54 protein-coding genes and 1 tRNA gene are annotated in these 57,671 nt (G+C 40.4%); 34 read left to right on the top strand and 21 right to left on the bottom strand.

The genetic code is table 11. From position 1 onward, the window contains the following. Window positions 1–199 precede the first annotated feature (199 nt). The 5 genes from XEN7305_RS19905 (at window position 200) to XEN7305_RS19885 (ending at window position 2,512) form a co-directional block, all read left to right on the top strand. A complete protein-coding gene (locus XEN7305_RS19905; protein WP_006511306.1) occupies window positions 200–490 on the top strand; it encodes an RNA-binding protein in 291 nt (96 codons plus the stop codon). 122 nt (window positions 491–612) lie between these two features. Beyond that, window positions 613–936 (top strand): hypothetical protein, encoded by a 324-nt coding sequence (locus tag XEN7305_RS29365; RefSeq protein WP_006511305.1) that lies wholly within the window; start codon window positions 613–615, stop codon window positions 934–936. Between the two features lie 58 nt (window positions 937–994). Then, the gene (gene coaE, locus XEN7305_RS19895) at window positions 995–1,609 is read left to right on the top strand and encodes a dephospho-CoA kinase (RefSeq protein ID WP_006511304.1); all 615 of its coding nucleotides are present in this window, start codon (window positions 995–997) and stop codon (window positions 1,607–1,609) included. Window positions 1,610–1,769: 160 nt separating this feature from the next. After that, on the top strand, window positions 1,770–1,955 hold the full coding sequence (locus XEN7305_RS19890) for a DUF4278 domain-containing protein (RefSeq protein WP_006511303.1): 186 nt from the start codon (window positions 1,770–1,772) through the stop codon (window positions 1,953–1,955). 164 nt (window positions 1,956–2,119) lie between these two features. Then, on the top strand, window positions 2,120–2,512 hold the full coding sequence (locus XEN7305_RS19885; RefSeq protein ID WP_006511302.1) for a hypothetical protein: 393 nt from the start codon (window positions 2,120–2,122) through the stop codon (window positions 2,510–2,512). Window positions 2,513–2,566: 54 nt separating this feature from the next. Here the strand turns inward: XEN7305_RS19885 and XEN7305_RS19880 are convergent, their stop codons facing one another. Next, window positions 2,567–3,841, bottom strand: a complete 1,275-nt coding sequence (locus tag XEN7305_RS19880) for a lipid-A-disaccharide synthase-related protein (RefSeq protein WP_006511301.1) — start codon at window positions 3,839–3,841, stop codon at window positions 2,567–2,569. A gap of 527 nt (window positions 3,842–4,368) precedes the next feature. Between XEN7305_RS19880 and XEN7305_RS19870 the strand changes: the two genes are divergently transcribed. From XEN7305_RS19870 to XEN7305_RS19815, 12 genes are all read left to right on the top strand, one after another. Further along, window positions 4,369–5,355 carry a 2OG-Fe(II) oxygenase gene (locus XEN7305_RS19870; protein WP_144053327.1) on the top strand — a complete coding sequence of 329 codons (987 nt, stop codon included), beginning with the start codon at window positions 4,369–4,371 and terminating at the stop codon, window positions 5,353–5,355. Between the two features lie 171 nt (window positions 5,356–5,526). Then, window positions 5,527–6,582: an N-acetyl-gamma-glutamyl-phosphate reductase gene (gene argC, locus XEN7305_RS19865; protein WP_006511298.1), complete on the top strand. Its 1,056-nt coding sequence runs from the start codon at window positions 5,527–5,529 to the stop codon at window positions 6,580–6,582. A 116-nt stretch (window positions 6,583–6,698) separates the two neighbouring features. After that, the gene (locus XEN7305_RS26945) at window positions 6,699–7,271 is read left to right on the top strand and encodes a hypothetical protein (protein ID WP_006511297.1); all 573 of its coding nucleotides are present in this window, start codon (window positions 6,699–6,701) and stop codon (window positions 7,269–7,271) included. Window positions 7,272–7,617: 346 nt separating this feature from the next. Then, window positions 7,618–9,267 carry an ABC transporter substrate-binding protein gene (locus tag XEN7305_RS19855; protein WP_006511296.1) on the top strand — a complete coding sequence of 550 codons (1,650 nt, stop codon included), beginning with the start codon at window positions 7,618–7,620 and terminating at the stop codon, window positions 9,265–9,267. A gap of 55 nt (window positions 9,268–9,322) precedes the next feature. Continuing rightward, window positions 9,323–10,159 (top strand): nitrate ABC transporter permease, encoded by an 837-nt coding sequence (gene ntrB / locus XEN7305_RS19850; protein ID WP_006511295.1) that lies wholly within the window; start codon window positions 9,323–9,325, stop codon window positions 10,157–10,159. Further along, entirely contained in the window at window positions 10,156–11,043 is an 888-nt protein-coding gene (locus tag XEN7305_RS19845; RefSeq protein ID WP_006511294.1) for an ABC transporter ATP-binding protein, read from the top strand. The genes ntrB and XEN7305_RS19845 overlap by 4 nt, the downstream gene beginning before the upstream one ends. 69 nt (window positions 11,044–11,112) lie before the next feature. Continuing rightward, window positions 11,113–11,556 (top strand): cyanase, encoded by a 444-nt coding sequence (gene cynS, locus XEN7305_RS19840; RefSeq protein WP_006511293.1) that lies wholly within the window; start codon window positions 11,113–11,115, stop codon window positions 11,554–11,556. A 104-nt stretch (window positions 11,557–11,660) separates the two neighbouring features. Continuing rightward, on the top strand, window positions 11,661–12,344 hold the full coding sequence (locus tag XEN7305_RS19835; RefSeq protein WP_006511292.1) for a HupE/UreJ family protein: 684 nt from the start codon (window positions 11,661–11,663) through the stop codon (window positions 12,342–12,344). Between the two features lie 48 nt (window positions 12,345–12,392). After that, on the top strand, window positions 12,393–13,454 hold the full coding sequence (locus tag XEN7305_RS19830) for a WD40 repeat domain-containing protein (protein ID WP_006511291.1): 1,062 nt from the start codon (window positions 12,393–12,395) through the stop codon (window positions 13,452–13,454). Window positions 13,455–13,476: 22 nt separating this feature from the next. Next, window positions 13,477–13,728 carry a hypothetical protein gene (locus XEN7305_RS19825; protein ID WP_006511290.1) on the top strand — a complete coding sequence of 84 codons (252 nt, stop codon included), beginning with the start codon at window positions 13,477–13,479 and terminating at the stop codon, window positions 13,726–13,728. 12 nt (window positions 13,729–13,740) lie between these two features. Next, window positions 13,741–14,712 carry a GTP-binding protein gene (locus tag XEN7305_RS19820; protein ID WP_006511289.1) on the top strand — a complete coding sequence of 324 codons (972 nt, stop codon included), beginning with the start codon at window positions 13,741–13,743 and terminating at the stop codon, window positions 14,710–14,712. 36 nt (window positions 14,713–14,748) lie between these two features. After that, entirely contained in the window at window positions 14,749–15,177 is a 429-nt protein-coding gene (locus XEN7305_RS19815; RefSeq protein ID WP_006511288.1) for a nuclear transport factor 2 family protein, read from the top strand. A gap of 5 nt (window positions 15,178–15,182) precedes the next feature. Here XEN7305_RS19815 and XEN7305_RS19810 read toward each other — a convergent pair whose 3' ends face one another. Further along, the gene (locus tag XEN7305_RS19810; protein ID WP_006511287.1) at window positions 15,183–15,680 is read right to left on the bottom strand and encodes an N-acetyltransferase; all 498 of its coding nucleotides are present in this window, start codon (window positions 15,678–15,680) and stop codon (window positions 15,183–15,185) included. Between the two features lie 226 nt (window positions 15,681–15,906). Here XEN7305_RS19810 and XEN7305_RS19805 point away from each other — a divergent pair, with 226 nt between their 5' ends. Continuing rightward, window positions 15,907–18,477 (top strand): M1 family metallopeptidase, encoded by a 2,571-nt coding sequence (locus XEN7305_RS19805; RefSeq protein WP_006511286.1) that lies wholly within the window; start codon window positions 15,907–15,909, stop codon window positions 18,475–18,477. A gap of 217 nt (window positions 18,478–18,694) precedes the next feature. Here XEN7305_RS19805 and XEN7305_RS19800 read toward each other — a convergent pair. The 3 genes from XEN7305_RS19800 to XEN7305_RS19790 all read right to left on the bottom strand — a co-directional run bounded on the left by XEN7305_RS19800 (window position 18,695) and on the right by XEN7305_RS19790 (window position 20,434). After that, a tRNA-Val gene (locus XEN7305_RS19800) sits at window positions 18,695–18,766 on the bottom strand. 77 nt (window positions 18,767–18,843) lie between these two features. After that, window positions 18,844–19,137 carry a hypothetical protein gene (locus XEN7305_RS19795; protein WP_006511285.1) on the bottom strand — a complete coding sequence of 98 codons (294 nt, stop codon included), beginning with the start codon at window positions 19,135–19,137 and terminating at the stop codon, window positions 18,844–18,846. Window positions 19,138–19,477: 340 nt separating this feature from the next. Further along, on the bottom strand, window positions 19,478–20,434 hold the full coding sequence (locus XEN7305_RS19790) for a DUF6208 family protein (protein ID WP_006511284.1): 957 nt from the start codon (window positions 20,432–20,434) through the stop codon (window positions 19,478–19,480). A 53-nt stretch (window positions 20,435–20,487) separates the two neighbouring features. On the opposite strand from XEN7305_RS19790, the gene XEN7305_RS19785 reads away from it, so the two are divergent. The 5 genes from XEN7305_RS19785 to XEN7305_RS19765 all read left to right on the top strand — a co-directional run bounded on the left by XEN7305_RS19785 (window position 20,488) and on the right by XEN7305_RS19765 (window position 27,306). Beyond that, a complete protein-coding gene (locus tag XEN7305_RS19785) occupies window positions 20,488–21,681 on the top strand; it encodes a hypothetical protein (protein ID WP_006511283.1) in 1,194 nt (397 codons plus the stop codon). Beyond that, complete coding sequence (locus tag XEN7305_RS19780) at window positions 21,681–22,385, top strand: class I SAM-dependent methyltransferase (RefSeq protein WP_006511282.1); 705 nt, start codon at window positions 21,681–21,683, stop codon at window positions 22,383–22,385. Before XEN7305_RS19785 ends, XEN7305_RS19780 begins: the two co-directional genes overlap by 1 nt. 171 nt (window positions 22,386–22,556) lie before the next feature. Then, entirely contained in the window at window positions 22,557–24,407 is a 1,851-nt protein-coding gene (locus XEN7305_RS19775; RefSeq protein ID WP_006511281.1) for an NAD(P)H-quinone oxidoreductase subunit F, read from the top strand. Between the two features lie 30 nt (window positions 24,408–24,437). Then, entirely contained in the window at window positions 24,438–25,994 is a 1,557-nt protein-coding gene (locus tag XEN7305_RS19770; RefSeq protein WP_052035210.1) for an NADH-quinone oxidoreductase subunit M, read from the top strand. A 10-nt stretch (window positions 25,995–26,004) separates the two neighbouring features. Beyond that, window positions 26,005–27,306: a CO2 hydration protein gene (locus XEN7305_RS19765; RefSeq protein WP_006511279.1), complete on the top strand. Its 1,302-nt coding sequence runs from the start codon at window positions 26,005–26,007 to the stop codon at window positions 27,304–27,306. 32 nt (window positions 27,307–27,338) lie between these two features. On the opposite strand, the gene XEN7305_RS19760 is transcribed toward XEN7305_RS19765, so the two are convergent. Continuing rightward, entirely contained in the window at window positions 27,339–28,220 is an 882-nt protein-coding gene (locus tag XEN7305_RS19760; protein ID WP_006511278.1) for an alpha/beta fold hydrolase, read from the bottom strand. A gap of 131 nt (window positions 28,221–28,351) precedes the next feature. Next, the gene (locus XEN7305_RS19755; RefSeq protein ID WP_006511277.1) at window positions 28,352–28,975 is read right to left on the bottom strand and encodes a pseudouridine synthase; all 624 of its coding nucleotides are present in this window, start codon (window positions 28,973–28,975) and stop codon (window positions 28,352–28,354) included. 66 nt (window positions 28,976–29,041) lie between these two features. Here XEN7305_RS19755 and cbiD point away from each other — a divergent pair, with 66 nt between their 5' ends. Continuing rightward, the gene (cbiD, locus tag XEN7305_RS19750) at window positions 29,042–30,184 is read left to right on the top strand and encodes a cobalt-precorrin-5B (C(1))-methyltransferase CbiD (RefSeq protein ID WP_006511276.1); all 1,143 of its coding nucleotides are present in this window, start codon (window positions 29,042–29,044) and stop codon (window positions 30,182–30,184) included. Window positions 30,185–30,378: 194 nt separating this feature from the next. Beyond that, a complete protein-coding gene (gene guaA, locus XEN7305_RS19745) occupies window positions 30,379–32,001 on the top strand; it encodes a glutamine-hydrolyzing GMP synthase (protein WP_040898766.1) in 1,623 nt (540 codons plus the stop codon). Window positions 32,002–32,204: 203 nt separating this feature from the next. On the opposite strand, the gene XEN7305_RS19740 is transcribed toward guaA, so the two are convergent. Together XEN7305_RS19740 and XEN7305_RS19735 are read right to left on the bottom strand one after the other, a co-directional pair. Continuing rightward, the gene (locus XEN7305_RS19740) at window positions 32,205–32,918 is read right to left on the bottom strand and encodes a DUF6515 family protein (RefSeq protein WP_006511274.1); all 714 of its coding nucleotides are present in this window, start codon (window positions 32,916–32,918) and stop codon (window positions 32,205–32,207) included. A 52-nt stretch (window positions 32,919–32,970) separates the two neighbouring features. Continuing rightward, window positions 32,971–33,432 carry a hypothetical protein gene (locus tag XEN7305_RS19735; RefSeq protein ID WP_006511273.1) on the bottom strand — a complete coding sequence of 154 codons (462 nt, stop codon included), beginning with the start codon at window positions 33,430–33,432 and terminating at the stop codon, window positions 32,971–32,973. Window positions 33,433–33,629: 197 nt separating this feature from the next. Between XEN7305_RS19735 and mgsA the strand changes: the two genes are divergently transcribed. Beyond that, window positions 33,630–34,919 carry a methylglyoxal synthase gene (mgsA, locus tag XEN7305_RS19730; RefSeq protein WP_006511272.1) on the top strand — a complete coding sequence of 430 codons (1,290 nt, stop codon included), beginning with the start codon at window positions 33,630–33,632 and terminating at the stop codon, window positions 34,917–34,919. A gap of 20 nt (window positions 34,920–34,939) precedes the next feature. Here mgsA and XEN7305_RS19725 read toward each other — a convergent pair whose 3' ends face one another. The 5 genes from XEN7305_RS19725 to XEN7305_RS19700 form a co-directional block, all read right to left on the bottom strand. Beyond that, complete coding sequence (locus XEN7305_RS19725; protein WP_006511271.1) at window positions 34,940–35,689, bottom strand: class I SAM-dependent methyltransferase; 750 nt, start codon at window positions 35,687–35,689, stop codon at window positions 34,940–34,942. Window positions 35,690–35,918: 229 nt separating this feature from the next. Then, on the bottom strand, window positions 35,919–36,785 hold the full coding sequence (locus tag XEN7305_RS19720; RefSeq protein WP_006511270.1) for an alpha/beta fold hydrolase: 867 nt from the start codon (window positions 36,783–36,785) through the stop codon (window positions 35,919–35,921). A 15-nt stretch (window positions 36,786–36,800) separates the two neighbouring features. Further along, window positions 36,801–37,721 (bottom strand): 2-carboxy-1,4-naphthoquinone phytyltransferase, encoded by a 921-nt coding sequence (menA, locus tag XEN7305_RS19715; RefSeq protein WP_006511269.1) that lies wholly within the window; start codon window positions 37,719–37,721, stop codon window positions 36,801–36,803. 250 nt (window positions 37,722–37,971) lie between these two features. After that, window positions 37,972–38,853, bottom strand: coding sequence for an ABC transporter permease (locus XEN7305_RS19705; protein WP_006511268.1), 882 nt, complete (start codon window positions 38,851–38,853; stop codon window positions 37,972–37,974). A 50-nt stretch (window positions 38,854–38,903) separates the two neighbouring features. Continuing rightward, complete coding sequence (locus tag XEN7305_RS19700) at window positions 38,904–41,042, bottom strand: mechanosensitive ion channel family protein (RefSeq protein ID WP_006511267.1); 2,139 nt, start codon at window positions 41,040–41,042, stop codon at window positions 38,904–38,906. Between the two features lie 550 nt (window positions 41,043–41,592). Here XEN7305_RS19700 and XEN7305_RS19695 point away from each other — a divergent pair. Beyond that, on the top strand, window positions 41,593–41,964 hold the full coding sequence (locus tag XEN7305_RS19695) for a hypothetical protein (RefSeq protein ID WP_006511266.1): 372 nt from the start codon (window positions 41,593–41,595) through the stop codon (window positions 41,962–41,964). Between the two features lie 110 nt (window positions 41,965–42,074). Here the strand turns inward: XEN7305_RS19695 and XEN7305_RS19690 are convergent, their stop codons facing one another. From XEN7305_RS19690 to grpE, 6 genes are all read right to left on the bottom strand, one after another. Continuing rightward, a complete protein-coding gene (locus XEN7305_RS19690; RefSeq protein WP_006511265.1) occupies window positions 42,075–43,010 on the bottom strand; it encodes an LD-carboxypeptidase in 936 nt (311 codons plus the stop codon). A gap of 23 nt (window positions 43,011–43,033) precedes the next feature. After that, a complete protein-coding gene (gene rsgA, locus XEN7305_RS19685; RefSeq protein ID WP_006511264.1) occupies window positions 43,034–44,143 on the bottom strand; it encodes a small ribosomal subunit biogenesis GTPase RsgA in 1,110 nt (369 codons plus the stop codon). Then, window positions 44,140–44,403 (bottom strand): sulfurtransferase TusA family protein, encoded by a 264-nt coding sequence (locus XEN7305_RS19680; RefSeq protein ID WP_006511263.1) that lies wholly within the window; start codon window positions 44,401–44,403, stop codon window positions 44,140–44,142. Before XEN7305_RS19680 ends, rsgA begins: the two co-directional genes overlap by 4 nt. Further along, window positions 44,400–45,530, bottom strand: coding sequence for a molecular chaperone DnaJ (gene dnaJ / locus XEN7305_RS19675; RefSeq protein ID WP_006511262.1), 1,131 nt, complete (start codon window positions 45,528–45,530; stop codon window positions 44,400–44,402). Before dnaJ ends, XEN7305_RS19680 begins: the two co-directional genes overlap by 4 nt. A gap of 114 nt (window positions 45,531–45,644) precedes the next feature. Then, on the bottom strand, window positions 45,645–47,687 hold the full coding sequence (dnaK, locus tag XEN7305_RS19670) for a molecular chaperone DnaK (RefSeq protein ID WP_006511261.1): 2,043 nt from the start codon (window positions 47,685–47,687) through the stop codon (window positions 45,645–45,647). Between the two features lie 127 nt (window positions 47,688–47,814). Continuing rightward, window positions 47,815–48,633, bottom strand: coding sequence for a nucleotide exchange factor GrpE (gene grpE / locus XEN7305_RS19665; RefSeq protein ID WP_006511260.1), 819 nt, complete (start codon window positions 48,631–48,633; stop codon window positions 47,815–47,817). 274 nt (window positions 48,634–48,907) lie between these two features. Between grpE and XEN7305_RS19660 the strand changes: the two genes are divergently transcribed. The 3 genes from XEN7305_RS19660 (at window position 48,908) to XEN7305_RS19650 (ending at window position 53,372) form a co-directional block, all read left to right on the top strand. Then, entirely contained in the window at window positions 48,908–50,923 is a 2,016-nt protein-coding gene (locus tag XEN7305_RS19660; protein ID WP_006511259.1) for a GspE/PulE family protein, read from the top strand. 41 nt (window positions 50,924–50,964) lie between these two features. Next, a complete protein-coding gene (locus XEN7305_RS19655; RefSeq protein ID WP_006511258.1) occupies window positions 50,965–52,074 on the top strand; it encodes a type IV pilus twitching motility protein PilT in 1,110 nt (369 codons plus the stop codon). A gap of 83 nt (window positions 52,075–52,157) precedes the next feature. After that, the gene (locus XEN7305_RS19650; protein ID WP_006511257.1) at window positions 52,158–53,372 is read left to right on the top strand and encodes a type II secretion system F family protein; all 1,215 of its coding nucleotides are present in this window, start codon (window positions 52,158–52,160) and stop codon (window positions 53,370–53,372) included. A 76-nt stretch (window positions 53,373–53,448) separates the two neighbouring features. Here XEN7305_RS19650 and XEN7305_RS19645 read toward each other — a convergent pair whose 3' ends face one another. Then, a complete protein-coding gene (locus XEN7305_RS19645; RefSeq protein WP_006511256.1) occupies window positions 53,449–54,288 on the bottom strand; it encodes a prohibitin family protein in 840 nt (279 codons plus the stop codon). A gap of 94 nt (window positions 54,289–54,382) precedes the next feature. Here XEN7305_RS19645 and nblB point away from each other — a divergent pair, with 94 nt between their 5' ends. The 4 genes from nblB to XEN7305_RS28750 all read left to right on the top strand — a co-directional run. After that, a complete protein-coding gene (gene nblB / locus XEN7305_RS19640; protein WP_006511255.1) occupies window positions 54,383–55,042 on the top strand; it encodes a phycobilisome degradation protein NblB in 660 nt (219 codons plus the stop codon). A gap of 46 nt (window positions 55,043–55,088) precedes the next feature. Then, a complete protein-coding gene (locus tag XEN7305_RS19635; protein WP_006511254.1) occupies window positions 55,089–56,003 on the top strand; it encodes a M48 family metallopeptidase in 915 nt (304 codons plus the stop codon). 197 nt (window positions 56,004–56,200) lie between these two features. Beyond that, a complete protein-coding gene (locus XEN7305_RS19630; protein ID WP_006511253.1) occupies window positions 56,201–56,479 on the top strand; it encodes an RNA-binding protein in 279 nt (92 codons plus the stop codon). Window positions 56,480–56,910: 431 nt separating this feature from the next. Beyond that, a partial coding sequence (locus tag XEN7305_RS28750) for a calcium-binding protein (RefSeq protein ID WP_006511252.1) occupies window positions 56,911–57,671 on the top strand: 761 nt, incomplete at its 3' end.

Raw genomic sequence — 57,671 nt, 5'->3', positions numbered from 1 at the left:
TCATTAGGCCCCAAACAGCGGAGCTGAAAAACAGCTTTAGACTCGGGAAAACCGACGAAGTGTTAGTATCTAGGTTGAGACGAAAGATCTAAGACAGAATTTTTACTCAGTATTGTAGAATATCTATATATGATATTGATAAGCTCCGCTCCAAAATCTTATCTCTCTTACCTAAACAACGGAGGAGAACCCGAATTTAATGTCAATTTATGTAGGCAATTTATCTTACGAAGTCACCAAAGAGGACATAGAAGAAGTTTTTAACGAGTATGGAACCATTAAACGGGTTCATCTCCCAACGGATCGCGAGACTGGAAGATTTCGTGGATTTGCTTTCGTAGAAATGAGTAGTGAAGCCGAAGAAACCAAAGCTATAGAAACTTTGGATGGCGCAAACTGGATGGATCGTGATCTTAAAGTTAACAAAGCACGGGAACGAGAAAATAGAGGAGGCTCAGGATCTTTCAATCGTCGAGATGATCGTTTTTAACCTTAAGATTAATTTAGGTTTCAATTCGTAGGGCATCTTAGAAGTCAACCAGTCAGTTTTTGTTATCTGATTGGTAGAATTAATGTCCTGGGAAAATTTTGTTGTTTCAAGAGAAAAAATTAATGGCTAAACGTCGTAACGCAAAAAAAGAAAAAGCAATACGCAATAAACTAAACGCTCGTAAATTTCGCAAAGCATCCACTCGTCGTACTGGAAGATATAGAAGATATCAGGATAATACTGACGAGAATAAGTCGAACGAAAATTCTGGCAATTCAGAAAATTCGCAAAATAATCAATCAGAAAAAACTCAAGCTGGTCAGTCGGCGAGTACTCAAACTAGATCTCAAACTGAAAAAGTCCAGCCGAGATCTTCGGTACCTAAACCAAATATTTCATCTGGTGCTAAACCTAGTACGGCAGAAAATACAGTTACAACAACCTAGTTCTGGTATTTGTCTGTATATTATGAAGTAGTTATTCTTGCAAAATTGATTGCTAGAAATGGTGAATACACAAATAATCGCTGATCCTAAACAACAAAGGATTATTGGTTTGACTGGTGGTATTGCAACTGGAAAAACCACCGTCTCTAGTTATTTGGCGCAACACTATAAGTTACCGGTGTTGGATGCTGATGTTTACTCAAAAGAGGCGGTCAGTCAGAATTCTTCAATTCTGAAAGAGATTTTTACTCGTTATGGCGATCGCGTGAAACTAGCTGACGGAAATCTTAATCGTTCCGTCTTGGGAGATATTATTTTTACGGACTCAGCAGAAAGGCTCTGGTTGGAAAGTAAAATTCACCCTGTGGTTCGCGATCGCTTTGTTTTGGAACAGCAAAGGTTGGACAACCAAACAATTGTTTTTGCGATTCCTCTTTTGTTTGAGGCCAATCTTACTCACCTTGTCACCGAAATCTGGGTGGTTAGTTGCGATCGCAAGACCCAATTATCTCGATTACAGCAACGCAATAATTTAACTCTTCAACAAGCCCTAACCCGCATCAATAGTCAATTACCTCTTTCAGAAAAAATTGCCCAGGCAGATGTGGTGCTAGAAAATAACTCAACTCTCGAAGATCTTTATCGACAATGCGATCTCCACATTGAGCATTGACGCTTGCGAATTAAGTATGAAGATATATTTTTTTTTATTAAAACTATTCTACAAAACAAGAAAATGTAGCAACTGATACGGAAGTTGTGTAATGATTGACTTGTAAAAGAGCAAATATGGAGTACCTCATCAGGAACTCATTCACTTGGAGATATTCAAAATGAAACTACATTTTCACGGTCAGACCTATGATAGTCCTCATATAGAATTGCCAGTTGATGAAGGACAAGTTGGTGGTAGATATCGGGGGGCTCAATGGAGAGTGCATCGTGTTCACCAACAACAACAGCGTCGTCAAAGCTCGGCACAACTTACCTATCGTGGCGTTCCTTACACAAAAAGGTAAAATTTTTTTCACATTTTTTGATTTTGGTTGGTTCCCGAAATGTAGGGTGTGAGGTTGGATCTTTATCTACACCCTCTTTTCACAACAACCTCACAGGATTCTCACAAGAATAAAATAATTTTAAGATTCACTTCCGCTTTTAAATTTATAAAAAATAATTAAAAATGAAAATATCTTATTGTTCTTCTAATCATCAATATTCCCCTCCCACAATAGAAATTACAGAACAGGCAATTACAAGTCACAATGGACAGCAAACTTGGAAGCCAAATTATCCCAGACATCTAGGTAGCCGGGAATCTCAATTACATCGTTCTCCAGGAAGTATATTTCATGATGGTCTGGCAAAACCCAAAACTTGCCATATTTCCTGTAACAACTCAGAAGCTTTCAATATTTTGAAGTATCAGCTAAAAGACCAAAAAATCCAAAAAGCTCATCTGGAAAATGTGCGTCAAAATCTCAATCGTCGTCTCCAGAAGGCCAGAGCTAGAGGTGATGAGAAGTTGATAACTTTACTTAATCAAGAATCTCGACAATTGGAGTCAGTGCTCTAGAGATTAGGGTATAGGGAGATAGGGAATAGACAACAGAGACAAGTAATCTATTTCCTATTCTTTAACTTGTTTCAATAGAGTTTCTTGTAGTTTTAATGCAATCCTTTTTGCTGCTCCAGGACTGCCCATTCTGAGTTGACCATTACGAAAAATCTCTTGTAATTTTTGCTGATCACTAAGCAGATTTGCGATCGCCTTGCCCACTTCTTGAGGATTAGCAACTAAAGTAACCGAAGATCCCAGCAACCGAGTTTGGGCTTCGACAAAAGCAAAAGTACATTGCGGCCCTTCTCCTGCCATAACGATTGCCGGCTTGCCTAAACCGACAAATTGTTCTGTGGCTGTTCCCGCCATTGCGATCGCAAAATCTGCCTGTTGTAAACATGCCTCATAGGAATTTTGTGTCAAACATAAAGTTGCATCTTGTTTTTGCCAAAACACTTTCTCGTCATTGCGACTAGTCATTAATACCTTATCAGAAGCTACTAATTGCCAACCTTGAGCTGATAATTGATCTTGAAATGCCTTGCTATTCACAGATGGTGCGATCGCACCGAGGAACAGTAATTCTCGGTCAGAAAATTTCTGAATAACATCAGAAACAGCAGTAATAATTTGTTGCCAATTCCTCAGTGCTTCAGGCATCCTAGAGCCTGGGAGCAGGACAATAGACAAAGGCGATCGGGATAAATTACCCTGTAAATGGGGTATTGGCTCCTGGTCATTGGAGAGAGAGAAACCATCCATCATGGGGTTGCCCAAATCATAAGCTCGAATTCCCGAGCGTTTTAAAATATTAGTCGTCAAACTATCTCTCGGGAAAGCCGCTACATTACGCTGACAACTCATTAACCATCTTTCCCAGGGCAAATATACCGAACCCAGTCTTCTTTCCGCCCAAGAAGTTCGGGCTAACCATGCTCCCTGGGAATCCCGCAGATAATAATCTGATTTAGCAGTGCCCACAAAAGCATAATTGCAACCGCTCATCCAGGCAAACAATAAAGGTACAATGTCTCCGACTGCCAAAATTACACCACCAGTTTGTCCCCACCGACGTACTGTTTGAATTTGTTTGAACGTCAGGGAAATTAAACCGTCATTAAGATCTTCCCAGAGGGGATTTCCTCCCATATAGATAAAGCCGCCAGAAGGCATTTGTTGCACTTCCCCAATTATTGGTATTCCTCGCTTGCTATAGACATATCCTGTCCCCACAATCGGTAATGCTTGAATTTCTAATTTGTCTTCAATAGTGAATAGTTGTTCTATAATGGAGATTGCGATCGCATCTTCTCCATGACCATTACTTAAAACTAATAACTTCATTAGAAATGTGAATTTATAATAAATTCTTCAAGGAATATTCATCTTAACAATCATATATCTTAAGCGTTACTCTATATGATTTTTTTAGCGATAATACTTAGCCTATTATTGACTTTATTTAATGTTTATCTAGTAATTAGAATTTGGCATTTCAAAGAAAAAATGGCCATAGTTAATCATAATTTGCTTGAGTACGAGTCTTCTATCAAGTGCCAACTCAAGAGCACTACTCAAATTATTAGGCAACAGCAAATAAAAATTATTCAGATTCATCAAGAATATCAAATCCTAAAATCGAGATGGCAAAAAATACGACAATTTATAATTCTCCTTAGTTGGCTCTATAAAAATACCAATAAATATTTCATGAAATCATCAAGATTCTAGGATTCTTTATCAGAATATTCTTGTCTTTACCAAAACTTTAACGTATTTTCTCGGATACCTTACTAGAATTTGAGTACAAACATTATCGGTTTGATGAATTATTATTCTAAAATTTTATTATGGTTAATGAACTTACAAAAATGAGCAATACACTTAAACCACCAGGAGACAATTCTCGAGATATCATTTCCCATCTTCAAGAACTGATCGCAACTAATACAGCGCCAATATCAAGATTCCTGAAAAGAGCTATTTATAAGGTAAGAAGGACCATCTATGCTATCCCCCCAGTGAAATCTTTTGCAGACCAGGCTTACGCAACAAAAGTCGCTCGGTACAAAGCATCACTACCAAAACTAAATGCCGAAGATCAAGCAATTCTAGAGACCTTACAAAAAACCGGGACTTTTAGTATTCCCATCGAAGATTTGCAACTAGAATCAACCCAGGCTTTTCTGAAAACAATGGCCAATCTGGTGGCGGAACTAAAAGATGTTCCGGCCAAAGATCAAGTCCTCATGGATTTGGACCCAGGTAAGTTTAAAGAACGACCTGAAGTTTTCCTATGGGGAATTGAACAAAGATTTCTCAATATTATTGAACATTATATTGGGCTACCTATTTACTATCATGGATGCTCCCTACGTCGGGATATCGTTACGAATCGTTCCGCTTCAGACTCGGTGAGAAGCTGGCATTTGGATGGAGAAGACCGCACAGTTGTCAAAATCATTGTTTATCTTAATGATGTTGGCCTAGATGGAGGTCATTATGAATATATCCCCAAAGATTTGACCCAGGAAACAGTCAAAAAAATGAATTATTACTTGGGTTACCTTGATGATCAAACCATCATGAATTGTGTACCCAAAAAAGACTGGCAGGGCTGTATAGGAAAGCTAGGAACTGTAATTATCACCAATACTTCTCACATATTTCATCGAGCCAAACCTCCTGAAAAAGAAGATAGATTCTCGATTTCTTTTTGTTACACTTCCAACAAGCCTCCATATAGTTGGGGTTGTGCCAGTTTCCCCGAAAATTTGGAACAAATACAGAATCAATTAAATGAGAAACAGCGCAATGTTTTGATCAACAAAAACAAATTATTTGGCATGAAACTATAGTCTTTTTGGTCAAAATTTTTTAGCGGACTTGAGATAAAGGCAGAGGGATTAATTCTTCTGTCTTTAAACTTATGCCATAGTTTAAAGTAATTGGAAGACCTGTATCGTGGTGAAATACACTACAATCTTAGGGAATTTTAATTAACAAGCCGAGAAGAAAAAAGCAGGATTATGAGCAAGAAAAAAACCACAGTAGGAATTATTGGGGCTTCTGGCTATGGTGGGGTTCAGTTAGTTCGTCTTTTGTTAGAACATCCAGAAGTTGAAATTGCCTACTTGGGGGGAGATAGTAGTGCCGGAAAAAAATTCAAGGCTCTATATCCCCATTTAGGACATAAAATCGATTTAGCGATCGAAAAAATTGATTTAGACGAAGTAGCCAAGCGTTGCGAGGTAGTATTTCTCGGTTTGCCCAATGGTTTAGCCTGTGATATCACGCCAACCTTAATTCAAAATGGTTGTAAGGTACTAGATTTGTCTGCTGATTATCGCTTCGAAAATTTGGATACTTATACAGCTTGGTATAAAAAAGAACGTCACGATCTTGATACGGCTGGAATGGCAGTATATGGATTACCTGAACTCTATCGCGAAAAAATCAAGACTTCCCAGGTGATTGGTTGTCCTGGTTGCTATTGCACTGCAAGCTTGCTAGCCCTTGCCCCATTGTTAAAACAGGGTTTAATTCTACCGGAGACGGCAATTATCGATGCCAAATCGGGAACTTCTGGTGGTGGTCGTCAAGCTAAAACTAATCTATTGTTAGCCGAAGCCGACAACTCCCTCGCAGCTTATGCTGTGGCAAATCACCGTCATACGCCTGAAATTGAGCAGGTTTGTAGTGATTTAGCCAGAGAAAATATCAAAGTTCAATTTACGCCCCATTTGATTCCGATGGTGAGAGGAATTCTGTCTACTGTTTATGCTACTTTGCGAGATCCTGGTTTAGTCAGAGAAGATTTGATTACGATCTATACAGCTTTTTATCGCAGTTCTCCTTTTGTGCAAATTTTGTCCAATGGCATTTATCCTCAAACAAAATGGGCTTGTGGCACCAATCTTTGTTATATCGGATTAGAAGTTGATCCTCGCACAGGAAGAGTGATTGTGATGTCTGCGATCGACAATCTCATGAAAGGACAAGCCGGTCAAGCAGTGCAATGTCTTAATATAATTATGGGTTGGGATGAAACTTTAGGTTTGCCCCAGTTGAGTTTTTATCCTTAAAATTACTTAGCTATTAGCTAATAACTAATAGCTTTTGTATCCCCATAGAAGAATGAAGAAATATTTCAGAGATTAAGTTGACAACTTTTCCTATCATGGTCATCTAACTTCAATAAATGAAACTTATACAATCAATCATTAATTTATTTTCTGGCTCAAAAAAATCGGATAGAGAAATACGTAATATATTTTTTAATCTTGTTCAGAATAATCAGGGCTCCATTACAGTTATGGACTTAGCTATGGCTGCTAACTTGTCTGGAACAGATGCTAAAAAAGCTTTGGAGAAATTTGCTGTAGAGTTTGATGCTTCTTTTGAGGTGACAGAAAAGGGAAATATACTTTATCTATTTCCGATCAGAAATAAATCAGTTTCCGAAAAAATTTCGACCCAACCTCAATCAGATTTGTCTCTACCTACTCAAAATGATCAAACTAGAAGCAAAAAGCAGGTAGAATCACGAACTACACAAGCAAAAATGCAAAATACTGTTTCTGAGCAGGAACAAAATAACACTAGTAATAGGAAATCTTGGGTAAATCAGGAAGCTAAAAATACAGCTAAAAAAGACGAGAAATCTAACTATTCCGATATTACTGATGATGTTCAGAGAAAAGTTGAAGACATCAAGAAAATAGAAAGTGACTTAAAAAAATTTGGAAAATCTCTGAATGACTTATTCAAGTAAGACTTGGAGTATAAAATTTACTAGTGAACGCGGGCGTAAATTAAGCTATCTGACGAAGAGCAAAAAGCCGATGTATCAAGACTTATTACTCATTACTTCCGCGAAGCGGCACTAGTTCTGAATTAAGGATTTAGGGATTTGGGGATTTGGGGATGTAATATTTTGATTTAAGACGATCTCATAGTGCCAGCCTTCGGCTCATAGCGAAAAATAAGCGAACTTTTCGGTATTCGTAATATTAATTAATGAGCTGATTTGTATTTATTTGTATTTCTGTATTCATAGCTACAAAATACCTGACAGCATAAGCTTTAGTCTGGGCTAAATCAACATAATTTATGCGACTATGGTCATTTCCTCAACAACAACCGCAGCAGACAAATGGGGTAATCTCGATTCTCAGAGAGGAAATCTGAGCGAATTGGATCTCTGGTGTATGGTCTGTGGCGGTTTTCACATGACTGCTGACCATTGGAAGTTTATGGCAGAAGATATGCCACAAGACCCGGTGGATATGATCGAAGATCTCACCAAAATGGGGATTTATAAGCCAGATACCTTTAGGATGGCAGATGCTGTTAATGCGGCTGATCTTAGGAAGACACTATTATTAAAAATAGCCGGTCGAGGCGATCCTAAGCGAGAAAGACTGGTGTTGGAGTTAGTCAAGCAAGCTGGCGGGCTTGAAAATGCCTTCGCTGCTGCTTTTGGCCCCAAAGCTGGGGAATTTTTTGGGGATGTAGTTCATTACAGCGAGTTTAGTCGCCGTCGTTTCCTCAAAAATTTGGCTGTAGGTGCAGCTTTAGTTACCTTGACCAATTGTGCACCTCAACAGCAGGCTCAGGAAACGGCACCTGATGCTCCGGATGTTCCTCCTAGTCCAGATAGTTTGGAAAAAACGGATTTAAAAATTGGCTTTATCCCAATTACCTGTGCCACGCCGATCATTATGTCTGAACCTTTAGGGTTCTACTCCAAATATGGCTTTAATGCTAAAGTCGTCAAAATGCCCAGTTGGGGTGCCGTTAGAGACTCTGCGATCGCGGGAGAGCTAGATGCCTATCATATGCTGGCTCCGATGCCCATCGCCATGACTCTAGGACTCGGTTCAGCCTCTTTTGGCGTTAAACTCGCCAGTATTGAAAATATCAATGGTCAAGCAATTACCGTTGCCAATAAATACAAGGGAAAAATTAACGGGCCTGCTGACTTTAAAGGCTTTACGATTGGGGTGCCTTTTCCTTATTCGATGCACAACCTCTTAATTCGCTACTACCTCGCCACCGGGGGAGTTGACCCAGATAAGGATGTCAAAATCCGTCCTGTTCCACCACCAGATAGCATTGCCCAATTAGTAGCAGGAGATATTGATGCTTATCTGATGCCTGATCCCTTTAACCAAAGAGCTGTTTATGAGGATGCGGGATTCATTCATAAATTGACCAAGGAACTTTGGGAAGGCCATCCCTGCTGTGCTTTTGCCGCCAGTGATGCTTGGATTTCCGAAAACCCTAATACTTTTAGAGCTTTAAACAAAGCTATTATTGAAGCTGCTGGCTATGCTCGTGATCCGGCCAATCGTCCTGAGATTGCCCAAGCTATTTCTGAAAGGGCCTTCCTCAATCAACCAGAGGAAGTTGTCAAAGCTGTATTAACTGGCAATTTTGATGATGGACTGGGAAATTCTAAATCCGTACCAGATCGTATTGATTTTGACCCCTATCCTTGGCAAAGCTTTGCTAACTGGATTTCTTCTCAGTTAGTACGTTGGGATTTACAGGGTGACGACAAGGTTAAACAGGCGATCTCCGCTGATAAATACGATGAGGTCGGTAAAGAAATCTTTTTAACTGATTTAGCTAGAGAACTAGCAGAAGAGGTTGGACAAACACCACCGAAAGATATTTATCGCACTGAAACGTTGGAATTCGACACTTTTGATCCCGCTAAGCCCCAAGAATATGTTGATGAACAAATCAAAAAATATGGAGTTTAAATCAGTGAATAGTTAACAGTTATCAGTAAATAACTAGTAGTTTTATTAAAAATACATGACCGCAGTTCGAGAAAGATTAACCCAAAATACTAAAGAAAAAAGGCTGTTTGAGAATGAAAATGTCCAAGCATTACTTTTATTTCTGTTATCACTAGCAATTTTTCTCCTTTTTTGGGAAATAGGCGCGAGGATGAAATTCTTTGCCAAAGGCATGCCTACTGCGTCTTTAACGATTAAAGAATTGTGGTACTGGACAACTCATCCTTTTTATGACAACGGACCCAATGATCTAGGAATTGGCTGGAATCTCCTAATTAGCCTGAGGCGGGTGGCGATTGGCTATAGCTTGGCCTCAGTTATTGCTGTGCCGCTAGGCATCCTAATCGGCATGTCTAAGGTGGCGTTTAAAGCTTTTAATCCCTATTTCCAGCTTCTCAAACCGGTATCTCCCCTTGCCTGGTTGCCCTTGGGTCTATACATTTTCCGCAATTCAGAAATGACAGGCATTTTTATTATCACCATTGCTAGTATTTGGCCTACCTTGACCAATACAGCTTTTGGGGTTGCCAATGTGAACTCAGATTATCTAGATGTCTCCAAAACTCTGGGAGCCTCCAGATGGCGGACGATCTTTAAGGTGATTATTCCTGCTGCTTTGCCCAATATTATTTCTGGATTAAGGATCAGCATGGGTATCTCCTGGTTAGTGATTGTCGCAGCAGAGATGCTTTTAGGGACAGGTTTAGGGTACTTTATTTGGAATGAATGGAACAACCTCTATATTCCTAATATTTTGGTTACTATCTTCATCATTGGCGTTGTTGGTATCATTTTGGATCAAATATTTGCCTATCTAGAAAAACTAGTGTCGTTTGGCAAGCAATCATCATGAACAGTTCATTCTCAGCTCAAAATCCTCCTACAACGATAGACAATGCCAACGATGTGCAAATCTCTTTGCACCATGTCTCGAAAACTTTCCCTGGGAGAAGTGGTTGGCTTAACAAAATTACCGGTCAAGCTTCCTCCGATTTCGTCGCTATCGAAGATATTAATTTAGACATTAAGCATAATACCTTTGTCTCGATTATTGGGCCTTCTGGCTGCGGTAAGTCTACCCTGTTGAATATCATTGCAGGGTTAAGTTCTTCTACTAGTGGGGAAGTGCGAATCAATGGGGAAATGGTCGACAAACCAGGGCCCGATCGCGGAATGGTCTTTCAAAACTATGCCCTAATGCCCTGGATGACAGTAGAAGGCAATATTAGGTTTGCGGTAGAAACTGTTTATCCTAATATGTCTGTTAAGCAGCAAAAACGCGTAGTGAAAGAAAATATTCAACTCGTGAATCTCACAGGAGCCGAAAACAAGCGACCCCATGAGTTGTCAGGAGGCATGCGCCAAAGAGTTGGCATTGCTAGGGCTTTAGCGATTAATCCCCAGATTTTGCTCATGGACGAACCTTTCGGGGCATTAGATGCTTTAACGCGGGGCTTTCTACAGGATGAAATCGAGCGTATTTGGGAACAGCAGCGAAAAACTGCAATTATGATTACCCACAGCATCGAAGAATCCTTGCTCTTATCCGATCGCATTGTCATGATGACCAAGGGGCCCGCCGCCCGCATTGATGAAGTCTTAGAAATTCCCTTTCCTCGACCTCGCGATCGCACTGAAGTGGAAAATCATCCTGCTTATCTGGGATTGAAACAAGAAATGGAAGACCATTTATATCGCGAAACCAGAGCAGTGGAAGAAGCGAGAATCACCCCGTAGGGCCGAACAGCTGTTCGCCCATGGAACATAAATACAAGTCTGATCATAATTATTAAGGAGAAATCAATTATGGCAATTTCTGAAATTACCGAGAAACTATTAGCCGCCAAAAAAGCTCAAGGCGTTACTTTTGAAGATTTGGAGAAAGTAGTAGGGCGAGATGAAACCTGGATTGCCTCGGTGATCTATCGTCAAGCGAGTGCGGATTTAGAAGAAGCCACCAAAATTGTTACGACATTAGGTTTGCCTGAATCGATGGCAGAAATTTTAACTGTTGCGCCCCTTAAAGGTTCTCTCGAACCTCAGATTCCTACAGATCCTTTAATCTACCGTTTCTATGAAATCATGCAGGTATATGGCATGCCGATTAAAGCTGTAGTGCACGAAAAATTTGGTGACGGCATTATGAGTGCGATTGACTTTTCTGTTGAAGTGGAAAAAGTTCCTGACCCTAAAGGCGATCGCGTTCAGATAGTCATGTGTGGAAAATTCCTACCCTACAAAAAATGGTAATCGCTTAGGAAAAAGTCTTTAATAGCCTACACCTCTCCTAAATTTTGCCGAATATTTCAGGGGAGGTTAGAATCCAACATTCAAAAATATCCAAGAAACCAAATATGTCCAGTAACAAAAGTTATTTTCAGCAACTGGGTTTGCCGTTGAATCTTCAATGGTCAAAACAAGTTGGCATTATAGCCGTTTTAGTATCTTTTCTCTGTGCTGCTCCAGTATTGGCTCACCATCCCCTTGGCGGGAAGCTTCCTAGCAATTTTTTTGAAGGAATGATGTCGGGTTTTGGCCATCCGATAATTGGTTTCGATCATTTAGCTTTTGTAATTGCTAGTGGTTTAATCGCTGTTGGCATATCAAGGGGATTATTAATTCCTATTGCTTTTGTCATAGCCACTGGCATAGGTGCGGTGGTTCATTTACAGGCGATCAATTTACCGATTCCTGAGCTAGTGATAGCGGCCTCTGTAGTCTTGTTTGGAGTTTTACTAGTTGCTCGTCAAATCTCCAAAACAGATGCTAGCTATAGTTTAATAATTGCTGGATTAGCTGCCTTAGCGGGCATATTTCATGGTCATGCCTATGGAGAAGGCATTTTTGGAGCAGAGCCAACTCCTTTATTTGCCTATCTAATTGGTTTTGTCTTTATTCAACTGGCGATTTCCCTGGGAGTATATTTTGTGGCAAGTAGAGCTATTAGATTTATCAACCTTAAATATATAACTCGCTTTGCTGGACTCGCGATCGCAACTACTGGTTTGGTTTTCCTTTCTTCGGCAATTACAGGATAAATTTAGTTAACAGTTAATAGTTAACAGTAATCAGTAAAGAGTCAATAAGTGTCTATTCGATCAATCGCTAAAAAACAATTTCAACTCAGACAAACAGAAAAATTTAATGAATATATCAGAAGTTTAGCTTGGTCTCCCAGTGGCGATCGCTTAGCCGTGATATCTTCTGGGGGCGAGCTTGCTTTATGGCAAGAGGGAAAGGTTGATTTTCTTCAAGTGGCAAGCAATAGTTCCTTAGATTGTGTGGGATTTTCTGCCAGTGGGCAATATTTAGCCACAGGAGGACAATCAGGGAAAATTCAAATTTGGCAGCTAGTAGCAAATTCTCAAGCTTTTGAATTGATTGCCACTCTTGATAATGGGTCAGCCTGGATTGATTCATTAGCCTGGAATCCTCAACAAAATCTGTTAGCTTTTGCCGTAAATCGTCAAGTCAAAATATGGAGTGGGCAAACGCAAAGCATAGTTCAGGACTTGGATTTTGCCGCTTCTTCCGTATTTAATTTGGCATGGCATCCTCAAGGAAATTTCTTAGCGGTTAGTGGCCATGGTGGGGTAAAAGTTTGGCAAAGTGACGATTGGGAGCAAGAACCTTATCAATTAGCAGTTCCTGGTGCTAGTCTTGATTGCGCTTGGTCATCTGATGGTAAATATTTGGCTTCAGGAAATCTAGATCGCACCATTTCTTTACTCCATTGGGACAATCCTCCTCCTTGGTTAATGCAAGGTTTTCCCGGAAAAGTTAGTCAAGTAGTTTGGTCCCATCATCAGGATCAGTCTTTGCTTGCAGCAACCTGTCAAGAAGGTATAATTATCTGGCAATTTGACCGTAAATCAAAAAATTGGCAAAGTCATGTTTTACAACATCAAAAAATAGTTCATGCGATCGCGTTTGCTCCCAATTCATCTCTTTTGGCTTCTACTGGAGATGATGGCTCTATTAAACTTTGGCAACAAGGGAAAAAACTCAAGCAAACTCTAGAAAGAGGAACGGGATTATCTTGTCTAGCTTGGCATCCTCAAGGAAAATATTTAGCAGCAGGAGCACAAGATGGGGCATTAACCATTTGGCAGTCTTCTGTTGCTGGTAAAGGATTTGGCAGTAATTGATCATGGAAAATAAATAATTACTATGAATTTATTTACAAAATCTCATTCTCAAGTTGATTTAGCAAAGCTTAAGCAGATCAAAGATTGGGTTTATCACAATTTAGATTTGCATCGGGAAATATCGATCTCCATCAGTCAACTGCAATGCCATGAACCAGACTGTCCTCCTCTAGAAACAGTGATTGCTGTGATGACAAATCCACCACAACAGTACAAAATACACAAACCGGCATCACAAATTACTGAAGTAGAGATCAAGAAACTTTTAGATTAATCAGCAGAAATTATGATTGCAACTATGGACAATAAGGCCGTACCAGTTACTGTTTTAACAGGCTATCTAGGCGCGGGGAAGACTACATTGCTCAATCGCATTCTGACCCATGAACATGGGAAAAAAGTCGCTGTAATTGTCAATGAGTTTGGAGAAGTCGGCATTGATAATCAATTAGTCATCGATGCCGATGAAGAAATATTTGAAATGAACAACGGTTGCATCTGTTGTACTGTGCGGGGAGATTTAATCAGAATTATTGGTAATTTGATGCGTCGGCGAGATAAGTTCGACCATTTAGTCATAGAAACCACAGGACTTGCTGATCCTGCACCGGTGATTCAAACTTTTTTTGTAGATGAAGAAATTCAAGCCCAACTGAATTTGGATGCCGTTGTGACAGTGGTTGATGCCAAACATATTTGGTCTCATTGGGATAGTGATGAAGCTCAAGAACAAATTGCCTTTGCCAATGTAATTTTGCTCAATAAAACAGATTTGGTCGAACCTCAACAGCTAGCAGAATTGGAGCAGCGTATTCGGGGCATGAACGGCATGGTGAAAATATATCACACACAAAATGCTGAGATTGCCATGGATTCGGTATTAGGAGTTCGGGCGTTTGACCTCGATCACGCCTTGGAAATTGAACCAGAACTGTTAGGCGAAGATGCCCATGAACATGATGAATCGGTTTTCTCTTTTGCCATTGTCGAATCAGGTGCTGTTGATCTCGAAAAGTTAAATAAATGGTTAACGAAGTTATTACAAACTCAGGGCCCGAATATTTTTCGGATGAAAGGGATTCTCAATATAGCAGGAGAAGATAATCGCTTTGTGTTTCAGGGCGTTCATATGATTTTCGACGGGCAACCAGATCGTCCATGGAAGTCAGAGGAAACTCGGAAAAATGAATTGGTATTTATTGGTCGCAATCTTGATTCGGAACAGTTGCGTCAAGATTTTCAAGCTTGTTTTGTTTAAATTCCTGTATTAACTTTGTCATAAATATTGAAATCTATGGAAACTAAACCACCCCTACCCCCATTTAATCTCGAAACCGCAACAGCTAAAGTCCAAGGAGCTGAAGATGCTTGGAATACTCGTAATCCGGAAAAAGTTGCTTTAGCTTATACTATCGATTCTCAATGGCGCAATCGCGCTGAATTTATTAGTGGAAGAGCCGAAATTGTGGCTTTTCTTCAACGAAAATGGGCTAAAGAATTAGATTATCGGCTCAAAAAAAGACTTTGGAGCTTTAGAGAGAATCGTATTTCAGTTTGTTTTGAATACGAATGGCATGATGATGGAGGCTTTTGGTATCGTGCCTATGGCAACGAAAATTGGGAATTTGCCGAAAATGGCCTGATGAAAAGACGCGAAGCCAGCATTAATGATGTTCCGATCAAAGAATCTGAAAGGAAATTTCTTTGGGAGCGCAAGAGTTGAATTTGCTATTTAGAACACTCATCTTCTAATTTTTTTTCCCAGAATAATGCTTTGCCCATTTGAGGATTGAGCTCATACCCACTAAAACCGCACGCCTTGTAGGCCGATTGGGCAACCTGGTTTCCTTCTAGTACCTCTAAAGTCAGTTTGCAGCAGCCTAAATGCCTGGCAATCTCTTCTGCTTTCCGCAACAGAAGTTTGGACAAACCTTTTCCTCGATAAGGCAAAGCAACCATAAGGTCATGAATATTTAGTAGTGGCTTGCAGGCAAATGTGGAAAATCCTTCGAAACAAACCATCAGCCCTGCGGGTTGCTCATCAACAAATGCGAGGATAACATGTGCCGATTTTCTCTTTGCAAGTTCGGTAGGGAGATTTGCCTTAACGTAGCTTGAAAGACCTTTACCACCACCCATGGGGTCGAGGGCATACAAATCCATCAATTTGATGAGTGCCTCCCCATGAGCAGACAAACTAAGATCTGCTTCAACAATATCAATCATTATCTTGCTCATTCCCAATATATTGCATTGTGTCCGGTGTAAATTAAATTGTACAAATCATGAGTAATCAAATAACCATGATTGTCATTAATCACAACCTAGATTGTAACTTGCATATTTTAAATAGAATGAATACCGCAGGGAGTATTCCCATTGTCCAACCTACGATAGGATGACGACAAATTGAGTAAGATAAGATCTATATCATCACATTGCACAACTCCTTATGTCGCTATATTTCGATACCGAAGAGAAAAAAACTAAATCCTTTGAACTTCCAGGGGCTAAACCTCACTACAATCCCGATCGCCCTGGACAAGTAGACCACATATTACTAGATCTAATCTTAGACATCCCCAACCAGAGTTTTACAGGAACTTGCACCATTACCCTAACTCCCGTACGCCAAGGTATCGAACAGCTTACCCTCGATGCAGTCGATTTAAATCTCGAATCAGTCATGATTGCCGGAGTGAGCCAACCTTTTGACTATGATGGCGAAAAGCTGCAAATCAATTTATTGCAACCCACGACAGAAGCCAAGATTGATATTGCGATCGCCTACAGCGTGGATCATCCCCAACGAGGCATCTATTTTATTCAACCTGACGCGCATTATCCCGATAAACCAACGCAAGTATGGACACAAGGAGAAGATGAAGACTCGCGTTTTTGGTTTCCCTGTTTCGATTATCCTGGGCAGTTAGCAACTTCGGAAATCAAAGTCAGAGTCCCAGGTAAATATCTAGCTGTATCTAATGGAAAACTAGTGAGCACCGAAGCAGTTGGCTCAGATAAGATTTACCATTGGCATCAACAACAAGTTCATCCCACCTATTTAATGACCTTAGCTGTCGGTGACTTTGCTGAATTAAGCGATACTTGGCAAGGCATTCCAGTCACCTACTATGTCGAAAAAGGCAAAGAAACAGAAGCAAAAATCAGTATGGGTAAAACTCCTCAGATGATGGAGTATTTATCTAAAAAATACGGATATACTTATCCCTATCCCAAATATGCTCAAGTTTGCGTTGATGATTTTATATTTGGCGGGATGGAAAATACCTCGACAACTCTCTTGACTGATCGCTGTTTATTGGACGAACGGGCTGCGATTGATAATATGCGTACCGAAAGTTTGGTCTTGCACGAGCTTGCCCATCAATGGTTTGGCGATTTGGTAGTAATTAAACATTGGTCTCATGCTTGGATCAAAGAAGGCATGGCTTCCTATGCAGAGGTTTTATGGACTGATCATGAATATGGCAAGGATGATGCCGCTTATTACATGCTCAATGAAGCCAGAAGCTATTTAGCAGAAGATAGTTCTCGTTATCGTCGTCCGATTGTGACGAATATCTACCGCGAGGCGATCGAACTGTACGACCGTCATCTTTATGAAAAGGGTGCATGTGTTTATCATATGATTAGAGGCATTCTCGGTGAAGAGTTATTTGATAAAGCAATTCATACCTTTGTAAACGATAATGCTCATCAGACAGTAGAAACTATCGATTTATTGCGGGCGATCGATTCAGCGACAGGCTATAACTTAGCTGGTTTGTTCGATCAATATGTCTTCCGTGGTGGACATCCCGATTACAAAGTAGCTTATTCTTGGGATAGCGATAGTAATCTTGCCAAGTTGACTGTCACCCAGACTCAAGCCAAAGATAATAAGACTGGAAGTGATAGTCAATTATTTGACCTCAAAATTCCCATTGCTTTTGGTTATATTGATAGTGCACCACAAAACTATAGTCTACGCATCCATCAAAAAGAACAATCTTTCTATTTCCCCTTAGAGACAAAACCTGATTTCATTAGCTTTGATGTTAATAACTATATTCTCAAGACAGTCAAACTTGAGTATCCCGTTACTCAATTAAAAAATCAACTTAAATACGATGTTGATTCTGTTTCTAGGATATATGCCGCGAAAGCATTAGGTAAAAAAGGCGGGTTAGAAATTGTTAAAGCTTTGTCAGCATCTCTAACAGAAGATAGCTTTTGGGGTGTCAGAGTAGAAGTGGCAAAAATTCTTGGGAAAATTAAACTCAACCAAGCAAAAGCCGCATTAGTCGAAGGTTTGCAAGATTCCGATGCAAGAGTTCGCCGTGCGGTGATAGAGGCTCTAAGTAACTTTAAAACAGTTGATGCCTATGAAACTATCAAGCAATGTTTGATCACAGCAGGTGCTAGTTATTATGTGGAAGCTTCAGCAGCTCGCAGCTTGGGAGGAATGGTCTCCGGCAATTTGAAGGCGCAACAGGAAGAGACGATCGCAACATTAAAAGATATCTTAAACACCCGTGCTGGTTGGAATGAAACTGTCCGCAGTGGGGCGATCGCGGGATTAAGTAAAATGACAACTTCAGCAGCTGCGGTTGATATTATTCTTGAATATACAAAGCTAGGTACTCCTCAGGCTTTGAGATTGGCTTCAATTCGTGCTTTGGGAGCAGTCTCGGCTGGCCAAACTCCCGAAAAAGTTGCCGAGATTTTAGAGCAATTGGAGTCTTTATCAGGGGAAGGTTTCTTCCTGACTCAAGTTGCAGTTTCTGGAGCTTTAGGGCAAATGCAGACTCCCAAGGCGATCGCGATTTTACAAAATCTTTCGGCTCAATCTCCTGATGGCAGGGTGAAAAGAAGAGCTGATGAAGCGATTAGTAAGGTACAGAAAAATATTGGTAGTGATAAGGCTGTTAAGGAGTTGAGAGAGGAACTTGATAAGTTGAAGAAAGATAATCAGGACTTGAAAAGTCGGTTAGAAAATTTGGAAGCAAAAAATAAGTAATTTGCATAATTAGGGAACGTTCTCAAAAAGCGTTCCTTGATTATTTTGAAGTAATGCTTTCAACATTAGGTATATTCGTAGCACTGGGCGGCTAAAAGGAGAGAGATAGAATCAAAACAAAATAACTCTGATAGAGCGATGAAATGTTCTTAATGCCAAAACCAGAAAATCATCAAACGAGGTTGTATGATTTAAAAACAACAATCACAAAACAAAATGGGCGATACGGGACTTGAACCTGTGACGTCCTGCTTGTAAGGCAGGCGCTCTACCACTGAGCTAATCGCCCTTGCCAGATAAATATAGCATAACCTGGATTAAAAACAAAATAATTAATTTTTAGATTTTTGAGCAGTAAAAATAAGGCTATAGCCAAGTGGAAATGGAACGTAATTCTTCGGGAATTGGAGTCGTTTCTGAGAACTCCAGAGTTGTTTCGCGATCGCCCAAATACCCTGATCCAGTAAAAGCAAGTAACATCCTAGATAAGGCAACCCAGACATCGCGATCGTATTCCCAATCTTGACCTCTAGAACTATAGCAAGCAATCGATTTTAAAGCCCAAAAATAGCTATTTCTCACGATGGAACCACCTTTTTTATATTTAGGGAGATCTTCATGGGAGATAGCTAAGATGTCATCTTCAAGATTTACTTTCATTAATCACTTTAGAGATTCTGACTGAGATGTTCTTTCGGTTTGTTATAAACCATATCTCTATGAGTAGTCTAGTAAATCAATCAATTATTTACTTTTGCACCGCAAGATTAAATCCAGTGAAGCGATGTTGCAATCATCAAGCCGATCGCAACCCCCATCATGCCACTCAACATTTTGGGGACAAAATCAAATTGATTGTGAAACTTGGATTGATAGTTAGTCATTGTTCTTAATTCCGGTGAACTCTACTAAATCAAAACTAGTACATGTACCCTGTAAGTAGTGTGACGAGCGTCACTAGTGCCGTTTCGCGGAAGTAATAAGTGATCAGTAAACGATATTAATTATTCTTTAAAAGAGCTTGCTGCGATAAATCATTTTCCGTGACAATTTGAAACTGAATCTTAGAAGTGTCAAAAGACAATCCAGGTTGAGGGCGAATTCTTAATAAATAATAGCTATTCGTTTCAGGAGCAGCGATATTATGTTCTGTGGTAGAAATCTCACACCAGCTTAAAGGTAAACTAGAGCGATCATAAAGATTAAAATATATATTACAGTTATCAATAATTTCTTGCGCGAAATCTAGCTTCAAACTTTGTCTTTTTCCTAAATAATTATAAGCAAAAAAAGTATCTGGTGCCCCCACTGGCAAAAACTCTTTTCTCACAAAAGATTCTGGTAAAAAGTTTCTAAGTTTTAAAATGGTGAAAATATAATAATGCAAGCTAGAATAAAACCAACTTTTAGCTTTAATTAAATCATGATAAAAATCATTGTTATTGACAGGAACCTCCTGTGAATCAGTTAGAATATTATCGTCAATTTTAATTGCTGGCAAAGTAATTTTATTTAATCGATTATAATATCTTAGCCCGAAAGAATATTTGCCCGTAGGAAGTTTAATGCTATACCAATCATTATTAGTAGAAATTTTACTGGATTCTAAACTAGTTATTGTTTTATAACCAGGAAAACTATAAATAACAGCAATCCAAGAACGAGCAGAACTATTAGCTGTCGCAATATTTAGACTTACTTCTTGCTCCACCTTAAAAGGCCCTAAAGTGCCGATAATGGCATGGGTATTCCAACGAGGGCCTTTGGTCATCAACACGGGTAAGATAAGAGGAGAATCTAGCATTTTTCGAGAAATAAAACGCCACATAGAAGCTTTGCTTTTATTAAGCACTAAGTAAATAGTGAAGAGATTACCAATGAGAAATTTTGTAATTTTATAAAAGACAAAAGATAATATCGCTAGGGGAATTTCCCAAATCAGAATTAATTTGCCCATTTTTATTTTTATTTAGGGTACGTTAGGGTTGCAATTTACCATGAAACAGAATCATGTTGAACTTCAAGAGTCTCAAGTCTCTACCTTCAGCGATCGCATTATCGCTAATACTACTTAGTTCTACTGGTTTGCTCCTGGGTTGCCGCAAGGAAAGTTCCCAATCTTCTTCTAACGCTACAGCAACGGTAAAATCCACGCTTCAAGGAAAACCTAGAGGATTATTTCTAAATACAGCTAATCTCCCAACGCAGGAATGGAGCAGAATCGAACGTTATATCCTTAATGATCCTACAGTTACTGGGGCCAATATCGTAATTCCTTGGTCATTAGTCGATCAAGGACCTGGTGCTACTTCTCAATATAATTGGAGCTATGTCTATCAACAGGCAAAACCTTGGATTGAAGCCGGAAAAACTGTCAATATTTTATTATGGGGTGCAGCGCAGAGATCTCAACAAGAATTTAACGGCAAATCAATCACGCCTGAATATGTTCTGAAAAATACCGATACGGTTAGTTGTCAGTGCAAAATTGGCAAAGGATGTGAAATAGATCCACCCCAAACGCCTGTATTTTGGGACGAAGATTATCAAGATAATTATCGTAAAGTTGTGCGAGCTGCGATCGCAGAGTTTGGCGATCAGCCCTGGCTGGGTTATTTTCGTTTTGGTATTGGTGTGGGGGCAGAGTCTTATCCCGGTAATGGGGTTACCTATGCCAAAAATCCCTGTACCAAAGAATGGACCAAGCCTTCCATTGGCCTTTCTCCAGAACTATGGCAAGAGCATAGTTTGGATTTTATCGATTTTCTCGCCAGCATTGAGACAGAAAAAACTATTTTAGTGACGATCAACAATTACGGGAAATCCTATGACATAGCCCGAGAAGTTGCTGCCCATGCGGCGGCCCAAGGTTTTGGTATTGGTACTCAAGGATTAACGAAAAATGCCCTCAATCTTTATGCTCAAGGTAAAAACTGTTATGCTGACTGGTGCAGTTTATTTAAAAAGTATGATGCGACAACAGTTTTAGAAGTCCAAACCGCAGCACAATCGAACCCAGCAGGTCGAGGTCGCGTCGGGCCTTTGCCTCCCTTATTAGATTTTGGTTTAGCAAAAGGTGTGGATATTTTTGAGCTTTATCAGGCAGAATGGTTTGTTGCTAATGACCCTGATCATCATCTTTATCAAAAATACGGTGCCAGTTATCGAGAAGCATTAAAAAAAGCAGCAGAGGAACTTAGGTGATGAATTCTAAGAATCAAGGCAAAATAGACCATATTGAGGGTCAAATGGTTGAAGGTCCCATTGGGGAGTTTCATAGAGATGTGCACAGCCTTGTCTATGATCCAGATAGACTGGAGCAAGCATATGATAAACATGCCGAGAATTATGATGAATTCCTCCAGGAGCTTGCCGGTGATGGCACATCTGGGTGCAGCCATTATACGACGTTATTTTTTAGTAAAATTGTACCGCTTCAAAAAAATATGCGGATCTTGGATGCTGGTGTAGGTACAGGCATTGGTGGAGTTGAACTTCTAAGCCTTGGTTATACTCCTCTTTCTATTGTCGGTGTCGATCTCTCTTCTAAAATGTTGGCCCAGGCTGAGCAGCGAGGAATTTATGAGGCACTCCATTATGCTCGCTTTCCTGAAACAAATGATATCTTGCCTTCAGATGAGTTTGATGCCGTATTATGTGCTGGAGGATTTAGTCATTGTGCAATGCCAGCTTCGGCACTTCCGGAATTTATCAGAGTTACTCGAACTGATGGTTTCATTGTATTTAGTGTTCGAAAATCAGTGTATGAAGAACCTAACTCCGAAATCAAAGCCACAATTAATCAATTAGAAGCAGCTGGCCACTGGAAGATTATGGCTCAAGAGTGCGGCGCCTATCTCCCTGCTGATGGGGTAGAAGCTATCTACATTGCCTGTCGTGTTTGCTAGTTACTGTGCCAATATAGAATTTTAGAGTAAACATTAAATTATAAAGCTTTTATTTTAATGTTTAAATATTTGTAATCATAGAAATAAGGTAATCATATTTTTTTTTGCATAGATCAAACGCTATGGTAAAGTACAATGAACAAAGCTAAAAGATAAAATAATCAAGTATCTATGGAAGCAAGTTTTAGTCAGACTATCTGGATAGTCCCCCTATACGCTTTGATTGGGGCAATCCTAGCGATTCCCTGGTCTCCAGGAATTATTCGTCGGACAGGGCCTAGACCATCAGGTTATCTAAACACCCTAATGACATTTGCGGCCTTGGTTCACAGTATTTTTGCCCTCAGGGAAACTTGGCAGCAACCAGCCAAATATTTATCTTTTCAATGGTTGCATGCTGCCGATTTAAATATTGCTTTTGATGTTGAAATTTCCTCTGTTACTGTTGGGGCACTAGTTTTAATTACAGGTTTGAATTTAGCAGCCCAAATTTATGCCATTGGCTATATGGAAATGGATTGGGGTTGGGCTCGCTTCTTTTCCCTACTGGCTTTATTTGAAGCAGGGATGTCTACCCTAGTTTTATGTAATTCTCTCTTCTTTAGCTATGTAGTATTAGAGATTCTTACTTTAGGAACTTATTTATTAATCGGTTTATGGTTTAACCAGTCTTTGGTGGTTACTGGTGCGAGGGATGCTTTTTTGACTAAACGGGTAGGAGATTTGATTCTCTTGATGGGGGTGGTCGCTTTATTGCCCCTAGCAGGAACCTGGAATTATTCAGAATTGGCAGACTGGGCAAGGACTACAGATATTGATCCTACGGTCGCAACTTTACTTTGTTTAGCCTTAATCGCCGGTCCTTTGGGTAAATGTGCCCAGTTTCCGCTCCATCTTTGGTTGGATGAGGCCATGGAAGGGCCGATGCCTGGAACAATTTTGCGGAATACAATTGTGGTCTCGACCGGTGCTTGGGTACTGATTAAATTACAACCTGTTTTAGCTCTATCTTCTTTTGCTACTAACTTTATGATGGTTGTCGGCGCAACAACGGCCATTGGCGCTGGCCTGATCGCGATCGCACAAATTGACATCAAGCGTTCTCTTTCCTATTCCGTTAGTGCCTATATGGGACTAGTTTTTATTGCAGTGGCAACCCAACAGGATATTACCGCCTTAAAATTGCTCTTCACTTATGCGATCGCAATGTCTTTACTCGTGATGAGTGTTGGGGGAGTTGTTTTAAACACTATTACCCAAGATTTAACCCAATACGGAGGGTTATGGTCACGTCGTCCCATTTCGGGAATTAGTTATTTAGTAGGTGCCGCTTCGTTGGTCGCTTTTCCTCCTTTGGGCTGTTTTTGGACTCTCACCGAAATGGCAGATAATCTCTGGCAAACTCATCCTTGGTTAGTTGCTGTGCTCGTAATCGTTAATGGCTTGACTGCTTTTAGTCTGACCCGCGAATTTGTGATGATTTTTGGTGGCTCCGAGAAACCGATGACGGTGCGCTCTCCCGAGGGGTTATGGGCGTTAGTCTTGCCGATGACCTTTGGCATGGGATTTGCTTTACATGTTCCAATTTTATTGCAGCGCTGGAATTTGTTGCCGAGTTGGTCACAGTTAAATTCAACTGTTGTACTTTCTTTAATTGCTTCAACTCTTATTGGTGCTAGTGCCTCTGCTTTTATCTATCTCAATGACAAGATTGCCAAACCCATTGTTCTCCAGCCGAAAGCAGTGCAAGATTTTTTTGCTTACGACCTTTATACTGCCCAACTTTATCGCGTCACGATTGTTCTGGTAGTTGGCTTAGTTTCGAGGTTGATTTCTTGGTGCGATCGCTATTTGGTTGATGGTGTAATTAACTTCGTTGGCTTAGCAACTGTTTTTAGTGGTGAAAGCCTTAAGTACAACGTTTCTGGGCAAAGTCAATTTTATTTCCTCTCAATTGTTTTAGGAGTAATTTTATTTATTGGAATACTCTGTTTCCCTTTAATTCCCCAATTATCTTTTTAACAAATGATAAATTTTTAATGATCAATGAAAATACTTAGTTTTTTACTTTGGCTACCTGTAATGGGAGCTGTAATTATTGGCTTTTTGCCAGGTAAAATTGCCTCAGCTCGCCTGAAGCAAATCACAACCCTGTTTGCCCTAGGAACTTTTGCCGTTACAATCTGGTTATTAACTCAGTTTGATTTAAGTAATGGTGGCTGGCAATTTTCAGAATATTATTCCTGGATAGATGCGATCGGCTTAAGTTATAGCTTGGCAATTGATGGTGTATCTTTGCCTCTATTAATTTTAAATAGCTTACTCACCATTGTTGCTATTTATAGTATTGGAGAAAATGTCGAACGGCCGCGGCTTTATTATTCTTTGATTCTCCTAATTAATGCCGGAATCACCGGAGCATTAGCCGCTCAAAATTTATTACTCTTCGTAATCTTCTATGAATTGGAACTAATTCCCTTTTACTTGATGATTGCCATCTGGGGAGGGGAAAAAAGAGGCTATGCCGCAACGAAATTCCTCCTATATACTGCAGTCTCAGGATTATTGGTTTTAGCAGCCTTTTTGGGCATTGGTTTTCTCAATGGTGGCAGCAGTTTTGATTACGACAGCCTAACTTCGCAAGGATTACCCTTAATCACACAACTAATTTTATTAACGGTCTTGCTGGTGGGCTTTGGCATTAAAATTCCTTTGGTTCCTTTGCATACTTGGTTGCCCGATGCCTATACCGAAGCTTCTCCTGCAGTGACAATTCTTTTGGGCGGTATTCTCGCTAAATTGGGAACCTATGGTCTGATTCGTTTTGGCTTACAATTATTTCCCGAGGCTTGGTCGCTAGTTGCTCCAGGATTAGCAATTATCGGCACAGTGAGCGTGCTTTATGGAGCCCTCAGCGCGATCGCACAAAAAGATATTAAACGCATGGTGGCTTATAGTTCCATTGGCCACATGGGCTATATTTTGGTAGCGGTAGCGGCAGGTACAGAATTAAGTATTTTGGGTGCAGTTGCGCAAATGATTGGTCACGGTTTGATCCTAGCCTTACTATTCCATTTAGTTGGTATCGTGGAACGGAAAGTGGGAACTCGTGATTTGGATATTCTCAACGGATTAATGAATCCCATTCGAGGTTTACCCCTTACCAGTGGGTTACTAATCCTAGCCGGTATGGCAAGCGCCGGGATTCCTGGCCTAGTAGGATTTGTCGCAGAATTTATTATTTTCCAGGGCAGTTTTAGTACTTTCCCGATCGCGACTTTGCTCTGCATTATTGCTTCTGGTTTAACCGCTGTTTACTTTATTATTCTGCTCAACCGCACCTGTTTCGGTAAATTAGATAATAAACTGGCCTACTATCCACGGGTACTGCGCTCAGAAAGCATTCCTGCTTTTGCTTTGACAATAATTATTTTATTTTTGGGAATCCAGCCTAATTGGTTATTGCGTTGGATTGAACCCACTACTAATCAGTTAACAGTGAACAGTGAACAGTTATCAGCTGATAGTTATCCCCATTCGAGGACAAGTCAGTTATCAGTAGGGGCGAGTGACCATTCGCCCGTACAAGAGTTATTAAGTCGCAAGTGAACAGCTAATTATGGTACAAACATCTCCCAAATCTACCAGTAAAATTCCTCCTTCCACTCACGAATTTGCTGATGTGATCCATCGTCTGGAAGCTGGTGGCTCAATGTTGCCTGATACTCCAGAGAACCTGATGCAGATAATTGGTATTTATAAAGCCTATGCTGTACCAATGGATTTCTATTGGCGTGATTTACTCTATATTGCCGAACGAGTATTTCTCAATCCGCTGCCTTTCTTTAAGTATTTTCTGCCTCAGAAGTATTTAGATTTACCCAATCATTATGCAGGAGAAAATGCCGATCTCCAGGTTTGGCGAGGCCGAGCATCAGCCCATCCTGAATTACTAGAATTTATGGAGAAGGGAACAACCAGCAAAATGCCCAAGTTGTTCCATCATCTCTGGCACGATCGCATTAATATGGAATTTGCCGAAGCCTGTATGCGAGCCATGCTGTGGCATGGAAGAGACATGGGTTGGGGTAAGTTTGATGCTTATCTCGATACAGAAGAGTATAAAGCTAATGCGGACAGAGCGATTAAGGCTTATTTTAAAGGTAATCCTCTAATGTTGGGGCTCTATAAACTCTTTCCCGATATGTTTCTCGAACAGGTAAGACAACTCTCTTACTATTCCAATCTCGGTTTATTTTGGGAGGTAATGGCACCTGTTTTCTTTGAAATGTCTGATATCTATGATGAAGGTGGATTTAAAGGAGTTCCTGATGCGATGGACTTTTTGGTAAATGGCATCTTTGCTGTTGCGGGGCGTCCGATCTATCATCATGTTTATATTGACGATGAATGCTACGAAATTATCCCTAAATCCCAAGGTTTTACTTGGTTGTATGAAGCGGCTTTGCCCTATGTCGAAGCAGTCTTTTATCGGACAGCTCCTTTCCGGGGCACCAAATCCTATAATGCTCAAGCGGAACAGGTGCCTGCTCGGCAGAAAGATTTTCACTACGGCATTCTCTACGCCGATGTCTTCCCTGTGGGAACAGCAGGGATTCCTCCCACATTATTAATGGATGATATGTTTCATTTTTTGCCTGATTATTTGCAGGAATATTATGAACAAAATTGTCGAGGCGAGGATGATGTTTTAATTCAATTGGGAATTACTTTTCAGCGATCGATGTATAACGTTACTTCTGCTGTGATTCAAGCATTGCGACAAGCTTTGCTCTATCCCCTTGATGATGAAAATCCTAAGCATTTAATGAAAAATCGCGCCTTTTTTGAGTCTCAAGTAGATCGCTTTCTGCGTCCTGAAGCCCGTTTGCGGGATATTCAGTCTCAGGATTATCGTTAATTTGAAAGTTGGATATTTGAGAGTTGAGATCTTTAAACGATAGTGAGAATTTTTTGGGCAACAGCTTGGGATTTTTCTAAATGGGGAACATGACCAGCATTGTCAATCCAAACCAATTGATTATTGGGGATTAATTTGGCGAATTTGTGGGCATCTTTAGTGCCCAGTATTTTGTCCTGTTTGCCCCAGAGAATCAAGGTTTCCTGGGCAATATTTGACGCTTTTTTGGTAAAAGAACCATAGCCACCGCTTTTAGTAAAATCAATTAGAGCTTGATTCCAATTACGGCATTTTAGATGCAGTGAAGCGCAAACCTGAGCATCTTGGCTGGCAAAACTCTTGTCATAATAAGCTGCTTTGCTAATATTATGTCTGACTTTGGGGTTGCGCAGAAATTCTGTTGCCCAATAATCTAAGGGTGGAAACATAAACTTGCCAATCATGGGTTGTTTGGCGAGTCCTGCACTGTCGAGTAAAACTAATTTTTCTACAGTTTCAGGATATTCCAGCGTAAAATCGATCGCCGCAGCCCCTCCCATGGAAGCACCAACAAGAATTACAGGTTTTTTAATTAGGGTTTTCCAGAAGTAGTAAAGGTGAGCTTTGATTCCTGCGGCGCTATAGGGCAAATTGGGAACGCGATCGCTAAAGCCAAATCCCAACAAATCCACTGCCCAAGTTTCTTGTTGTTCTGCGAGTTGCGGAAACAGACGACGAAATTCTAGAAGGGAACTATCAAATCCATGGAGTAATAAAATGGGAGTGCCGCCATTTCCCTGTTTTACATAGGTAGTGGGAATTGCTTCGGGACTAAAATCAGTAGCTATCGCTGAGATTTTAATTTCTTTGGCCAAAGCGATCGACGTATTTTCAGTTAGTTGGTTGGCTTCTACAGGAATATATTCGGGAAACATTTAAGTAATTGAAAATTGAAAATTGAAAATTGCTTGCCCTCGAATGGGGGAAAATTGAGGATTGCTGGCACTAAAGTATTAGCTTTAAATGGGGGAAAATTGAGAATTTTTTATCTGGAAGCCAGTATATCTCAGAATAATCCCTGAATAATTTGTTTTTCTGTGGCTGTCAATTCTCGATATTCTCCTGGTTGTAGAGAATCTAACCCAAATGAATAAAACTGAGATTTGGGGTCTTTTTTCTGGGCTACTTTGATACTGATTGCCACTCTAACTAGTCTCAACGTAGGAAATCCGATCGCAGCTGTCATGCGTCTAACTTGCCGATTGCGCCCTTCAGTCAGAGTTATTTCTAACCAACAGGTTGGGACATTTTTGCGATCGCGAATTGGCGGAATTCTTGGCGGCAGCTCGGGTTCTCTCTCTAGCAGTTTAACTTGTGCTCTGCGAGTGCGATAGTCTTTGATTTGTATTCCTGATCGCAGCTTGTCAAGATCTTGATCATTAGGAATCCTTTCAACTTGCACCCAATAAGTACGAGGATGGGCAAATTTGCGATGACCCAAATGATGCTTTAATCTACCATTATCAGTTAACAACAATAACCCTTCACTATCGAGATCCAATCTTCCCACAGAATAAACACCAGGGATCTTGATATAATCCTTGAGAGTTTTCCGACTCCCCCCATCTGCACTATTATCTGTAAACTGACACAAAACCCCATAAGGCTTATAAAACAAAAGACATTTCATCCCCTACTCCTCATCCTTCATCTCCTAATCCTCATCCTTCATCCCTCATCCCTCATCCCTTAAATTATGGGTTACACTCTTCCTGTTTTTGCTTGTGCATCTGCGATCGCAGCGCTACGATATCTACATCAAGATTTCACAGAAGATTGTGTTACCGTCGATCTTATTAAACCACCCCAGAAAGTTAATATTCCCATCGAACAAATAGCTCGAATTAATGGTCAATCTGCTTTAGCCATCACACGCAGCGACCCAGGAGAGCATTTAGATATTACCCGCAATACACCCATTTGGGCATTAGTAGAACGTAAAAAGTTACCCCAAATCCCCAATTCCCCAAATCCCCAATTCCCTCATACAAGATATAGTTCTCGAATCGAAATCAAAGGTGGAGAAGGAATTGGAATTCAAATCAACAATGAAAAACAATGGGCCATTTATGGTTACGCCAGAGAATTAATCACCCAAAACCTTCAGCCTTTATTAGCAACAGATGAAACTATTGTAATAACAATTATTTTGCCAGAAGGACGAAGGCTAGCCCAAAGAACTTCTAATGCCGCTTTTGGCGTAGTCGAAGGTTTATCTCTTTTGGGCACAACTGGTATTGTGCAACCTTTGACCGCAGCCAGTCAATTAGAAAAATATCAAGCAGAGTTAATCGCCAAAGCGCAAGAGTTTGACTCTTTAGTCTTTTGCCTCGGGGAAAATGGCGTAGATTTGGCTCCCAAATTGGGAATTAACCCCCAAAGAATCGTTAAAACTGCTAACTGGATTGGCTCGATGTTGGTCACAGCCGGAATGCACCAAGTCCAATCAATCCTTTTATTTGGTTATCATGGCAAATTGATTAAACTAGCAGGGGGAATTTTTCATACTCACAATCATCTAGCAGATGGTAGATTGGAAATTCTTACTGCCTATTGTGCCCAGGCAGGTTTGCCGAAAACTCAGATTCAAGACATTTTTGCCTGTGAAACCACAGAATCAGCCCTGCAAATATTGCGACATCTCGATGGGCAGACCGGGAGCAGCTGGGTGGATTTAGTTTACTCTGCGATCGCAGAATCCATAGACCAAAGATCCCAAGCCTATATCTACAAACACATAGAACAGAACGTTAAGGTGGGTTCTATCGTTTTTGATCGTCAGAGGAAAATTATAAAAAAAAGCTTTAGGAGCTCAAAAATTTTAGAAAAATTATGTTAGCATTATATGAATATTTCTGAGCTTCACAGGTTTAGGCTACAGGTAACCTCGAACATGGTAACTCATCGACTTATAGATTGAAAAGAGAAAGTTCACATTTTGTAATTATTTTTTACTTGTCAGAGAGACCCCAGCTTAAAAAGACGGGGCTTCCTCTAAATTCGTAAATCTACATTAAATTTATCCCCAGAATCATAACTATGCAGACGGAATCAGTTGCATCCTCTCCAGAGGTTAAATCCCAACAGAAAAATAGCTTTAATCGTCAAACCATTGCTATTATAGACTTTGGCTCTCAATATTCTGAATTAATCGCTCGTCGTATCCGAGAAACTCAAGTTTATTCTGAAGTTATTTCCTATCGCACCACCGCAGAACAGCTCAAAAATCTTGATCCCAAGGGAATTATCCTTTCTGGGGGCCCTAACTCTGTTTACGATGAGCATGCACCACAATGCGATCGCCAAATCTGGGAATTAGGAATTCCGATCTTAGGGGTCTGCTACGGAATGCAACTCATGGTTAAGCAGCTAGGGGGTTCGGTAGAAAGGGCTAAAAAAGCTGAGTATGGGAAAGCCTCATTATTTATTGATGATCCTACTGACTTGTTGACCAATGTCGAGGAAGGTTCAACAATGTGGATGAGTCATGGAGATTCTTGCACTCAACTGCCCCCAGGATTTGATGCTTTAGCCCATACCCATAATACTAGCTGCGCTGCGATCGCTAATCCTGAAAAAAAATTATTTGGCGTGCAATTTCATCCTGAAGTAGTTCATTCTGAATGTGGAATTGCTCTAATCCGTAATTTTGTCTATCACATCTGTGAATGTGAACCGACTTGGACGACTGAAACTTTTGTTGAGGAGTCAATCCGCGAAATTCGCGCTAAGGTTGGCGACAAAAGGGTTTTGTTGGCCTTATCTGGTGGAGTAGATTCTTCCACTCTTGCTTTCTTGTTACACAAAGCTATTGGTGATCAACTAACCTGTATGTTCATCGATCAAGGTTTCATGCGTAAAGGTGAGCCAGAAAGATTAGTCGAGCTTTTTGACAAAAAGTTCAAGATTCCTGTTGAATATGTGATGGCTCGCGAACGCTTCTTGGCGAAAATGGAAGGGGTTACTGATCCGGAGAAAAAGCGCCGTCTTATTGGACATGAATTTATCCATGTCTTTGAAGAGGAGTCAAATAAGTTAGGCCCTTTCGACTATTTAGCTCAGGGAACTCTCTATCCTGATGTGATTGAATCAGCAAATACCAATGTCGACCCTAAAACCGGGGAAAGAGTAGCAGTTAAGATCAAGAGTCATCATAATGTAGGTGGTTTACCGAAAAATCTTCGCTTCAAATTAGTGGAGCCATTACGCAAACTCTTCAAAGATGAAGTTCGTAAGGTAGCTCGTTCTATTGGTTTACCAGAAGAAATTGTGCGTCGTCATCCTTTCCCAGGGCCAGGATTAGCAATTAGGATTATTGGGGAAGTAACGGCAGAACGGCTAAATATTTTGCGGGATGCTGATTTTATCGTACGTGATGAGATTGCCAAACAGGGAATGTATCACGATTTTTGGCAAGCTTTTGCTGTCCTGCTGCCAATTCGCAGTGTAGGCGTGATGGGAGATCAACGTACCTATGCTCATCCTATTGTGTTGCGTTTGATCACCAGCGAAGACGGTATGACTGCTGACTGGGCAAAAGTCCCCTATGAACTTCTAGAGATTATTTCCAATCGGATTGTCAATGAAGTCAAAGGCGTCAATCGTGTTGTTTATGATATTACTTCTAAACCCCCTGGAACTATTGAGTGGGAATAAAGTAAGGGATGAAGGATGAGGGATGAGCGGTGCGACCCCGCGCCGCCGAAAGAGGTCGAAGCCCGCGTCGGCGAAAGACGCAAGGGAATGTCGACCTAGCAAGGGAACGCGCACCAAGAGAGGGATGAGGACTATTTGCGAATAGGATTTATAACTTATTCCTGATTCCTCAGGATTTACATGGGTTCTATAGAGAGCATCAATTAACTCACGATTTCTACAGAAAGAATTTCCCCATCCTCATCAACGTGATATTCTTTTTCAACTCCTTCTTCTTCAACAATATAAACATAGACTGTTTGATTATTTTGAGCTGAATTATAACTACCGATGAGCAGCGCTGCTGTTAAAAAGCTCAACCAGGCAAAACCCGCATGAACCCCATAGGGGCCCCAATAACTACCATAGGTTCGCCAACCAGGCCGCCCCACATAGACATTGCGCCTAACATCGATATTGACATTGCTTGGTCTTCGGTAATTGCGACCATCGACGTTGATATTGTTGCGATTGATGTTGATATCACCCCGATTTACAGCATTGGTACGATCTCCACCTCTATTAATAGTGCGATCTCCGCCGCGATTGATATTATTATTGTTCCCACGGTTGATGTTGCGATCTCCACTACGATTGATTTGGCCACTATTTTTGCGATCGCGGTTCATTGTATTCCGATTACTGGGTTGTCGATTGACTCGATTACTTGATTGGGGTCGACTCTGACCACCAGAAGAGCGCCCTCCACTTACTCTTCCACCGGAACGACCTCCCCGGCTGCCACCACCCCCTCGCCGTTGCGCTACGGCTTCACCAGTAAACATTGCCGGAACCGACAGACTCAAGAAGATTGGCCAGGCCAATTGTTGACTGCTTAAAATCGTCAGTACACTGAAAGTTGTAATAATCCGCTTCATGATAAGACCAAAATTTTTGTTATTGGGAAAGAGTGAATGTGATAGCAAAGCATTAATTTTCACTCAGGTCATCGGGATTGTTCGCATCGATCCGACCCATGACAGTGATATATCTGCCATTTTCATTCAATAGTTCTAGTAAGACTGTATTCGGCTCCATAGTAACGGCAGAGCCAGGAACAGTAAGGGTTTTGTTTGTGGTATTGGTGAAGACCATTAATGACTCATAGGCGATCGCTTCGGAAACCCCATAGTTCACAAGCTTGCCTTCGCCACCGGTGCATACTTGAAGCTCTTCTTCTATTTGGCAATTGCCCTTTTTTAAGATGAACATATCATCTTCGCCATATCTAACATACAAAGTCTCTTGTGTACTGGCGATGCTAATCTCATACTCTTGAGGCACGCCTCCCCCAGGAGCCGTCACACTGGCAACACCTTTAGCTAAAACAAAAGAAGGCAAAGATATAGCGGCAACTAAGCCAAATACCAAACTTTGAAGAAGATTTTTCATAAGTGCTATCTATGAGATTAATGATTTCTGGTTTAAACTTATTTAATTAATGAACAATAAATTGATTGATACTAGGTATTTATATCTCCTTACTAATGAGGGGATTGTACAATGATTGAAACTTTTTGTACATTAAAACTTTGTATAAAAATACTGTTTTTTGCCCTCTGTTTTAAGAGTTGAAGCCTGATTAGAATATGTCCAATACTATTGCATTAATAGCTCACGATCTCAAAAAGGCTGAAATGGTGGTCTTAGTTAAGCAATATGAGGTAATTCTTTCACGGTATCAGGCGATCGCGACTGGCAATACAGGGAACAAAATTCAAGAGCAAACTAATCTTAAAGTAGACTGTCTACTCCCTGGTGCCATGGGAGGAGATATGCAAATTGCAGCTCAAGTTGCCATAGGAGAAGTTGCTGCGGTAATTTTTCTCCTCGATTCTCTCGGGGCACAACCTCAGGAACCAGATATTCAAACTTTTTTGCGCATTTGTGAAGTTCATGATGTGCCTCTAGCGACTAATTTGGTCACAGCTAAAATTGTCATCAATTCCTTGAGCAACAAGCGCATTGCCCATTTGATCTTTAATCCTATTTCTGGACAAGGCAACCCCGACCAAGATTTGGCATTGATCAAAAGGCTATTAAAACCACAAATTAATTTGAATGTCATTTTAACTGAACCCGACATAGAACCAGGAGAACAAGCCAAAGAAGCAATTAAAAGTGGAACAGATTTAGTAATCGCTTCGGGGGGAGATGGCACAATTTCGGCAGTAGCCGCCGCAGTCATGGAAACTGACATTCCTTTGGGAGTGATCCCTCGTGGGACGGCCAATGCTTTTTCTGTTGCTTTAGGTATTCCCACCAATATTAATGCTGCTTGCGAAACTATTTTGGCAGGAACTACCAGAGTCGTCGATGTGGCTCGCTGTAATAATATCCCGATGATTTTACTAGCAGGAATTGGTTTTGAAGCAGAAATTGTGGCTAAAGCGGATCGCGAATTTAAAAATCAATTTGGCGTCTTTGCCTATTTACTTGCTGGAGCACAGCAATTCGCGGCCCAGGAAACATTTGAGGCTCAAGTAGAAATAGATGGTCAAATAAGTAATTTTCAATCTGCGGCGATGACTGTTGCCAATGCTGCCCCACCGACATCGATATTAGCTCAGGGATGGGGAGAAACCGTAGAAGATGATGGTTTACTTGATGTGACAATCGGGATTAGAGAATCCCAAGAATTCAATTTAGCAAGCCGTTTGCAAGCTGTTAATGCTCTGGCTAGTTTATTCACTTCAGCATTGATCAAACAACCGATTAATCGAGAAGACATCATCTGCCTGCGAGTTCCTCAAATTAAAATATCAGCTAACCCACCGCAAAAAGTTGTTGTTGACGGCGAAATTATTGGGACAACCCCTGTAGAAATTCGTTGTATACCCCAAGGTTTAACTGTGTTTGCGCCATTATCTCAAAATTGAGCACAAAAAACTTCTAGCAATCAATTACGCACCGCAATTAATCTCCCTGAAGCCCCACCACCATAGAAATTGGCTTGAGTTACTGTTGCTCCAAAACCATTAATTAAATTTGTAAATTCTGGCATTGACAACTGATTAATAATGCTTTGGGCTAGATAGCGGTAAGGAGTACTATCTTCTATAAAAGGCTTGACAATTTGAGGTACGACTTGACTCATCCAAAAAGTATAAGTTTGCTTCCATAAGATCTTCTGCGGTTGGAAATGATCAAGAATCAATAACCGTCCTCCTGGACGCAATACCCTGATCATTTCTGCTAAAGATGTTTGCTTATCGGGAAAATTACGGAAGGTAAAAGCTGTAATTACAAGATCATAGGTAGCATCAGGACGCTCAATATTACAGACATCACCCTCAAAGTAACCACTCACAGAATCTAACTGACGCGCTACTTCTAGCATTCCAGGAGACAAATCTAATCCTTCTACTTCAATATCTGGGTAAGAATTAGTCAAAAATCTGGTGGATTCACCGGTACCACAACCGACATCAAGTACTTTCATCCCTGGTTGCAATTCCAAATCTCGCAATGCCTGACGATACCAAGAACTAGTTTGGCCGAGGAAAACTATCGTTCTAATAAAATCGTATTTTGTAGCGATATTGTCAAATAGAGTACGAATATATTGTCGTTTATCTTCTCCCTGTAGTTGAGTCGCTTTAAGGGGAGTGATAGATTGGTTGTTAAGATTATTGTTATTTTTAGTCATTATTTTAAATTTCAAAACTTGGTAATTTGTTTCCTCGTCAAGATTGGTGTTAGGTGTTAGGTGTTAGGTTCTAGGTTTAAAAGGGTTATATTTTGATTTAAATCGGAGTATTTTTTATAGAAAAAACATTTTATGACTTTATTTAAGTCTATAAGGACTAAATTTACCTTTTTTTCGGGATTCACCTAACACCTAACACCCAATACCCACTACCTAACCTGTAAAATTGCTATAGACTCAAAAACTCTCGCATATACTGATTGACTAGATCGGGTTTTTCTTGCTGTACCCAATGGCTACAGTTTGGGATATATTGCAACTGAAAATTTTTCACATAATCCTGGGTCTCGTAGGTTAATTCTTTCCCCAGAAATTTGTCATTTTCCCCCCAAATCATCAATGTCGGAACTTCCAATACATCCCAATCTCTAGGGAGCAAAATTTGGGGGAAAATATTGCGATAATAATTGACCATGGCTGTAAGTGCCCCTGGTGCGGCAGCAGCTTTTTTATAGGCTTCCAAGTCTTGTGTGGTGAAAACATTTTTGTCGATCACAAAATCTCTAAAAGCGTTCGAGATCGCTTGATAGCCATTAAGTTGCAAGAGAAACTCGGGCAGCCAAGGCAGTTGAAAAAATACCGTATACCAACTCCTGAGCATTTGTTGCGGATTACTCCGCAAGGCTTCGGAAAATTTGGCAGGGTGAGGCAGGTTCATCACGATGAGCTTGTCCAGCATTTCGGGATGGGCATAGGCAACATTCCAGGCGATCGCGCCACCCCAATCATGACCCACTAAAATACAGCGAGCATAACCTAATCCTGTGATCACATCTTTTACGTCTTTCACTAATTCTGCGATCGCATAAGCTTTGATATCTTGAGGCTTGTCACTTTTGTTATAACCTCGTAGGTCAAGGGCTACAACTTTGTGATCCTGGGCAAACTCCCAAATTTGCGATCGCCAAGAGTACCAAAATTCAGGAAATCCATGGAGCATTAGCATCAGAGGCCCTTTTCCTTGGGTAACATAATGCAAGCGAATTCTATTGCTTACCAGATACTCATGTTTTAGATCATGGTTTAATTCAGACATCTTACAGTTAATTAATTAAGCAATTAAACTAGGAATAACTATACCCACTCCCAACAACAAGCCAAACCAAAAATACATCGCCACAGCAATAAATTTGCAGTTACTCACCTTTTGAGGTTGACTATGGTACCGATTAACATAGGAGCAAAGCTTTATGGCATAAAAAACACTTAACAGACAGATCAGTCCCCAAATGGGCAACATTCCTAGCCAGACAAATAAGCCAATTAAACTATAGTTGATCACCGCTGACCAAGATAGAATTTGGGCAGATTTTTCGGTACCAAAACGAACTACAGGAGAATATTTCCCGCCAGCCAAATCATCCTCGACTTGATGGAAATGGGAGCAAAATAAAATCATGCTGGTAGCAAAACCCACGCAGATAGAACTGGCCAAAATAGTTTCGGAAACCTGCGGGTTTTGGGCATAATAAAATGCCAAGGTACTAAGACTATAAGCAAAAAAACAAAGTATTTCCCCAACCCCATGATAGCTGAGACGAAAGGGCGGGCCTTGATAGATATAACCCAAAAAACAATCTATAACCACAATAATCATGAGATTGAGATCCCTTTGCCACCAACAAATTAGTCCAGTGATTAATAGTCCCATGATCAGGAGACCATTTGCTAGCCATAAAATGGCGGTTTTTTTGCCAGTTAGCTTAACAACTGAATGATATTTATGAATATCAACTCCCGTTTCATCATCAAACACATCGTTAGTAAGATTGGTCCAAGTTTGAATTACAAGAGCAGAAATTAAAAATAGAATTAAGTTTTGCCAGTTAATGGTTCCGGTTTCTGCGATCGCGACAGCAGTTCCCACCCACATTGGGACAATAATCACACTATAGAGAGGTAATTTGATGGCAGCACGCCACAGTTGCCGTTGATTTGGTTTATTTAATTCGCTAGTTAATTCTATTGTCATAATTATTCTCAAACAAGGTGTAGGTCAAGTGAAGGCAGAAGGAGGAAGGCAGATGGCAGAAGGTTTTTTGTTTGGAAGAGGCTCGAATCTCTCCCAAACCTTGTTCGCCCTGAAGGGCGAGGCTTGTGTCCCAAAGGGAGAAGTTAGAATTATTCTCTCTGCCCTCTGCCCTCTGCCCTCTGCCCTCAAGGGCGAAGCCCGGTCAATCACCTACTCAAAACAAATAATATCTTGTTGTCGTTGTTTGAGATTAGCCCAATTTTTCTCTAGGATCTAAAGCATCTCTCAAGCCGTCACCAATATAGTTAATACTCAAAACTGTCAGAAAAATCGCTAGCCCAGGAAACAAAGCCATATGAGGCGCTGAGGTTAGATAGTCTTTGGCATCGAATAACATTCTGCCCCAAGTAGGAACATCGGGAGGAAAACCTAGTCCTAAAAAACTGAGGGTTGATTCTGTAATAATGGCATTTGCCACAGCCAAGGTTGCCGCCACGATCACTGTGCTAACAACATTAGAAAATAAATGAACCCAAATAATGCGACTGGGTTTAGCGCCGATCGCTTGAGCGGCACTGACAAATTCCATTTCCTTTAGCTTTAAAAAATTTGCCCTGACTAGTCTAGCGACAGACATCCAGTTTAAAATTCCAATAACGATGACTACTAAAACAAAAATTCCTAATTCTGCGCCCAAGATATTTTTGAGAGAATCACGAAATAAATAAACAATTAAGAGCAATAAAGGTAATTGAGGCAAAGCTAAAAATAAATCCGTAATGCGCATCAAAATATTATCAACAATGCCCCCATAAAAACCGGCGATCGCACCGATGAACGTCCCCAATACAATAGAAACTAGAGTGGCCGTAATTCCTACAGCTAGAGAGATTTTACCGCCATACAATATTCTTGCTAATTGATCCTGTCCCAAATCATTAGTTCCCAAAAGATGCTCCCAACTTGGAGGAGCAGAAGAGATACTAAAATCTATTTTATCGATGGGAGCTTGGTAAATTAAGGGTAAAAATAAGATTGCGCTAATAATTGTTAGTAAGACGATAATTCCCGCAGTGGCACTATAGTTGCCTAGTTTCAGGATTTTCTGGAGTTTAGGCCGTTTTATTCTCATTAGCCTCTTAAATTAACTTGTAATTGGTCTCACTGCATAACAATCAGCTACTAATTATTTTCCAAGAATTTTTTGAGATTATCCTTTAATTGCTTGGAGAAACTCTGTTTACTTTGCTTCTGTTTCTGATTCTTATTTTTGGGGACTGGCTTTTCTGGAGCCGATTCAGATGTGGGAGGAATGTTTTTCAACTCATGAGTTGCAGCCTGATTTAGTTTTTTAGAGACCAAAGTTTCTGAGGAAGGCTCAGATTTTGTGGAACTCCCCTCTAGCTGATGAACCGTAGTTGGATTTAATTGCTTAGGAACAGGAGATTCCGGAGTAAATTTCTCAAAAGGAGGTTTTTCTGAATGTGGAGAAATAATAGTTTGTTGATTTGCTTCCCTAATAATTTGAGCTGTTGCTTCTATGGACTGCTCAACACCTTTTTTAATATCTATTGTTTTTTCAAATTGATTATTCCTATTTTGTTGATCCTCATGTTGATCGTCCTTTTGTGAACCTTGAATTCTGCTGTAATCGTTATTGATAATTCGTTTTTGCCTTGGCTTTCTATTTCTATATTTTCTGCCTTGTTCCTGCTGAACTTTGGATACCCATTCGGGTCTATCGGCAATTTCTCCAATGGGAATATAAATTCCTTCGCGATCAAATGCTTCTTTAAGCACTTGCCTCACAATTCTTTTGATTTGGACATGTCTGCCCGGTTTAACCTTGGTTATTGTGTAAATAGATAAACGAATCTCGCCAAATTCTTCAATCCCCTCTACTTGCGTTGGTTCCAGAATATCTTCGCATTCTGCTTTCAATTGGATACCAACTTGTTCAATGATCTCTTGAACTAAATCTAGATTCGTATTGTAGTCAACTCCAACCTCAACATTTGCATAAATAAAACCTTTAGAGAAATTGGTAATAGAATTGATATCTCCATTCCGAATGATATAGACCTGTCCAAGATAATTACGAATCCTTGTGGTTCTCAATTCGATCGCTTCGACATATCCCGATGCTTCATCAGTTTCGATATAATCTCCTACCAAATAGTAATTTTCAAACAAAATCAAGAAGCCGGAGACTATATCATTAATCAAATTTTGCGCCCCCAGACCAACAGCAAAACCTAAAATCCCTGCTCCAGCTAGAATTGGTCCGGGATCAACACCAATCGAGTCAAGCATTAAAACACCTGACCCAAAATATATTATGTATTTGGCAGAACTCTGGATTAGAGGGGTAATTGTCTGTCGTCGCTGTCTTTGGGCATTTGTCAAAGAATCTGAGCTGAGAAGGAATTCTTCGACAGCTAAATAGGCAACTGAGATGAGAATTCGGCTTATGAGAAGGATAGAGATTAACTTGATTCCACTAGCACCCCAAACGGCTAAATTGGCAATAAAGTCAATTTGTTGAATACATAGCGTTGCCATGAAAACATAGGTGATATATTCCAAACAACGCTTGAGGAATGAGATCAGATGTCGCAGCTTATCATAAAACCTTAAGATATTGTCGGGACTCGAATTTTTTACACTGAGAGCATCAAGGCTATCAATAATCACGGCGACTACTTTAAATAGTAGTAGTCCGATGCTAATAATTAAATAAATTCTTAGTAGAATATATAAATATTTGGAGACAATAGGCGGCAGAATTAGAAATTCAGCACAAAGAATCGCGATCGCAATCCAAGATGCACTATTAATATTCTTTTTTAATGCCTCAAAAAATGAGGCGATACTCTGATCATTATCAGAAATCTCGTCAAAATCTTGAACATACTGCGATAACTTATCTATTAGAGGATTGAAAATTCGCAGAGCAATACTCGCTCCGATAATTACCCCAATACTTTTAACAATTCCTAGCCCAAGATCATTCCAAAACTCTCTAGGTATTGTCAAGAATAGTTGCAAACTATATTCTCGAACATTTTCTCCGCGATAGATGAGATATCCATTGAGCCCAATTATCATTAAAGATAAAATAAAGTTGAAGAAAAAAATACAATTTCGTACTTGACGGCGAATTGTAGCCAGACTAAAATTTTTGCTAAATTTTTCTATCAAAGGTATTTGGAAAATTTTTCTATACATTCTTCCAAAACACCAGTTAACAAGAAAGAAAAAAATGAAAACCAGAAGAACTTCAGCTATTATCGTAATAATATTAATTGTTAGATTTGTCATGAATTATAATTTTTTCACAAAATAAGTTCACCTTTCTACGATAGTGATGAAATTGATCGAAGAAATTGTCAATTTAGAAGCCACAGTTTTCATTATCTAGTATTCGGCAACGATAAATGCCCATCCAAAATTTAATTTGTTTTGGATTTTAGAAAATTTTAAATACATTAAGCTTCGTTGATAATACTAAAGATATTAGCCTACATATGTAATCAACCATTAGTTTACTTTGAGTTAACTCACCCATTACCTATTAATTGTCCCCTATTTCTTAAGCCAAAACTTGATGCATGTAATTCTACACTACTTGTCATGTTGTGATGCCATGGTATCAAGATATCTCGTATAATTCTCGAATCTATTTTTTTTAATTCAGCTTTCTTCGTAGAAAAAGTACTTTTTGCTATGATCCCCCAATCTTAGAAAATCTATGGGATTGCTCTAACGTTGTCGCGACGATAATTGTAATCTGATTAGCAGCAATCTTAGAGTTTTCTGTGTAATTATAGAGTACGTTGAGAAACCTTTATAAATCACATAGTAGCCAATCATGACTGAACCATTTAAATTTTCTGATGGGCAATTAGCCTACACTGCTGAAGAATTATTCTCTCTCTGCCAAAAATCGCCTGATGAAAGTCTGAACTATTTAATGCGAGAAGACTTTGAAAAATGGTTGAATTATATCGGTAAATCTGATTTAGCCGCTAAAGTGGGACAGATTCGCCAAGCTTCTCTATCGGATGGCGATCGCATAAAGCAATTTATCAGCCAATTTCAGACCAGCTCTGTTCCCACTCAAAAATCATCACCAACAACAACTTCAACTGCCAGCAAGCCTAAAGCGCCCGCAGCACCTAAAGCAACGAAAAAAACTAATCCCTTAGCAAGTATCTTTCAAAAGCTGTTTGGTAAAAAATAAGTCGTACTAAAACAATAAAAGTAAACTATTGAGGAATTGAGGGAAATGGGAAGGCAAGCCAGGCAATTAATCTCTTACCTTTTCCTTCCTCATTCCTCATCCCTCATCGCTCATTCCTTATCCCTTAACAATCCCTCATCCCTTAAAAAACTCAACTCTCCGCGATCGCCGTCCAATCTCACATGATGACCTACGGGTAAAACTGCATTACAGCCATCATGGCCGAAAGGAAGATCACTAACGATGGGGATTTCCAAGTCGGATAGGCGATCGCGTAAAACCTCTCCTGCATTAGTGCTAATCGAGCCAGGGTCTGCCTCACAACGACTAAATCTACCTAAAGCAATTCCTTTGACTCCCGATAAGACCCCCATTAAACGCCATTGAGTTAACATCCGATCTATGCGATAGGGATATTCATTGATATCTTCTAAGGCTAAAATAGTTCCCTTTAAGCTAGGTTGTAACGGTGTTCCCAAGATATGAGTCGCCACACTCAGATTTGCCGGCAGCAATATTCCCTCCGCAATCCCTCTTCCCCAGCCTTTCCCTTGCAAAGATTCTAAATTTCCGCCTTCAAGATAGTCGAACATTCTTTGCTGTGACCATATTGGTTCTTGGTCTAGTGTGGTTAAAATTGGGCCATGCAAACTAGCAATTCCTTCTGTAGCCAAACTCCACAACAAAGCTGTCACATCGGAAAAACCAATTATCCACTTTGAAGGCATAGGGCTTGGATTTCCTGGAACTGTTTGATTCCAATTTTCTAATAGTCTTGCACTGCCGTAACCCCCTCGGATACAGAGAATAGCTTTGCATTGGGGATCATTCCAAGCTTGGGTTAAAGCATTACGTCTAGTCGTATCGTCTCCTGCTAAATAACCCTGACGAGCATCCCAATTATCATCTAATGTCACCTGATAGCCACGCGATCGCCAAACTGCCAACCCTGCTTCCAAGGCTTTGACATCTTTTACTGCACCACTAGTTGCGATCGCGATTACTGAATCTCCAGGCTTTAAAGAAGTTGGGAACTTAAGGGGCATCATAGTCTAAATTATTTCACCTGTTACTTTTCTTCGAGGCTTTCTTCTTCATAAAGCTCATCAATAGAGCGATTACCATACAATTCCTGCAAATTTTGCTGTTTTTCCTTACGAGAGCGACGACGATATTTTTTTCTGGCTAATCTCGGTTCGTATTGATCTTTGCCTGCCCGTTTAATTTTAAGTTTGACATTAGACTCTTCATCAGGATTATCCTGCTGGCTCTTTTGAAACGCGATCGCCTTATCCAGAAAATCCAAATAATATTCATATCTTTCCCAATCACCCCGCACCACACAATTGGGCTCATCACGATGTAAACAATCACTAAACTGACAAAGATTATCCGCCAATCTGTTTCTAGCTTCAGGAAAATATAATGCCAAATCCGTAGGATTATAGTTCATACTTGGTTGATTAAACCCAGGACTATCGGCCAGTAGACCCCCTCCAGGAAGCTCAAATAACTCCACATGACGAGTTGTATGACGACCTCGTTGCAACTTTCCTGAGACTCGACCAACTCGCACCTCAACATCAGGAATCAGTTGATTAATTAAACTAGATTTGCCAACTCCACTTGGCCCAACAACCACGGTAATTTTGTCCTTTAAACGAGATAGCAAACTATCAATCCCATAATTTTGAATTGTGCTAATCAAAACCGCATTGTAACCCCAACTAGCTAATCTCGCTTGCCATTGCTGTTGTTCCGACTCAGGAATTAGATCGCATTTATTCAAACATAAACAGAGTTCTAATCCTGTAGACTCAGTTTGCACTAAAAAGCGACTTAATTGCCAAGGGTCTAATTTTGGTTCTTCTACCGCAAAAACCAATAACATCAAATCTGCATTAGCGACAGGAGGTCTTTGTAATTCGGTGGTTCTTGATAGGATATCAGCGATCGCCCCTCGTCCATCTTGCCAGTCGGGTTCTTCAATCGCAACCTTATCGCCCACCATCACCTTTTGCCCAATTTTTTTGAGCCTAGTGCGGCGAGTACAAAGCAAATATTCTAAATCACCCTCGCGATCGCAACTAAGAGCCAATTTTACCTGATAAAAATTAGCCTGTACCGCTACGACTGTTCCCCATAGTGGCCATGTAATCTCATTTGCCAAAACACTCACGATTCAAGGGGACGACGCACAAACAAGGCAAAAAACTCTTGGCGATCGTCAACAAATTCCAATTGATATCCTGCCATTTTCAAACTATCAGGTACTTGTTCAATCGGTTCCCCAGGATCTAGCCAAACTTCCAGCACAGAATTGGGCGGCATTTGTTCTAAACGCAATTTGGTGCGGACAAAATTGATCGGACAGGGAGTGCCCCGCAAATCTAGTAAAGCATCACTCTGGCTTTGAGCAGGAATTTTAGCATGATTCATTTATGAAACAATCCTCCCAAAAAACCTTCTAGACCCCCTTTGCCAGTACTTTCTCCGTGAATGGTCGCTAATTTTTCGAGTAACTCTTTCTCTTCCGCATTAAGCTTTTTGGGAATCTCGACCTTGACCGTGATCAAATGATTCCCTCGGCTCACGGGATTACCCAATCTGGGGACTCCTTTATTTTCCATCACCAAAACCTTATTGGGCTGAGTTCCCGCAGGTATTGTGACCTCCTCAGCTCCGTCAACAGTGGGAACTTCAACACGACAACCCAGAATTGCTTGTAGATAACTAATACTAATCTCGGAACTAATATTAATTCCTTCTCGAGTAAACTCAGGATCAGATTCGACAAATAAATAGACATATAAATCTCCTGGAGTACCATTCCTCACTCCAGCATCTCCTTCTGAAGAAACCCTGAGACGAGTTCCATTATCAACCCCTGGTGGAATTGTAATTTTGAGCTTCTTGGTTTCTTGCTTGCGCCCTGCACCATTACAAGACTCACATTTGGCTTCAATAACCACGCCCGCACCATTACAAGTAGGACAGGAGGAAACTTGGGCAAAACTACCAAAGGGAGTGCGAGTCGCTCTTTTTACCTGGCCAACCCCATTGCAAGTAGTACAGCTTCGAGAACCAGTCCCGGGTTTAGCACCATTTCCGCCACAAACTTGACAACTTTCGAGATGGGGAATGCGGATCTGTTTTTCTCCACCGAAAACAGCTTCACGGAAGTCCAGTTTTAAATCTAATCTGAGATCATCACCGCGCACTGGGCCAGTCCGACGACGGGAAGTGCTAGGCCCGCCAGCACCACCAAAACCATTGAAAATAGACTCAAAGATATCGGCAAAACCGCCCATATCACCATACTCAAATCCGGAAGCTCCCGCACCGGAAGACACTCCAGCTTCCCCAAAGCGATCATATCGGCTACGAGTCTCTGGCTCAGAAAGCACTTCATAGGCACGATTAACTTCCTTAAAGCGATCTTCGGCCCCTGGTTCTTTATTGACGTCAGGATGATACTTACGCGCAAGACGACGATAAGACCGTTTTAGCTCTTCTTTACTTGCATCACGGGATACACCCAGAATTTGATAATAGTCCCCTGCCATAAACCCTTATTGTCTCAATTTTTTGTGTGTTGTGCTAATGGTACTGTAGCAAAAGATGCTCATAAAAGCCCAATGACAATTATGTCAATGAGACAGCCTATAGCCTATAGTTATTTAATCGATGACTTCATAATCTTCAAAATCAATTTCATCAATTATGGTTGGGTCATCAAAATCTTCAGCTTGAGCAGAATCCACTTGGCGATTTTGATTCTGAACAGCGACCAAAGCTTTAACTTCTTCATTCTCTTCTGATGACATTTCAAATTCTGTTTCTATCTGGACATTGGAAATTGTTTCCTCAAAACTGTCAAACATACCTTCCACATTGCCTGCTCCGCTGCCAGTTGCTTTTTGGTAAACATCAGAGCCCACTTGTAATAGCTTCTGGCGGAATTTATCGACGAGAGTTTGAATTGCATCTGGTGAGGGATTGCGACTAGCAAAAGCCTGTTCCAGATTATTTTTCAGTTTTTGAATTTCAACTTTTAAATCCTGACGAATGAACTTCCCTTGTTCATTGAGGGTTGATTCGTAATTGTAGAACAAATTATCTGCTTGATTTCTGATTTCAATTAATCTGATGCGATTACTATCCTGCTCGGCATATTTTTCAGCTTCTTGGCGCATTCTCTCAACTTCGGTAGAACTTAATCCACCTGTATTAGAAATAGTAATATTTTGTTGTTTGCCAGTTCCTTTATCTTCTGCTCTAACCTGCAAAATACCGTTGACATCCATTTCAAAACTAACTTCAATTTGAGGAACACCCCGAGGAGCTACCGGAATTCCCGTTAAAAGAAATTTTCCTAAGCTTTTATTATCATCTGCCATGGCCCGTTCTCCTTGAAGAACGTGAATTTCTACAGAAGTTTGACCATCAGCAGCCGTGGAAAAGATTTGAGACTTACTAGTCGGCACAGTAGTATTTTTTTCAATGATTTTGGTGAAGACCTCTCCTAAAGTTTCAATCCCCAAAGATAAGGGTGTAACGTCTAAAAGCAATAGATCTTCAACTTCACCACCCAAAACCCCTCCCTGAATCGCCGCACCTAAAGCCACTGCTTCGTCTGGGTTAACTGAGCGATCCACTTGCATTTGGGGGAACACGGTTTGGATCGCTTTTTGTACAGCAGGGATTCGAGTCGAACCACCAACTAAAATCAAGCGCTCTATCTCGTCCGGCTGAAGTTCTGCATCCTTGAGTGATTGCTCTACTGGTTCTAATGTCCTTTCAATGAGACCGCGAGCTAACTCCTCAAACTTAGACCGACTTAACTCCATCTCCAGATGTTTAGGCCCCGTTTCATCAGCAGTGATGAAAGGTAAATTAATCGAAGTCGTTGGGGTACTAGAGAGTTCTATTTTGGCTTTTTCTGCTGCTTCGCGCAGGCGTTGCAAAGCCATTTTATCTTTTTTAAGATCGATATTTTCTTGGGTCAGGAAAGCCTCAATCATCCAAACAACTATGACATTGTCAAAATCGTCACCACCTAGTTGATTGTTGCCGGATGTGGCTTTAACTTCAAATACACCATTGCCTAGTTGCAAAATTGAAACATCAAAAGTTCCACCACCCAAGTCAAAAACCAAAATATTTTGTTCTCGATCTAGTTTCTCTAAGCCATAAGCTAATGCCGCCGCTGTTGGTTCATTAATAATCCGCATCACTTCCAGACCTGCTATGGTTCCAGAGTCTTTGGTCGCTTGTCTCTGAGAATCGGTAAAATAGGCCGGCACAGTGATCACTGCTTGAGTGACTGTTTCTCCCAAAAAACTCTCGGCATCTGCTTTGAGTTTCTGCAAAATCATGGCCGAAATCTCTTGAGGCGTATACTGGCGATCCTGGATTTGAACGTCAACAGTGTTGTCGCGGCCAGAAATGCAGTTATAGGGAACCCGTGATCTCTCCTCGGCCGTATCTGACCAGCGACGACCGATAAACCGTTTAATACTATGAATTGTATTAATCGCATTAGTAACAGATTGCCTCTTGGCAAGTTGACCGACTAAACGGGTATTTCCCTTCGCAAAGGCAACCATACTGGGGGTTGTTCGCCCACCTTCTGAATTGGCAATTACGATCGGTTTTCCTCCTTCTAGAACGGAAACACAACTATTTGTGGTGCCTAAATCGATACCTATAACCTTTGCCATAGTGTTGAGGCATTAATGTCAATGACTTTCTGGTGTTTTTTTATGATCTTCAAGAATCAGACTAAATCAAAATAGAATTAAGATAGCTGAATTTTCTTCTGAAATACAGCAGTTTAAAAGCTAAAATCTAGCTAATAGATTCTGCATTATCTGCTACATCTTCCAAGACATCTTGTTTCTCTTCCGAGGTTATCATGGGTTCTTGAGGAACAGCAACTTTCACCATGGCATGACGCAAAACCTGATCTTCTAACATATAGCCCCTCATTAGTTGCTCTATGACTGTCCCTTCGGGATATTCATTAGAAGGTTCTCTGAGCATCGCTTCATGAAAATTGGGATCAAATTCCTGTCCTTCAGGACGCATTGCCGATACTCCCATTCGCTTCAAGCAATCTACTAAAGTTTTGTAAACTCCTTGATAACTATTCTGGATTGTTTTCTCGGCTTCGTTATTTGGTTTAATTTGAACTCTAGCCCGTTCAAAATTGTCCACAACAGGCAGTAGTTTGTTGATAATGTCTTTTTTTGACTGTCGTTCTAGATTCTCTTTTTCTTTAATAGTTCTTTTGCGAAAATTATCAAAGTCGGCAGCTAATCTTGCATATTGAGACTTTGTAATATTTGACTGTTTAACCTGATCGTCAAAAAGCTTTTTTAGGTTGGCATTTTCCTGCTGCAAGATAGCAATAATTTTCTCATTTTCAGATTCAGTCTCTGTTGCAGTATCTTGTTCAGGAGATATAGCTTCCACCTCCTTGGGTATGTCTGGAATCTCGGAAAGCTCTGGAAGTTCTGGAATCTCAGATTCAGAAGTTGCAACTGCCGAGTCTAGAGCTGAATTTTCTTCAGACACTGTATTACTCGCTGCTTTTTCTGAATTGAGGGAAGAAATTGCGTCTTGTTCTTCTATGGTTTGTTCTTGCTGCTTTTGATCGTCACTCATAGCATTTTGTGATGAAACTACAAATTATGGTTTTGGAGGATGTGAATTACTGCTAACTTAATGTAGCATTTCGTCTTGACTTGCGCGTTCTCCCACATTTGACCCATCACGAGAGCTGTAAGGATAAATGCTTATGGGAAACTCTAGGTCATTCGTCAAGCATAGCTGGGTTCTTTTTGTTTTTACGAAGAATATTTTTATCATTAGAGCTGGTATTTTAGCAAAACTTTCGGGAATACTTGAATAATATCGGGAGATCTTTTTTGCTGATTTTATGAGTTATTCTTCATCTTCTAAGTCCAAGAAAACTAAAGCGATCGCGCTGCGCAATTATTTTTCTCCTTTTGGCAATAAGCTAGTTGAAAAAGGGTTTGTTAATGGCGAACAAATGCAGAAAGCGATGTTGGAAAGTCGCAAAACTGGGCGATCTTTGGTTGACATCTTAGAATCCGTTACTGGTGATGCCCTACCCCCGGACGTACTACGCCAGTACAAAAAACATCATCTTTTTGAATTAAAAGTTCTATACGGCGTCGCTTCGATCGATCTAGAAATTGAAGAGGTTAACAGCAACCAAACCGGCGCTCTTATTGATAGTCTAATCCCCCTCGATTTATGTCGTCGTTACCGAATTATCCCTTTAGAGAGAAAGGAAGATCCAGCTGCTTTAGTTGTAGCGATGGTGGATCCAGAGAATTTAGAAGCTCAAGATGATCTCAATCGGATTCTTCGACCTAAAGGCATTGAACTCCAGAGAATTGTCATTACTCAGGCCGATTATCAGAAACTTATTGATAAATATTTGGATGAGGAAGTAAAAAAAGAGAAAGCCTCTGGCAAAAAAGACACAGTTAATGTTGACGTTTCTTTGGACTTAGATAATCTCGACTTTAATCTAGAAGAAACAGAAGAAGAGGGTGCCGATGATTTAGGTGCAGTTAATGAAGCTCAAGGGGCCCCAATTATTAATCTAGTCAATAAAATTCTTGCCAAAGGACTACAAGATGGGGTTTCTGATATTCATGTTGAGCCCCAAGAAGAATTTTTGAGGGTTCGTTATCGTAAGGACGGGGTTTTACAACAGGCTTTTGATCCCATGCCCAAGAAAATTATCCCAGCGGTGATGGCTCGTTTCAAGATCATGGCAGATTTAGATATTGCCGAGAAACGTTTACCTCAAGATGGCAAAATTCGACGCATGTTTCAGGGTCGAAAAGTCGACTTTCGGGTTAGTAGTTTGCCCAGTCGTTATGGAGAAAAGGTCTGTTTGCGGATTTTAGACAACTCGGCCACTCAATTGGGCTTGGATAAATTAATTACCCATGAGCCTACCTTGGAATTAGTCCGGGAAATGGCGAAAAGACCCTTTGGCCTACTATTGGTAACGGGCCCTACTGGTTCTGGTAAATCAACGACACTCTATTCAGTTTTAGCCGAAAGAAACAATCCTGGAGTAAATATTAGTACAGCTGAAGACCCCATTGAATATTCTCTAGATGGAATTACCCAAGTACAGGTCATTCGCGAAAAAGGCATGGATTTCGCCTCTATTTTACGAGCTTTTCTACGACAGGATCCTGATGTGATACTTGTGGGGGAAACTAGAGACCCTGAAACAGCTAAAACCGCAGTAGAAGCAGCAATGACAGGTCACCTTGTCTTAACTACTCTCCATACCAATGATGCGGCAGGTTCTATATCCCGACTCGATGAAATGGGAATTGAGCCTTTTATGATTGCTGGTTCTCTCGTCGGAGTTTTAGCTCAAAGGCTAATGCGTCGAGTTTGTGGAGAATGTCGGATTGCCTATCATCCGACCCATGAAGAATTAGCCAGATTTGGCTTATCAGCTGCCAATCAAGAGGATGTTACTTTTTATAAAGCAAAAACCTTAGATCAAGAACAAAAAGCAGCGGCCAAAAAGAAAGGAACCCTCTGTCCTAAATGTGGTGGCGGTGGCTATAAAGGCCGAGTTGGAGTTTATGAGGTCATGAGAACCTCTGAGAAAATACAAGAATTAATTAATGCTGGGGCCAATGGTGATCAGATCAAAGAAGCTGCAGTCGAAGAAGGCATGATTACGATTTTGGCCTATAGTCTCGACTTGGTCAAAGAAGGCCACACCACATTAGAAGAAGTTGAAAGGGTCACCTTTACTGACTCAGGTCTAGAAGCTGAATTAAAAGCCAAACGAAAAAGTGGCTTAATCTGTCGTACTTGTGATGCTCAATTAAAACCGGAATGGCTAGATTGTCCTTATTGCATGACATCTCGCTTTAGTGAGCAATAAATAATTTATTTACTATAAAATTTTTATAAGAGGTTAATGCTATGGAAATGATGATTGAGGACTTGATGGAGCAGTTGGTGGAAATGGGGGGCTCGGATATGCATATTCAAGCTAGTGCTCCAGTTTACTTCCGTATCAGTGGCAAACTGACTCCTATTGGGGATGATCTGATGCCCGCTGAATGCCAACGACTGATTTTTAGTATGCTCAACAATACCCAAAGAAAGGATTTAGAGCAAACTTGGGAGCTGGATTGTTCCTATGGAGTTAAGGGCCTGGCTCGCTTTCGGGTGAATGTTTATAAAGAGCGGGGTTGTTATGCTGCTTGTTTGCGAGCTTTATCTTCCAAGATTCCTAATTTCGACCAGTTAGGCTTACCGGAAATTGTGCGAGAGATGACCTATAGGCCAAAAGGCTTAATTTTAGTTACTGGACCTACTGGTTCTGGCAAAACAACAACTCTCGCAGCGATGCTGGATCTGATTAATCGAACTAGAGCAGAACATATTCTCACTGTAGAAGATCCCATTGAATATGTATTCCCTAACCACAAAAGTCTCTTTCATCAGCGACAGAAAGGAGAAGATACTAAAAGCTTTGCTAACGCGCTCAAAGGTGCATTACGCGAAGATCCAGATATTATTCTGGTGGGGGAAATGCGGGATCTCGAAACCATTTCCTTGGCAATTTCAGCCGCAGAAACAGGGCATTTAGTCTTTGGTACTTTGCATACTAGTTCTGCCTCGGGAACAGTAGACAGGATGGTTGATGTTTTTCCCGCCGCTGAACAAGCACAAATTAGGGCAATGCTATCTAACTCTTTGATCGCAGTATTTAGTCAGACTTTAGCTAAAAAGAAAAGTCCTAAACCCGGTGAGTTTGGCCGGGTGATGGCTCAAGAAATTATGATTGTTACTCCAGCGATCGCAAATTTAATTCGAGAAGGTAAGGCATCCCAAGTTTATTCAGCGCTTCAAACGGGAGGTAAATTGGGAATGCAAACGATGGAACAGGCATTAGCCCACCTAGTCAGAGCTGGAGTTATTGACATTGAAGAAGCGATCGGTAAGAGTGGAAAACCAGATGAACTCCAACGTCTGGTTGCCGGGGCAATGTCTATGGGAACCAACAAAGCTAGAAGCCGTAGATAATACCGTTTCTTGAAGTGACCAATAATAAAGTTACTAATTATTAAATAACCAATTTTGCTGTAAGTAAAACACATATTTAATCCATGACTGTATATATAGCTAAAGTTAGAGACAAGTCGGGCAAAGTTTTTAAAGAGAAGGTGGAAGCTGAATCCCCAGAACAAGCTCGTAGTATCTTGGGTAATAGATATATTGCCGTGGGTAAGGTCACCAAGTCTGCTCTAGATCTCGATTTATCTCAATTAGAATTGGCTCTGACAACAGTCAAGGTCAAAGACAAGGCCGTTTTTTCCCGTCAATTTTCAGTGATGGTAAATGCAGGGGTCGCCATTGTCAGATGTTTGGGTATCCTATCAGATCAAGCAGGAAACCTCAAACTAAAAAAAGCCTTAATTGGTATCAGTGCAGAAGTGCAACAAGGGATAAGTTTGTCAGAAGCCATGTCAAAATATCCCGAATGTTTTGATGATCTCTATGTCTATATGGTCGAGGCTGGCGAGGCTGGTGGAGTTTTAGATGAAGTCTTAGATCGCCTTTCTGTCTTACTAGAAGATATCGCTAAATTGCAAAATCAAATTAAATCGGCGATGACTTATCCGATGACAGTCGGATTTTTTGCTGTAGTAGCCTTTTTGGGCATGACCATTTTTTTGATTCCTGTATTTTCGGGAATTTTTGATGGCTTAGGTGCTGAGCTCCCAGCCTTAACCTCCTTTATGGTCTGGTTAAGTGATACCTTGAGAAGTTGGCGGGCTATCATCCCTATCATCGGGATTATGGTTATTACTTTCGCTTTTAAAGCTTATTATGCAACGCCTGTAGGAAGACTGCAAATTGATTCTTTTATGCTCAAAATGCCTTTATTTGGCGATTTAAATCAAAAGTCAGCTGTAGCTCGTTTCTGTAGAATTTTTGGTGTGCTCACCCGTTCAGGAGTCCCGGTATTAAATTGTTTTGATATCGTTTGTAACACAATTACCAATAAGGTTATTGTCAATGCCATCCAATCTGCTAAAAGTGAAATTCAGCAAGGCGGCATGATTTCCCTAGCAATTCAGAAGGAGAATGTCTTTCCTCCTCTGGCGATTCAAATGATTAGTATTGGTGAAGAAACCGGAGAATTGGACTCGATGATGTCGAAGGTGGCCGATTTCTATGAAGATGAAGTTGAGCAGGCAGTTAAGGCCCTAACGAGTATGCTCGAACCAATCATGATGGTCGGTATTGCCATAATGGTGGGAACGATTCTGTTGTCGATGTATCTCCCAATGTTCTCAATTTTCGATCAATTAGGTTAGTCAGGTGGTTAGGCTCTAATAGGATTTTGCTCCTAAGACCTAACACCTGAAAAGCTGAAGCCAAATTCAACCAGGATTATTGCAAATCTTCAAAATTCAACAAGAAAGGGAGTTGAGAAGCTGCATCTCCACTAATAACCAATACTTTTGGCACTTGCGCTCCTCCTTCTCTCCAAGCTTCAATTGCCTCTTTTTCCAGTACCAACCGCCCACCTTGAGCTTTAAGTGTTTCTGCTAGCAATTTTTGGGCTTCGGCTTTCCCCTTGGCACGGTTGATTTCTGCTAGGGCTTTTTGCTCAGCTTCACTGGCAATATAAACAGCTTTTCTCGCCTTTTGCTCAGCAATTTGTTTATCTTCTACTGCTTTAGCAAACTGGGGAGAGAAATCAAGATCAACTACACTAGTATCTAGAACAATAATGCCATATTTTTCTAGACGAGTACTTAGAGCATTATCAAAATCTTCTTTTAATTCATTACGTTGAGTAATTGCTTCTTCAACGTTTCTTAAGGCTGCAGCAATTTTAAAAGATTCTTGAGTTTGGGGCGCAATGATTTTAGCGACAATATTTGCTAAAGTCCCTTGTTTACGACGAATCTCGACAATTTTCTGGGGATCAAGACGGAAGTTAATAGCAAAACTAGCGTTTAAATCCTGGAGGTCTTTCGTAGAACTTTGAGCGGGTACTTCAAATTTTTGGACAGTGATATCATAAACGTCCACATAAGAAATTAACGGTGGACGAAAATGTAGCCCTTCTAGTAGGGGTTGCTCTTGTGCTTCTCCCAAAATACTGAGAACTCCAGCTTGACCAGGATTTATGATAATAAAGCAGTTGAAAGCAACTAAAATTAGCAGAGCAATTACGGCTCCACCGATTATAGAAAATATACCTTGAGATGATTGACTATTCAATTTTTAATGATCTCCGATTTGTGCCGACATATAAAATGTAACTATTTGCGACCACAATTAACTAAAAACAACAATTAACATTTCCTAAAAATACATGAATAACCCTTTAGACTCCACTATTGTTCTGCTGAATTCCCTTAATTTTAGCGATCGCATTAAGGGATTGAATCAATTACGAACTGTTGAGAAAGCAGAAGCTTTTCGACTAATATTGCCCTTGGTCAAGGATATGAATACCAGGGTTCGCTATGCTGCGGTAAGTCAGCTTGATGTGTTGGGAACCGAGAATCTAGAATTGAGTTTAGAATTATTACGAGATCGCCTATTTAATGATTCGGAGCCTGATGTCCAAGCTGCTGCTGCCGATGCTATTGGAGGATTAAAACTAACCGAAGCCTATGATGATCTAGCAAAGGCCTATCACCAAACCTCAGAATGGTTAGTGCAATTTAGTATTATTGCTACTCTAGGTGAACTGGGAGAACCTAAAGGATTTGAACTGTTAGCAGAAGCATTAAGCTCGGAGGTTAATTTGCTACAAACCGCGGCTATCGGATCTTTGGGAGAACTAGGAGACCAACGTGCGGTTGATTTACTCATTCCTTTTGCTCAAAATGAGGATTGGCAAATCAGATATCGTGTGGTCCAAGCTCTGGGTAGATTGGGCGGAGAGATAGCTCAATCTACTCTACGGCAGTTGGTTGATGATGAAGTTGCTCATGTTGCCCAAGAAGCCAAAAATAATCTTAATTAATATAATGACAAGAAACTTTGTATAACTGACTAATAATTCTGCCCTAATGAATCGTAAATATTTAACTGGATTGACGCCCCAAGCCTATGAACATCCTTTTGATCGTCAGGCCCTAGTCTCTCTTGAAAAAATTCCTGGGGTTTCTTTATTTTTTAAAAAAGTGAATGAATATGGCATAGATCGTTTATTAAGATTTAAATTTGGTGCCATATGTCTGCGAGTCAATTCTCGTAATTTTCCCGAACTGTATCAAATATTTCTCGAAGCTTGTAACGTCATTGATGTGGCTCCTATTCCCGAATTATATCTTCTCCACGGCACTGGATATATTAGAACTCTCACCATTGGAGCCAATAATCCAATGATCATTCTCAATATTGATGGGATGAAAGAACTCTCAAACGAGGAATTACTCTACACTTTGGGTCATGAGTTAGGACATATTAAAAGTAAGCATTTGCTCTATCATCAGACAGCGATGATCCTTCCTGGTTTGGGTCGAGTAATTGCGAACTCTACTCTGGGATTGGGCGGGTTGGCCACTAATGGGATTGAATTTGCACTCTATCAATGGGTTATGATGGCCAAACTAACATCAGATCGAGCAGCCTTACTGGCCTGTCAAGACACAGATGTGGCCTATCGTAGTTTAATGAAATTGGCTGGATTGCCTGAAGAGTATATTAATCCTATTGCAATAGAAGAGTTTATCGAACAGGCTAGAGATTTTGGTAGTTATAATCTCGATAGTTTAGACAAGTTCACAAAAATGCTGAGTTTTATGGAGCCCAATCATCCTTGGACGACTTTGCGCGCCGCAGAGTTGCTGAAATGGGTTGAATCTGAGGAATATCAGGTTTTATTGGAAGAAAATACGTCTCCACCGCAAGTAGAAGTTGTTAAAGACTCTGTAGCAGGTTCTGAAGATTGGGATTTTTTGGAATCTTGGGAAGCAAATTAATTAAAAATTAAAAGTTAAAAATACAGAATAGATCGCTAATTCTTCATAAATAGTGTTAACATTGGTCTTGAGAATTAAAAGATTAACGATTAAGTCTGTATTCAGTAACGAAGGTTTTTCCGTAAAGTATTGAGCTGTTTCTTTTCCAATAATCTTGTCTCTCTAAACCCAACACTGATTGAGGAGACAATCAACTTATGTCAATTTATGTAGGTAATTTAGCTTACGAAATTAATCAAGAAGACTTAAACGAAGTTTTCGCCGAATATGGTACTGTCAAAAGAGTTCATATTCCCACTGATCGTGAAACAGGACGCGTTCGCGGATTTGCTTTTGTCGAAATGGAATCTGAGTCTGACGAGGATAAAGCGATCGCAGCTTTAGATGGAGCAGAATGGATGGAAAGAAGTCTCAAGGTCAACAAAGCTAGACCTCGTGAGAACAACAGGAACTCCTTCGGTGGTGGCAGAAGGTAATGACAACCGTTTCTAATTATTGGCCTTGCATCCTTAAATAGTTCCATATATTGGCGGATGGAGGGACCACAGAAACTCTTGGGCCGGGAATAATGGTAGAGGACAAAGCATCTTGGTGAACGTCCTGACTCAATTCTCGGTTTTTTTGTGTGATAGCTTTTCAGGTTTTAATTCCAAATAAATGACTATGAGTTCACGTTACCAGCAATCAAAGTGTAACAAGATATACTCATTTCTTCATATATCGCAACATATTCTTCAAATAATCGACAAACTTTACAGTTGTTCTTGTCGGAAATAATATTAAAACCGTTCTATTCTATTGCTAGTATTTTTACATATAAAAATCTGCTTTATCTATTAGTTGTTGGCATCAAGCTGCCAAATTATTTTAAGAAAAGCACTACTACTTTAAGATAGAAAAATAAAAAATGGTTTTTTCAGGAATCTTATATAGCAATTTTATCCTAGGTACCTTGGGCAATGACTCAATCCTTGGGACTAATGGATTAGACTCTATCCTCGGGCTTGCAGGACAAGATACTCTCAATGGTAGAGAAAATAATGATCTGCTGATAGGAGGCAATGGAGATGATTCCCTGATCGGGGAAGCTGGATTCGACTTCCTGCTGGGGGGGCATGGAGACGATAGTCTTGATGGTGGAGATGATGACGATAATCTTCATGGTGGCAATGGATTTGATTTGCTATTGGGCTTTGCAGGCCATGACATTCTCAATGGTGGCAATGATGACGACATCTTGGATGGAGGAGATGGCAATGATTTCCTTGATGGAGGAGATGGCAATGATTCCCTAAATGGTGGGGATGGTGATGATACTTTAAAAAGTGGAGTTAGCACTAAGAATCCTAATTTCTTGGAGACTAATCTAGAAGTGATTAACCTTGCTAGCACTAATGTTCATCAAGTTCATAGTCAATTTCATCAGGTTTTTTCCTCAATTGACTTTTTGTTGGCTCTTCATCATGAAAGGTCTCCCCTAAGTAATAGTGAAAGATTGAATGCCGATTTTGGTAGTGACACACTCGATGGTGGCGCCGGCTATGACACTGTCGATTACACAGATTTTGGTCAAGCTGTAACCCTCACTCCCAGCGGAATTGTCGAGAAGGCCAATGGCCACAGTGATCTTTTGATTAATGTCGAGAAAATTGTCGGTGCAGTAGGACA

The sequence above is a fragment of the Xenococcus sp. PCC 7305 genome (assembly GCF_000332055.1).
Classification (GTDB): domain Bacteria; phylum Cyanobacteriota; class Cyanobacteriia; order Cyanobacteriales; family Xenococcaceae; genus Xenococcus.
The sequence above is the reverse complement of the archived record's forward strand: the minus strand, read 5'-3'. Positions and strand labels throughout refer to the sequence as shown.

Excerpts from the sequence above, each read along its gene's own strand:
- XEN7305_RS19905 (WP_006511306.1), top strand. The coding sequence starts at position 200 with ATGTCAATTTATGTAGGCAATTTATCTTACGAAGTCACCAAAGAGGAC.
- XEN7305_RS29365 (WP_006511305.1), top strand. The coding sequence starts at position 613 with ATGGCTAAACGTCGTAACGCAAAAAAAGAAAAAGCAATACGCAATAAA.
- coaE (WP_006511304.1), top strand. The coding sequence starts at position 995 with ATGGTGAATACACAAATAATCGCTGATCCTAAACAACAAAGGATTATT.
- XEN7305_RS19890 (WP_006511303.1), top strand. The coding sequence starts at position 1,770 with ATGAAACTACATTTTCACGGTCAGACCTATGATAGTCCTCATATAGAA.
- XEN7305_RS19885 (WP_006511302.1), top strand. The coding sequence starts at position 2,120 with ATGAAAATATCTTATTGTTCTTCTAATCATCAATATTCCCCTCCCACA.
- XEN7305_RS19880 (WP_006511301.1), bottom strand. The coding sequence starts at position 3,841 with ATGAAGTTATTAGTTTTAAGTAATGGTCATGGAGAAGATGCGATCGCA.
- XEN7305_RS19870 (WP_144053327.1), top strand. The coding sequence starts at position 4,369 with ATGAGCAATACACTTAAACCACCAGGAGACAATTCTCGAGATATCATT.
- argC (WP_006511298.1), top strand. The coding sequence starts at position 5,527 with ATGAGCAAGAAAAAAACCACAGTAGGAATTATTGGGGCTTCTGGCTAT.
- XEN7305_RS26945 (WP_006511297.1), top strand. The coding sequence starts at position 6,699 with ATGAAACTTATACAATCAATCATTAATTTATTTTCTGGCTCAAAAAAA.
- XEN7305_RS19855 (WP_006511296.1), top strand. The coding sequence starts at position 7,618 with ATGGTCATTTCCTCAACAACAACCGCAGCAGACAAATGGGGTAATCTC.
- ntrB (WP_006511295.1), top strand. The coding sequence starts at position 9,323 with ATGACCGCAGTTCGAGAAAGATTAACCCAAAATACTAAAGAAAAAAGG.
- XEN7305_RS19845 (WP_006511294.1), top strand. The coding sequence starts at position 10,156 with ATGAACAGTTCATTCTCAGCTCAAAATCCTCCTACAACGATAGACAAT.
- cynS (WP_006511293.1), top strand. The coding sequence starts at position 11,113 with ATGGCAATTTCTGAAATTACCGAGAAACTATTAGCCGCCAAAAAAGCT.
- XEN7305_RS19835 (WP_006511292.1), top strand. The coding sequence starts at position 11,661 with ATGTCCAGTAACAAAAGTTATTTTCAGCAACTGGGTTTGCCGTTGAAT.
- XEN7305_RS19825 (WP_006511290.1), top strand. The coding sequence starts at position 13,477 with ATGAATTTATTTACAAAATCTCATTCTCAAGTTGATTTAGCAAAGCTT.
- XEN7305_RS19820 (WP_006511289.1), top strand. The coding sequence starts at position 13,741 with ATGATTGCAACTATGGACAATAAGGCCGTACCAGTTACTGTTTTAACA.
- XEN7305_RS19815 (WP_006511288.1), top strand. The coding sequence starts at position 14,749 with ATGGAAACTAAACCACCCCTACCCCCATTTAATCTCGAAACCGCAACA.
- XEN7305_RS19810 (WP_006511287.1), bottom strand. The coding sequence starts at position 15,680 with ATGATTGATATTGTTGAAGCAGATCTTAGTTTGTCTGCTCATGGGGAG.
- XEN7305_RS19805 (WP_006511286.1), top strand. The coding sequence starts at position 15,907 with ATGTCGCTATATTTCGATACCGAAGAGAAAAAAACTAAATCCTTTGAA.
- XEN7305_RS19795 (WP_006511285.1), bottom strand. The coding sequence starts at position 19,137 with ATGAAAGTAAATCTTGAAGATGACATCTTAGCTATCTCCCATGAAGAT.
- XEN7305_RS19790 (WP_006511284.1), bottom strand. The coding sequence starts at position 20,434 with ATGGGCAAATTAATTCTGATTTGGGAAATTCCCCTAGCGATATTATCT.
- XEN7305_RS19785 (WP_006511283.1), top strand. The coding sequence starts at position 20,488 with ATGTTGAACTTCAAGAGTCTCAAGTCTCTACCTTCAGCGATCGCATTA.
- XEN7305_RS19780 (WP_006511282.1), top strand. The coding sequence starts at position 21,681 with ATGAATTCTAAGAATCAAGGCAAAATAGACCATATTGAGGGTCAAATG.
- XEN7305_RS19775 (WP_006511281.1), top strand. The coding sequence starts at position 22,557 with ATGGAAGCAAGTTTTAGTCAGACTATCTGGATAGTCCCCCTATACGCT.
- XEN7305_RS19765 (WP_006511279.1), top strand. The coding sequence starts at position 26,005 with ATGGTACAAACATCTCCCAAATCTACCAGTAAAATTCCTCCTTCCACT.
- XEN7305_RS19760 (WP_006511278.1), bottom strand. The coding sequence starts at position 28,220 with ATGTTTCCCGAATATATTCCTGTAGAAGCCAACCAACTAACTGAAAAT.
- XEN7305_RS19755 (WP_006511277.1), bottom strand. The coding sequence starts at position 28,975 with ATGAAATGTCTTTTGTTTTATAAGCCTTATGGGGTTTTGTGTCAGTTT.
- cbiD (WP_006511276.1), top strand. The coding sequence starts at position 29,042 with ATGGGTTACACTCTTCCTGTTTTTGCTTGTGCATCTGCGATCGCAGCG.
- XEN7305_RS19740 (WP_006511274.1), bottom strand. The coding sequence starts at position 32,918 with ATGAAGCGGATTATTACAACTTTCAGTGTACTGACGATTTTAAGCAGT.
- XEN7305_RS19735 (WP_006511273.1), bottom strand. The coding sequence starts at position 33,432 with ATGAAAAATCTTCTTCAAAGTTTGGTATTTGGCTTAGTTGCCGCTATA.
- mgsA (WP_006511272.1), top strand. The coding sequence starts at position 33,630 with ATGTCCAATACTATTGCATTAATAGCTCACGATCTCAAAAAGGCTGAA.
- XEN7305_RS19725 (WP_006511271.1), bottom strand. The coding sequence starts at position 35,689 with ATGACTAAAAATAACAATAATCTTAACAACCAATCTATCACTCCCCTT.
- XEN7305_RS19720 (WP_006511270.1), bottom strand. The coding sequence starts at position 36,785 with ATGTCTGAATTAAACCATGATCTAAAACATGAGTATCTGGTAAGCAAT.
- menA (WP_006511269.1), bottom strand. The coding sequence starts at position 37,721 with ATGACAATAGAATTAACTAGCGAATTAAATAAACCAAATCAACGGCAA.
- XEN7305_RS19705 (WP_006511268.1), bottom strand. The coding sequence starts at position 38,853 with ATGAGAATAAAACGGCCTAAACTCCAGAAAATCCTGAAACTAGGCAAC.
- XEN7305_RS19700 (WP_006511267.1), bottom strand. The coding sequence starts at position 41,042 with ATGACAAATCTAACAATTAATATTATTACGATAATAGCTGAAGTTCTT.
- XEN7305_RS19695 (WP_006511266.1), top strand. The coding sequence starts at position 41,593 with ATGACTGAACCATTTAAATTTTCTGATGGGCAATTAGCCTACACTGCT.
- XEN7305_RS19690 (WP_006511265.1), bottom strand. The coding sequence starts at position 43,010 with ATGCCCCTTAAGTTCCCAACTTCTTTAAAGCCTGGAGATTCAGTAATC.
- XEN7305_RS19680 (WP_006511263.1), bottom strand. The coding sequence starts at position 44,403 with ATGAATCATGCTAAAATTCCTGCTCAAAGCCAGAGTGATGCTTTACTA.
- dnaJ (WP_006511262.1), bottom strand. The coding sequence starts at position 45,530 with ATGGCAGGGGACTATTATCAAATTCTGGGTGTATCCCGTGATGCAAGT.
- dnaK (WP_006511261.1), bottom strand. The coding sequence starts at position 47,687 with ATGGCAAAGGTTATAGGTATCGATTTAGGCACCACAAATAGTTGTGTT.
- grpE (WP_006511260.1), bottom strand. The coding sequence starts at position 48,633 with ATGAGTGACGATCAAAAGCAGCAAGAACAAACCATAGAAGAACAAGAC.
- XEN7305_RS19660 (WP_006511259.1), top strand. The coding sequence starts at position 48,908 with ATGAGTTATTCTTCATCTTCTAAGTCCAAGAAAACTAAAGCGATCGCG.
- XEN7305_RS19655 (WP_006511258.1), top strand. The coding sequence starts at position 50,965 with ATGGAAATGATGATTGAGGACTTGATGGAGCAGTTGGTGGAAATGGGG.
- XEN7305_RS19650 (WP_006511257.1), top strand. The coding sequence starts at position 52,158 with ATGACTGTATATATAGCTAAAGTTAGAGACAAGTCGGGCAAAGTTTTT.
- nblB (WP_006511255.1), top strand. The coding sequence starts at position 54,383 with ATGAATAACCCTTTAGACTCCACTATTGTTCTGCTGAATTCCCTTAAT.
- XEN7305_RS19635 (WP_006511254.1), top strand. The coding sequence starts at position 55,089 with ATGAATCGTAAATATTTAACTGGATTGACGCCCCAAGCCTATGAACAT.
- XEN7305_RS19630 (WP_006511253.1), top strand. The coding sequence starts at position 56,201 with ATGTCAATTTATGTAGGTAATTTAGCTTACGAAATTAATCAAGAAGAC.